The organism is Promicromonospora sp. NFX87 (assembly GCF_048564965.1).
Taxonomy (GTDB): domain Bacteria; phylum Actinomycetota; class Actinomycetes; order Actinomycetales; family Cellulomonadaceae; genus Promicromonospora.
Genome location: NZ_CP183413.1, coordinates 2,393,040 through 2,450,112, shown reverse-complemented (window position 1 = coordinate 2,450,112; position 57,073 = coordinate 2,393,040). Strand labels below are relative to the sequence as shown.

The following is a 57,073-nucleotide window of genomic DNA, read 5'->3' as shown; positions in this document are numbered from 1 at the left end:
GTCTGCCAGGCCGCTCTGATAGTCGAAGAGCGTCGCCCGCTCGGCTCCTGGCGCTGGCTCCGCCGGAGCCAGCGGAGGTGCTGCCGTCCGTGGCTCGAACCTCTGCGGGAAGCGCTCCGCCAGGCGTGGCAAGCGTGCGCGGGTCGCATCGGCGTCATGCAGGATCGAGGGCTCGCCCGATGGCGGTCTCACTGGCGAGACCGAACGCTGCTCGAACGCCTGGGCCGCGTCCCAGAACTCGTCCCGGTCCTCCGTACCCGCCACCCGCAGCCATGCGTCCGCGACGCAAGAGGTGATCGACTCGAACGCGATCGGGACGCGATCCCCCGAGCCATCAGCGCTTCCCCTCACCAGAGCGGTCCGCAAGTGCTCGACAAGTGAGTCCGGGTCAGCGATCACGGCCTCGAACGGCTCACGGCCGAGCAGGATCAGACCGTCGCGGAAGTCCATGAAGCTGTCGTCGCTGATGTACCCCTCGGTCAGGAACATCGCGGCCTCCATGGCAGGGACGTCCGCTAGGCCGGCCAGATCACCCGCCACGGCGCCGAATGCCAGAATCTCGTCGGCAGTCAGCCGGTCTGCGATGACGTCCACTACACAGCTGGACAGGGCTTCGTCGTCGGCTACGTCCGTCACCTCCGCACGGTCGCGCATCTCGCCGACCAACCGCCAGAACGTCTCCAGGTCCATGCACCGAACCGTAGCGCTGGGGTACGACACAGCAGGCCGTGGACCTCCCCCGCGTCGCCGAACTGTCCGGCCTACGTCTCGGAGCGCTGGATCGGGTCGTCCCGCTACGGTTCAGCTGTGGAACACTCGAGCGCCTCGGAGGCGCTACCGCGGCCGCTGACGCCGCATGAGCGCGCGATCCTCGACCAGCTGCTCGGCGGCGACTTTCCCGGCGCAGCAGAGTTCCGCGTCCAGGCCGAGCATGTCCGGGTGGTCGCGATGTGCGGTTGCGGCTGCGACTCGTACGATGTGGGACTCACCGACCCGGACGTCCCACGAGCCGATCTTCCGAACGGACCGATTGCCCAGGAGCTCGCGGTCACGGAACCGGACGGAACGTACTACGGCTCGATCATCTTGCTCGCCCACGACGGCGTTCTCTCCTGCCTCGACTTCCACACGTGGGACGACCGTCCCCTCTCGGGACTGCCGCCCATGGAGCACCTGTCCGTGGTTCCGCGATGAGCCAGGTACCGCTGCGCGTGAGCGTCTTGCTGTCCGTCCAGCGGGCGCTCTGGGAGAGAGTGACACCAGGACTGCGTGGTGTCACGGTAACGGTCTCGAGCACGGCCGTGAGCGGCCGGATGATCTTCGATCACGTACCGACGGACGACGACGTCGAGGACTGCTCGCTCGTCGAGACCCACATCATCGCCGACATGCTGCCCGAGATCACCGTCACTCTGGCCCCCGTCGGCATCGAACCACCCGCACCGCGCGACCTATTTTCCGGCGAAGAGTGGGTCTACCTGCGCAAGGAGCCGCACTAAGCGTGGACGTACCCGCTCGATGTGGTCGCTGGAGCGAGGCCGGAAACCAGAGACGATCCCTCGGGCGGGGGCGTACGTGCTGCCGAGCTGTCGACAGACCTCGATCACTGCGAGCCCGCTCAGCGGTACCGCTAGAACCTCCGGGACAGGGGCTGCCGTAAGCGCCTGGCAGGATGCGCGGCATGACACCGCGTCTTCAGAGAGCGCTGGACGAGGTCGACCGCGTGTTCGGCGACTTCACCTGCGCTGCGGACAATCCATGTACGCACTGCTACGGCGACGACGGCGTGCCGGAGCTAGAAGTTTCCGGTGCGCAGATCGACCGAGCCACGCTCAGCTCGCTGGCGTACGAGGCACCAAGCATCCTCGCGGACCACGACGCGATGGTCCGTCGAATCCTGCCCCAGGTCGCACGCGGCATGGCCGACGGGACGGTGCACAGCTTCTGGAATGAGGCGGATCATCACTGCCTGACACGCTGTGGCTGGCACGGTTGGCCTGCGCCGCAACCGGACGTGATCACAGAGTTCGTTGCCGCCTGGTGGGCGGACCTGATCACCACACCCGAGCCGCATCACAGCGTCACCGACGCCTTCATAACGTTCGCCGCCCTGACCGGTGACGTCGGCGCGGCCTTGGCCGCCTGGCCCGATCACGCGGTCGCGAACCGCCATCTCGCGACGGCGAGCAGCTTCTGGCTGAACGTTCTCGTACACGACGACGAGCCGTTCGACCTCCTGCTGGCGGGTGGGCCGGCACCGGTCGTGCAGGTCTTGTCCGGCTGGTACATCGACGTCGGGGCCGACCGGCTTCGACGCACCGACGAGGAGCTGGCGGACAAAGTCGCTCTGCTCACCCTGCCCGTCGCGGAGCGCATGAGCCGGCTCTACGGCGCGACCTTGCCCGAGACGCCAGCTTGACCAGCTGCTGAGCCTGGTCGACCAGATGCCCCACCTGCCCTGCCCCACCTGCCCTACGACGTCGAGATCGACCCCCAAGGACTTGGTCCACTGGCGTGAGATCGGCGAAGCACTCAAGGCACTTGAAGTGCCCGGGGACGGCGCCTCCCTCAGACCGTGGGGCTAGCTTCGTCCGGATCGAGCCCCGCGGCCTGGCGGGCCGCGCCGACGAAGGCGACGCGCACCGTGTCCCACCCGTCGAGGTAGCCGCCCACGAGGGCGGCGTCGCGCAGCAGCACGAGCTGCCCCGCCCGCGTGACCGGGTCGTCGGCCCCCACCGCCGTCACAACCTGCTCGAGCGAGCCGCGGAACCAGGCGCGGTGCTGGTCCACGGCGCGTCGGACCCGGCTGCCGGTGTTCGGGTACTCGACGGCGGCGTTGATGAACGGGCAGCCGCGGGTGTGGTGGCGCGCGACGTCGTCGGCGATGCCGTCGACGAGCATCTCGGCGAGCGTGATCGGGTCGTCGGTCGCCGCCCGCGCTGCGTCGAACATGCCGCGGATGTTCGCGTCCTCCACCCCGAGGTAGGCCTCCACGAGGTCCTCCTTGCTCGGGAAGTGCCGGTAGAAGGTGGCCCGCGTGACGCCGGCCTCGGCGATGATCCGGTCCACGCCGACCACGTGGATACCTTCGGCGTAGAACAGCTCGGACGCGGTGCGCAACAGCCGCTCGCGCGCCTCCGAGCCGCCGTCGGGGGTCTTGCGCGGAGCGCGGGAGGCCGTGGTCCTGGGTGCCATGTCAGTCAGCATAGAACGATCTTTCTCCTTAGCCATTGACGCCCGACCTGTGCGGGCGTACCTTCGGGAACAACAGAGATAGAACGATCGTTCTTCCTGGCGACGACGGGCCGCATCCGGTCCGCGAGAACTGAGGAGCAGCACCCATGAGCGCCACCGACGAGACCACCACCGGCAAGCGACCGATCGTCCTGATCCACGGCCTCTGGATGACCCCGGCAAGCTGGGACACCTGGGCCGAACGCTTCCGCGCCGCCGGCCACGAGGTGATCGTCCCGGGCTGGCCCGGCATCGACGACCGCAGCGTGCAGGACGTGCGCTCCGACCCCGAGCCGCTCAAGGGCATCGGCCTGAAGCAGATCACCGACCACTACGAGCGCATCATCCGTGCCCTGCCGGTCAAGCCGATCATCATGGGCCACTCCTTCGGCGGCGTCATCACGCAGATGCTCGCCGACCGCGGCCTCGGTGCCGCCTACGTGGGCGTCGCACCGGCGCAGACGGCGGGCATCACCGTGCTCCCGGCCTCCACACTGCGCACCGGCCTGCCCATCCTGTCCAACCCGTTCGGCCGCAACGGCGCCAAGCCGATCTCCAAGGCCCACTTCCACTTCACCTTCGGCAACGACCTCCCCCGCGCCGCGTCCGACGCCCTCTGGGAGCAGTTCGCGGTCCCGTCCTACAACCGGGTGCTCTTCGAGGGCGTGGCGTCGACCATGAACGAGAAGGGCGGCGTCACCCACGTCGACTACGCCCGCGCCGACCGCGCACCGCTCCTGGTGATCACCGGCGGCATCGACCACGTGGCCCCGCCGACCATCGGCAAGGCGATCGTCGCGAAGTACCGCGCGTCAGGCAGCCCGGCCGTGGTCGAGTACTTGGAGTACGACGGCCGCACGCACCGGCTCGTCTCCCAGCCGGGCTGGGAGGAGATCGCGGACCACGCACTCACCTGGGCCACTACCCACTCCGTGGTCACCGCATAGGGACCACCTGGCCACAGGGATCAACCTCTCGTCAATTGCGGCTCCACCGTGCGTCCAGAACGGATCCGTACCGTTCAGGAGCACCACAGGAGCACCCCCGTGCACTCGTGGTTGATGGCCGGAGGATGGAGTCACCATGTCGTTGCCCGTGGTCATCGATCAGTCGCCAGATCCCGAGCATCCCGACCAGGGGCGGGACATCGCGCCGTCCATCGCTGCGTGGGTCAGGGCGATGGGGCCCAGCCGGACCGGAGCGCTGCTGCTGGTGGCAGGCACGGTGCTGGCGATCGTCTGGGCGAATGTCTCGCACGAGACGTATGAGGCGTTCTGGGACACCCGCATGACGATCGGCGTGGCCGACCTGAACCTGGACTTCACGTTGCACGCCCTGGTCAATGACGCCCTGATGGCGGTGTTCTTCTTCACCGTCGGTCTGGAGGTGCGCCGGGAGTTCTCGATCGGCGAGCTGACCACGTGGCACCGTGCGGTCGTCCCGGTCGTGGCTGCGGTCTGCGGCCTGCTGGTGCCGAGCCTGCTGTATGTCCTGATCGCCCGGGGCTCCGGCTGGGAGAGCGCGTGGGGTGTGGTCATCTCCACCGATACCGCCTTCCTGGTCGGGGGCCTGGCCCTGGTCGGTCCGCGTGCTTCGGGCCGACTCCGCATCTTCCTGCTGGCGCTGGCCGTGGTCGACGACATCGGGGCGCTGAGCATCATCGCCCTGGTCTACACCGAGAACTTCAGCCCCCAGCCCCTGCTGATCGCCGCGGTGGGCCTCGTGGGGATCTGGTTCACGCGCTACGTGCCGACCGGGCGCGGACCGATCTACGCGACGCTGTCCATCATCGTGTGGTTCGCCTTCCTCGCCTCGGGGGTGCACCCCACACTCGCCGGCGTCGCGATCGCGCTGCTGGTTCCCGTGTACCGCCCGAGCAGGCGCGAGGTGGAGCACGCACTGGCCCTGGCGCGCACGTTCCGGCAGTCCCCGACCACGCAGTACGCGCGTGCCGCCGCCAACAGCCTGCGCGAGTCGATCTCGATCAACGAGCGGCTCCAGTCCGCGTACGCGCCGTACGTCTCGTTCGTCATCCTGCCGGTCTTCGCCCTCGCCAACGCCGGGGTCCAGATCTCGAGCGAGGTCCTCGCAGCGGCTGCCGGCTCTCCCGTCACCTGGGGGATCGTGATCGCGCTGGTGGGGGGCAAGTTCGTCGGCGTCTTCGGGTCGACCGTGCTCGTGCGGGACCTGGGCCTGGGCGAGCTGGGTCCCGGGCTCAGCTCCAGCCGCTTGGCTGGTGGCGCGGCCTTGTGCGGCGTCGGGTTCACGCTCTCGCTGTTCATCGTCGACCTGGCGATCTCCGACCCGGCGGTGCAGAACGAGGCACGCGTCGGTGTGCTGCTGGCCTCGGTGCTCGCTTTCGGCATCGCGGCGCTGATCTTTCGGGCGACCGAACGTTCCCCGCGCGAGATGGAGGTCGGTCAGGTCCTGCAGCGACCGGTCGACCCCGCGCGGGACCATGTCTACGGCCCGGTCGACGCGCCGTTGACGCTGGTCGAGTACGGCGACTTCCAGTGCGGTTTCTGCCTCAAGACGGCCGGCACGATCCAGGAGGTCGTCCAGGAGCTCGGCGGGCGCCTGCGGTACGTCTGGCGGCACGCGCCCCTGGTGCACTACCACCCCAACGCCGTCGCCGCGGCCGAGGCAGCCGAGGCGGCCGCGATGCAGGGCAAGTTCTTCGAGTTCGAGCGTGCGCTGTTCGTCGACCAGGAGCACCAGCAACCCGCCGACATCCTGCGCCGCGCCGAGGAGCTCGGCCTCGACCTCGTGCGGTTCGAGAAGGACCTGACGTCCTCGGCCGTCGCGGCCCGGGTGCGAGACGACATGCTCGACGCCGAGGCCATGGACATCACGGCCGTTCCGACCCTCTTCGTCAACGGCCGCCGCCACACCGCGCCCCACGACGCCCGGTCCCTGATCCTCGCGCTCGAGGCCGACACGGAGCCGGCCGGGGACCGGCCCAGTCCTTGATGACCCGCACTCAGGAAGGGATCAGCGTGTACTTCGTCGAGAGGTATTCGTGGATACCCTCGGTGCCTCCCTCGCGGCCAAGGCCGGAGTGCTTCACACCTCCGAAGGGAGCCGCGGCGTCGGAGACGATGCCCGCGTTCAGCCCCATCATGCCCGTGTCGAGCCGGTCGATCATCCGCTGGCCGCGCGCGAGGTCGGTCGTGTAGACGTAGGAGACCAGTCCGTACTCGGTGCCGTTCGCCAGACGCACGGCGTCGTCCTCCGTCTCGAACTCGACCACGGTGACGACCGGCCCGAAGATCTCCTCGCGCAGGATCTCGGCGTCGGCGGGCACGGCGGAGAGCACGGTGGGCTCGTAGAACGTGCCCGGCCCGTCGATGGTCCGGCCGCCGGCAAGGAGAGCTGCGCCCCGGCCCACCGCGTCCCGCACCAGCGCGTCCGCCTTGTCGACGGCCTTCTGATCGATCAGCGGCCCGATGCTCACGTCCTTCTCGGTCCCGCGGCCGACCTTCATCACGCGCACGCGCTCCGCCATCCGTTCGGCGAAGGCGGTGGCAACCGAGCGCTGGACGAGGAACCGGTTGGCCGCCGTACAGGCCTGTCCGGTATTGCGGAACTTCGCGAGAACGGCTCCCTCGACGGCGCGATCGAGATCGGCGTCCTCGAAGACCACGAACGGCGCGTTGCCACCGAGCTCCATCGAGGTGCGCAGGATGCCGTCGGCTGCCTGCCGCAGCAGCGTGCGGCCCACCTCGGTGGACCCGGTGAAGCTGACCTTGCGCAGGCGGGGGTCGGTGAAGATCGCCGCGGACAGGGCGCCGGAGCGGGACGTCGGAAGCACGCTCAGCACGCCGGCGGGCAGTCCCGCCTCCTGCAGCAGAGCCGCGAGATACATCGTCGTCAGCGGCGTCGCGCTCGCCGGTTTGACGATGGCGGTGCAGCCCGCGGCGAGCGCCGGCCCGATCTTGCGGGTCGCCATCGCGAGCGGGAAGTTCCACGGCGTGATGAGGAAACAGGGACCCACCGGCCGCTGGGAGACGACCATCGATCCGGTGCCGGCCGGGTTGCGCCCGTAGCGGCCGGTGATCCGTACCGCCTCCTCGCTGAACCAACGCAGGAACTCGCCACCGTAGGCGACCTCGGCGTAGGAGTCGGCGAGCGGTTTGCCCATCTCGAGCGTCATCAGCAGCGCGAGGTCGTCCTTGCGCTCCTGCAGCAGCTCAAATGCTCCGCGCAGGATCTCGCCCCGGACCCGAGGCGCGGTCGCGGACCACGCGTCCTGCGCCCCGGTGGCGGCGTCCAGGGCACGTCTGCCGTCGTCGGGCGTCGCATCGGCGATGTGCTTGATGGCCTTGCCGGTCGATGGGTCATCCACCACGAACGTCTCACCCGAGGAGGAAGCGCCCCACTCCCCCGCGATCAGCAGACCGTTCGGCACCTTGTGCAGCAGTTCGGACTCTGTGCTCATCGTCTCTTCCTCCGGATGGCCGGCCAGGTACCGCGCGGGTTCAGTAGGTCACGACGGCCTTGAACCGCAGTTCGCCGTTGATCAGGCGCTGGTATGCCTCGTCCACGCGCTCCTTGGGGAAGACCTCGATCATGGGCTTGACGTCGCCGCGGGCCACGATGTCCAACGCTTCGGCGAGGTACTCCGGGCCGTTGTGCGCGGAGCCGATGATCTCGAAGCTGTGGCCGGTCAGCGACAGTGCGGGGAACGAGAACATGTCGTCCGCGGAGATGCCCATCAGGACGATCTTGGCCCACGGTTTGAGCCCCTTGAGGGCGTCCATAGCGGGCGCGTGGGTCGGGGCGGTGTGCAGGAGAACGTCGGCGCCGCCTGCGGCACGCAGCTCGTCGCCGTTGGCCACGACGTCGTCGGCTCCCAGCTCTCGCGCGAGATCGTGCTTGCCGGGCGAGTGGGTGATCGCGATGACGTGGTAGCCGGCGGCCTTGGCGAACTGGACGCCCAGGTGGCCGACGCCGCCGACACCGAGGATGGCGACGCGCGCGCCGGGTTTTGCGTTGGCGCGGCGCAGGGCGGCCCAGACGGTGTAGCCGGCGCACACGGTGGGTGCGGCCAGCTCGTAGGAGAGCCCGTCGGGCAGCAGGATGGTGCCGTTGGCGTCGGCCGCGATGTACTCGGCCTGGCCCCCGTCCACGTTGACACCGGTCAGGATCGGTGCGACGCAGTTGTTCGCGGTGACGAAGCTGTAGGGGTGCCGGCCCCGACAGAACTCGCACCGACCGCAGGGCTTCTGCGTGATGGGCAGGCCGACCCGGTCGCCTACCCGCCGGGTCGAGACGCCCTCACCGACCGCCACCACGTCGCCGACGCCCTCGTGCCCCAGGACCAGCGGGAACGGCCGGAACGACAGCACGTTCCGCGCCAAGAGCGCGTCGGTGTAGCAGAGACCACAGGCGTGGATCTTCACGAGCACCTGGTGCGGCCCCGCCTCGGGCTTCGGGACGTCCTCCAGCCTCCAGTGGGCATCCGCCGCCGGTACGACCGCTGCCTTCATCGTTGTCATCGCTCGCTCCTTGCCTCCGGTTCGACCCAGCTCAGGGCCACGGTGGTGCCGCCCTGCGCCTGCCACTGCTCGACCGTAGGGCGGTGTAGTTGAGCGGGAGTTGACATCCGGTGGACGGACCTCCTCGACGACCCACCCGGGTCGATCGAACTGCGTGCCGGTATGGCCTTCGTCACCGCCAGCCCTGTGCCCCGGGCCAAATGCCCAGCAAGAAGGTGGCGTGCCGGCACCACTCGACAGAACGCTGCCGGAATACCCCTTGCGCAATGACTGTTAGCGAGCAAGTATCTTCCGTGCAAGACATTGGCGGACCGGACGGTCCGCCGTGACAGAGAGACAGATTGGAAGTCGATCGACTTGGCCACCATGCCTGTCGGCGGGATCACGCCCGCCGAGGTCGAACACCCGGCGGACGTCGTCGTACGCAACGCCAAGATCTACACCGGCGACCCTGACCGGCCCCAAGCGAGCGCAGTGGCGATCTCGGGCGGCAAGGTCACCGTCGTCGGGAACGACGCCGACATCCTCGGCGTCGTGGGCCCCGCGACCCAGGTCATCGACGGGCAGAACCGCCGCGTGATCCCGGGCCTGAACGACTCGCACCTGCACGTCATCCGCGGCGGGCTGAACTACGTGCTCGAGCTGCGCTGGGACGGCGTGCCCACCCTGCGGCAGGCCCTGGCGATGCTGCGGGAGCAGGTCGCCCGCACGCCGAAGGGGCAGTGGGTCCGCGTGGTCGGCGGATTCACCAAGGAGCAGTTCGCCGAGAAGCGGCTGCCGACCATCGCCGAGCTGAACGCAGCCGCCCCTGACACGCCCGTGTTCATCCTGAACCTCTACCAGTCCGCGCTGATGAACCGTGCGGCGCTCCAGGCGGCCGGGTTCACCAAGGACACCCCCGACCCCAAGGGCGGGCAGATCGTCCGTGGCCGCGGCGGTGAGCCGACCGGGATGCTGCTGGCGGCCCCGAGCGCGCTGATCCTGTACTCGACGCTGGCCAAGGCGCCGCTCCTCGGGCCCGAGGACAAGAAGAGCTCGACCCGGCAGTACCTGCGCGAGCTGAACCGCTTCGGGCTCACCTCCGCGATCGACGCGGCCGGCGGGTTCCAGAACTTCCCGGACAACTACGCCACCGTCATGGCGCTGGCCGAGGAGGGCAACCTCTCGGTCCGTATCGCCTACCACCTGTTTCCGCAGACGGTCGGCCAGGAGCTGGACGACCTCACGCGCTGGACCCAGATGGTCAAGCCCGGCGACGGCGACGAGTTCCTCCGCCTCAACGGTGCGGGCGAGAACCTGACCTGGGCGGCGGCCGACTTCGAGAACTTCAACGAGCCGCGGCCCGAGCTGGCCGCCGACTACGAGGTGGAGTTCGAGAAGGCCCTTCGGCTCCTGATGGAGAACGACTGGGGCTTCCGCCTGCACGCCACCTACGACGAGACCATCCGCCGTGACCTGGCCGTCTTCGAGCGGCTCGCGTCGGAGGGCCTGTTCCCCGGCAACAACCGCTGGTTGTTCGACCACGCCGAGACGATCAGCGGCGACAGCCTGGACCGGGTCGCCGCCCTCGGCGGTGCGATCTCCATCCAGAACCGCATGTCGTTCCAGGGCGAGGCGTTCCTGGCCCGCTACGGAGCCGGGGCGGCCGCGGAGGCACCGCCCATCCGCAAGATGCTCGACCGCGGCCTCGTGGTCGGGGCCGGCACGGACGCCACCCGCGTCTCGTCCTACAACCCGTGGGTCGCCCTGCACTGGCTGGTCACGGGCCGCACGCTGGGCAACACGCTGATCTACCCGCCGGAGAACCGGGTCAGCCGCGAGCAGGCCCTGCAGATGTACACCCAGGCCGGCGCCACACTGACGGCCGAGCAGGGCGTCAAGGGCATGCTGCGCGAGGGCTACTACGGCGACCTCGCGATCCTCTCCGACGACTACCTCACCGTCGACGAGGCCGACATCCCGCACATCGAGTCCGTCCTGACCCTCACCGGTGGCCGCGTCGTCTACGCCGCCGCCGAGTTCGAGGGGCTGGACGAGTCCCTGCCGGCCATCAGCCCGCTGTGGAGCCCGGTAGCCCACTTCGGCGGCTACCAGGCGACCCCGGCGCCCTCGCGCTCCGGCGCCCAGCAGGCCCGGCAGATCGTCGAGGCCGCAGCCGACTCCGAGCTGCAGCGCCAGTGGCACATCGCCCGTGGCGGCAGCGCACCTCGGGTCGGCGCCGGCGCCTTCGAGACCCACAACCACTGAGGCGCACCATGTTCCGCATCTTTCCCCGCAGGCGCCCCCGCCATCGCGAGGACGCCACCCCCACCACTTCGGCCGCACAGTCCGTCCGGCCGAACCCCGAAGGAGAAACAGAAGTGACCCAGCTCAACATCAACACCGTCACCGCGGGCCCCAGCGACGACCTGATCACGCCCGACAACAGCGTGTTCCTCTTCGTCGACCACCAGCCGCAGATGTTCTTCGGTGTCGGCAGCGCCGACCGCACGGCGATCATCAACTCGACCGTCGGCCTGGCCAAGGCCGCCAAGGTGTTCGGCGTGCCCACCGTGCTGACCACGGTCGCGGCCCAGTCGTTCTCCGGCAACCTGATGCCGCAGCTCGCCGAGGTCTTCCCCGGCCAGGAGATCATCGACCGCACCACGATGAACGCCTGGGAGGACCAGGCGGTCGTGGACGCGATCAAGGCCACCGGCCGCAAGAAGATCATCCTGTCGGGCCTGTGGACCGAGGTGTGCCTGGTGCTTCCGGCCCTGTCGGCCCTGGCCCAGGGCTACGAGGTCTACGTCGTGGCCGACGCCTCCGGTGGTGTCAGCACCGCGGCGCACGAGCACGCCCTGACCCGTATGGAGAAGGCCGGCGCCACCACGGTCACCTGGGTCCAGGTGCTCCTCGAGCTGCAGCGCGACTGGGCCCGTGGAGAGACCTACGCCGGTGTGTCGGAGGTCGTCAAGGCCCACGGCGGCTCGTACGGCCTGGGCATGTACTACGTCGGCGACATGACCGGCGCCAACGCTGCCGGCTGACGCCCACCACTGCCCGAGACGAGTGAAGAGACCGGACCATGAGCATCGACATCGGACTGCTGCTGCTTCGCGTGATCACCGGCGTGCTGCTGGCTGGACACGGGATGCAGAAGATCTCCTACCGCTTCGGCGGGCACGGCCTGCGGGGCGGGATCGAGGAGTTCCGGTCCGACGGGTTCCGCGGGGGCGCTGTCACGGCGCTGGCCGCGGGCCTGGGCCAGCTCGGGTCCGGTCTCTTCCTCGCCGCCGGGCTGGCCACCCCGGCGGCCGCCATGGCTGCCATCGGCGTCATGACGGTCGCCGCGACCGTCAAGGTCAAGAACGGCCTGTGGGTCCAGCACGACGGCTACGAGTTCCCCCTCGTGCTGATCACCATCGCCTCGGCGCTGGCCTTCACCGGCCCCGGCGCCTACTCGGTCGACGCCCTCCTCGGGTTCGACCACCTGGTGCCCTGGTTCGGCCTGGGCGCCATCGTCATCGGGGCCGGGGCGGGACTGACCGCGCGTCTGGTCCTGCACACCCCGAACCCTTCCCGAACGGAATCCTGACATGGCCCCTTCCGACCGCATCGGCCGCGGGACGTCCTTCGCCGTCATCGCGGCGACCTTCGCCCTGCTCACCACCGGCGGCACCATCCCCATCCCGCTGTACACCCTCTGGGGCGCCGACCTCGGTTTCGGGGCCGCGACCACGACGTGGATCTTCGCGATCTACGTCCTGGGCACCCTGCTCGCCCTGATCTTCTTCGGCGGCCTGTCCGACCAGGTCGGACGCCGCCCTCTCGCCCTCGCGGCCCTGGGCATCACCGTCGCGTCCACCCTGTTCTTCCTCTTCGCAGCCAACGTGCCGATGCTCCTGGCCGGGCGGTTCTTCAGCGGCGTCGGCGTCGGTCTGATCACCTCCGCGGCGACCGCCGCGCTGGCCGAGGTCTACCCCGGGCCGAACAAGGCCATCCCGGCCGTGGTCTCCACCGCGGCCAACATGGGCGGACTGGGCCTGGGTCCCCTGGTCGCCGGTTTCTTCGCCGAGTACCTGCCGGCGCCCAGCACCCTGATCTTCGCCGTCTTCATCACCCTGGTGGCAGCCATCACTCTGCTGACGCTGTTCGTCCCGGAGACCAACCCCCGGCGGGTGGCCAAGATCAGCTGGGCGCCCCGGGTCGGGGTGCCTCGCGCGGCCCGGTCCATCTACCTGCGCTCGGCTGTCGCGGTCTTCCCCACCTTCACCCTGCTCGGGCTGTTCTCCAGCCTGACCCCCCGCTTCATCCGCGAGACCCTGGACGTGGACAACCTCCTGGTCGCCGGTCTTGCCACGTTCATCCTGTTCGAGGTCGGCGTCACCGCCCAGCTCGTGTTCCGCGGCCGGGAGCCGCGCTGGTCGATCCTGCGCGGCCTGCCCCTGCTGATCCTCTCCCTGGGCCTGGTCCTGACCGGGTTCCTGCTGGCGAACCTCGCTCTCTTCGGGCTCGGCACCGTCATCGGCGGTGTGGGCGCAGGGCTCAGCTTCCTGGGTGGCCTCGGTCAGCTCAGCCGAGCAGTACCGCACGAGAGCCACGCCAAGTCGGTCGCCGCCTACTTCATCGCCGCGCAGAGCGGCCTCGCCGTGCCCGTCCTGACCATCGGCGCTCTGAGCGGCCCGTTGGGGCTGACCGGCGCCACCACCGCGGTCATCGGCGTCGTGCTCGTCCTGGCCGTGGCCGCGCTCGTGGTCAATGCCCGAACCCCGCGACCGGTCGGCAACGGCTGACCGTCCACCGCGAAGCTGAGCGCTCGCCCACAACCAGCGCGGGGCACGGCGTGAGGTGGGTCACGAGTGCCGGACCTGGCAATCATCTTCCGCGCAAACTAATGTGGTCACGTAGGAGAGCGGAGACAGATCTCATGACCAGCACCACCACAGACACACCGACCGAGATTCACGACGCCGAGGCGGTTCAGCTCTGGGGCCGCGTGATCAAGGGCTTCGCCGTGACGAACCGGAAGCTCCACGCGCTCATCAAGTCCGCCTTCGACCTCAGCGAGGCCGAGGCGGAGACGCTGCTCAACCTGCACCGCGACCCCGACCACCGCGCGCCGATGGCGACCCTCGCCCGCGCAGCCGCCTTCACCAGCGGCGGCTACACCAAGATCGCCGACAAGCTCGTCCACCGCGGCCTGGTCGCACGGGTGCCCTGTGTCGACGACCGCCGCATCACCTACCTCGAGCTGACCGCTGACGGCACCAAGGTCGCCACCGACCTGGCCCGCCTGGTGAGCGACGTCAACCGGGACCAGTTCGTGGGAGTCCTGGGGCCCGAGCGCGCGCGCATGGTCGCAGAGGCGATGACGGAGCTGTACCGGGCCAACAGGGACGCAAAGAAGTAGGCCCTTCCCAGGAGTCCACCCGAGGACGCCTGGCCAGATCGCTTGCGCGCTAACTGCTTGCGCGGAATATATCGAGCGCTCACCGAGTTGAACCCATCAGTCGATGCAGATACATCGAACCGATCATCCAAGCAAGGAGCACAGGCATCATGCAGTTCGGGATCTTCAGTGTCAGCGACGTGACGACGGACCCGACCACGGGACATACCCCGGACGACACCGAACGCGTCAAGGCGATGCTCACCATCGCGAAGCACGCCGACGAGGCGGGCCTGGACGTCTTCGCCACGGGTGAGCACCACAACCCGCCGTTCGTGGCCTCCAGCCCGACCACGATGCTCGGCTACCTCGCGGGCGTGACGAAGAACATCACCCTGTCCACGGCGACGACGCTGATCACGACGAACGACCCGGTCCGGATCGCCGAGGAGTACGCGATGCTCCAGGTCATCTCCGACGGTCGGATGGACCTGATGATGGGGCGTGGTAACACCGGCCCGGTCTACCCGTGGTTCGGGCAGGACATCCGCCAGGGCATCGCGCTCGCGATCGAGAACTACGCGCTCGTGCGCAAGCTGTGGACCGAGGACGTCGTGGACTGGGAGGGCAAGTTCCGCACCCCCTTGCAGGGCTTCACCGCCACCCCGCGCCCGCTGGACGGTGTGCCGCCGTTCGTGTGGCACGGCTCGATCCGCTCCCCGGAGATCGCCGAGCAGGCCGCGTACTACGGTGACGGGTTCCTGCACAACAACATCTTCTGGCCGATGAGCCACACCCAGCAGATGATCGCGTTCTACCGGCAAAGGTTCGAGCACTACGGCCACGGGCGCGCGGACCAGGCGATCGTGGGCCTGGGCGGGCAGGCGTTCATCCGCAAGAACAGCCAGGCGGCGTGGGACGAGTTCCGTCCGTACTTCGACAACGCGCCCGTCTACGGGCACGGTCCCTCCATGGAGGACTTCACGCGCGACACCCCGCTGACCGTCGGGTCCCCGCAGCAGGTCATCGACCGGTACGGGTCGTTCATCGACGACGTCGGCTACTACCAGCGCCAGCTCTTCCTCGTCGACCACGCGGGCCTGCCCCTGAAGACGGTCCTGGAGCAGATCGACCTGCTGGCCTCCGACGTCGTGCCGCAGCTGCGCAAGATCGCCGACGCCAAGCGCCCCGCCGACGTCCCGGCCAACCCCCCGACGCACGCCGAGCGGGTCGCCGCGGCCCGCGCGAAGGGTGCGACCGGCGCCACGCACGTCGGTGACGGCGGGGACGAGTACACCGGCACGCTGGCCGAGGAAACACTGGCCGAGGAAACAGAGGTCCTGTCATGACCGACTTCAAGACCGACGGATCGACCCGCCGCACGATCGCGGTCGTGCACGCCGGGCTGGGACAGCCCTCCTCCACGCGCCTGCTCGCGGACCGTCTCGCGGACGCCACGGTGCGCGAGCTGGAAGCCCTGGGCCAGGACGTGAGCGTGCAGGTGGTCGAGCTGCGTGACCACGGCCACGCGATCATCGACGCGATGCTGACCGGGTTCCCCACCGGCGACCTCGCCGACGCGATCGACACGATCACCCGGGCTGACGCCGTCATCGCCGTCACCCCGCTGTTCACCACCACGTATTCGGGGCTGTTCAAGTCGTTCGTCGACATCCTCGACAAGGAAGCCCTCACCGGCATGCCCGTCCTGCTCGGCGCGACGGGCGGCACACCCCGCCACTCCCTCGCCCTGGAGTACTCCCTGCGCCCCTTGTTCACCTACCTGCGGGCCGACGTCGTCACCACGTCCGTCTTCGCAGCCACCGACGACTGGGCACAGGCCGCGGGCACCGGGCACGACGACGGGGGCAGCTCCCTGCCGCAACGCATCGAGCGCGCCGGCCGGGCCCTCGCGACCCTCGTGCTCGCCCGCGGCGAGCACACCAAGCCCGCCGACCCGTTCTCCAGCACACCCAGCTTCGAGCGGATGCTGAGCGCCGTATGAGCAGACCGGCCGGCCATGATCTCCATGGCCGGCCGGTCTGTTCTGTTGCGCCAGTCCGCTGCGAGGCGCCCAGCTCTCACAGCGAGGCCGACAGGAACGAACGGATGAGGGGCACCACCTCGTCCAGAGCGCTCTCCAGGAGGAAGTGCCCGCCATCCAGGAGGTGCACCTGCGCGGCCGGCAGATCGTTGGTGAAGGCCCGGGCGCCGTCGGGACCGAAGATCGGGTCGCCACGGCCCCAGACCGCCAGCAGCGGCACCTGGCTCTCCCGGAACCAGCGCTGGACCTCCGGGTAGAGCCTGGGGTTGGTGCCGTAGTCCTGGAACAGGGCGAGCTGCACCAGGTCGTTGCCCGGCCGGGACAGCAGCGCGAAGTCGTAGGTCCACGTCGCGGGGTCGACGAGCGTCTCGTCGGCCACTCCGGTCAGGTACTGCCAGCGGGTCAGCTCCAGGGTGAGGGCTTGCCGCGCCCCCGCCTCGGTCTCCGGTGTCTGTTCGTACCAGTAGGCCTGGGCGGCCGAGATGAACTCAGTCTGCAGGCCCTCGACGTAGGCGTTGCCGTTCTGGCCGATCACCGCACTGATCGCCGAGGGATCGCGGAGCGCCAGCCGCCATCCGATCGGAGCACCGTAGTCCTGGACGTACACGGCGTACCGGTGGACGCCCAGTTGATCGAGCAGGCCGGCCGTCAGGTCGGCGAGGGTGTCGAACGTGTAGGTGAGCTCGCCGACCGGCGGGGCGTCGGACAGGCCGAAGCCCAGCAGGTCGGGCGCCACGAGATGCCACCGGTCGGCCAGGCGAGGGATCAGTCCACGGAACATGGACGAGCTGCTCGGGAAGCCGTGCAGCAGCACGAGCGTCGGGCCGTCGGGCGGTCCTGCCTCGCGGTAGAACAGCCGCCGACCGTCCACGACGGCATAGCGGTGATGTGTGCTCATGACCTGGACGCTACGGAGCCGCTCTGAACGGGCGGTGCAGAAACGGTTGACCGCCGCACGACCCCCGTCACGACCGGATGAACGCCAGCAGGTCCGCGTTGATCGTCTCCGCCTGGGTGGTCGGCATGCCGTGCGGGAACCCGGGGTAGGACTTCAGCGTGCCGTTGCGCACCAGCTTCACGGCACGGGGCGCCGTGTCCGCGTACGACACGATCTGGTCGTCCTCGCCGTGCATCACCAGGACGGGCACGCTGATCCGGGCCAGGTCCTCGGAGTAGTCCTCGCGCGCGAAGGCGAACACGCAGTCGTACTGGGCGTTGGCGGCACCCATCATGGCCTGGCGCCACCAGTTGTCCACGATCGCGTCGACGGTCTCCGTGCCCGGGCGGTTGAAGCCGTAGAACGGGCCGGCCGGCAGCTCTCGGAAGAAGCTCGCCCTGCTGGCGGCGAGCTGGGCCTGCAGCCCTTCGTACGCGGACTGCGGCAGACCGTCCGGGTTGGCGTCGGACAGCGCGGTCGAGGGGGTGACGGCGCTGATCAGCACCACCTTCGCAACCCGGTCCTCCCCGTGGCGGCCGATGTAGCGCGTCACCTCCCCACCACCCGCGGAGTGCCCGACGTGGACGGCGTCGCGGATGTCGAGGTGCTCGGCGAGCGCGGCCAGGTCGTCGGCGTAGTGGTCCATGTCGTGCCCGCCGGCAGGCTGGGCCGACCGCCCGTGACCGCGCCGGTCGTGGGCGATCACGCGGAACCCGTGGTCCTTGAAGAACAGCATCTGGTTGTCCCAGTCGTCCGCGGACAGCGGCCACCCATGGCTGAACATGATCGGCTGTCCGGAGCCCCAGTCCTTGTAGAAGATCTCGGTGCCGTCCGGGGTCGTGAAGGTGCTCATCGTCGTGCCTCTCTCGCTGGTGCGCCAGGACCGTGCGGTCCTCGGCTCTGCTCGTCGATCGTCGAGGGCCGCTGTTGACGGCCGGTGGAAGCACCCTGGGCGCGGGCCTACAGACCCCGCCGGGCGAGCCAGTCCAGAGCCGCGTCCGCGAGCGTGCGCCAGCCCTTGTCGAACGGGGCGCTGTGCCCGCGCTCGGGGTACTCGACCAGCTCCGTGTCCGCGGTCGAGGCGGAGTAGAGCTTGTAAGCGGCCTTGACGACGACGGCGGGCACGGTGTGGTCCCTGCCCGCGGCCATCAGCAGCAGCGGTCCGCGGCCGGCACGGCGCGTGTCCACGGCCGTGGGCGCGTTCGGGGTGAGGTTGGCCGAGGACGCCTCGAACAGCGGGCGTCCCGGCCCGGGGATGGCGACTCGCTCGTACAGCTGGTCGGACTCGGCCCGGGGCAGCGCGTTGCCGAAGGAGTAGGCGAACTGCTTCGCGGACAGGGCAACGGTCCGATGCCTGTTCCCCGGGTGGGACAGCACCGGAAAGCTGGAGCGCAGCAGGCTCAGCGGCACCACCCGGATGCCCTTGATCGGTGCCGGGGAGATCGCGACGGCGGCCGCCGCCTGCCCGCGCGCGAGGAGCTGCTGGGCGACGAGCCCCCCGAAGGAGTGCCCGACGACGATGGGCGGAGCCCCGAGGCCGGCGAGCGTCTCGGCGTAGGCGTCGGTGACCCGGTCGACACCGATGTCGACCATCCCGGTCGGGTCGGATCGTGTGGCCTCGGGCGTCTCACGGTCACCCGGCCAGCCCGGTGCGAGGGTCTCGTAACCCTCCTTGCCGAAGTGCTCCTGCCATGGCTCCCAGGATGTGGAGTGGATCCACAGACCATGGATGAACATGACGTGGCGTCTCATCGCTGACCTCATCTGCGCAGAAGGGACATTCCGACCCGCACCACGCTAGGTTCGCTCTCTTGACGACCAGTAGAACGCGAGTGGAACCGTTCAGTGCCGGAGGCGCCTGTCCAGCTGCGCGAGGAACGCATCGGTGCGCTGGACGAACAGGTACGCCTCCTGCTCGGTAGCGACCTTCCGGGCCTTCTGCGCGACGGCCCGGACGACGGCGTCCGGCTCTCCCTGTGCGCGCAGCAGGCGGGCGCGCGTCAGCAGGAGCAGCCCCTCGGCATAGCGCTGGCCGTACCCGCGCAGGTAGTGGTCCGCCCGGTCCAGGGCAGCCACCGCCCGCTGCACCTGCCCAGCGGCGAGCCACATGTCACCGAGGAGCGTGTACCAGGTGCTGACGCACGAGCGCACGGGATCGCACAGCCTCGCCTCGACGATCCGCTCGGCCTCCACCGCGGCGTCGGCTGCGTGCGCGGGATCGGTGACCGCTCGTGCCCACCACAGCGCCAGCCGCTGGTACGTGCCCAGGAAGCCGTAGGAGAGGTCGGGGTCGACGGCGATGCCCCGGTCTGCCGCGTCCAGAGCCATGGCCGGGTCCCCCACCAGCACCGCGGTCCGCGCGGACATCGTGGCCCACACGGTCACGGTGTACCGGTCGTCACCGGCGTTCTCCAGCCGGTCCAGGAGCGCCAGCCCGTCTGCCGTCCGGCCGTGCAGCACCGTGGTCTCCGCCTGCATGCCGGTCATGAGCAGCTGGAGACCGTACTGGACGGGGTTGGCCGCCCTGCTGACCCAGTCGGTCAGGAGGGTCTGCTCCGACCTGGTGAGGTACTGGTAGGCGGCGCCGATGTTGCCGATGTCCCACTGGTGGATCCCCCACGCCTGCAACCCGTAGGTGCGCACGATCGGTTGCGACGACGCCTCACCGAGGCTGAGCAGCCGCCGCGCCAGCGGCCCGCTCTCGTCGAGGCGGATGCCCTGCGCCAACGACGCCCAGCGGGAGTAGAGGATCCCGGCGGCCTCGACCTCCCGACCCAGCGTGCGGGCCAGGTGCTCGGCTCGCTCGAGCAGCCCCTGCTCCGCGCCCGCGTACATCGAGCGCATCCCGACGACGGCCGTGAGCTCCGAGAGCGCGGCCAGCTCGGCCTCGGCCAGACCCGCGGTGCGCGAGACCTGCGCGGCCAGCCGCAGCTGCTGCTCGGCGGTCTCCAGGGCGGACCTGGAGGCGGCGCGCCGGCCCGAGCGCACCAGCGCCGCCGCGGTGCGCGCCGGTTCGGCCAGCGGGCCGGCCGCCCACAGGTGGTGAGCCACCCGTTCGGGCACCCACTCCCCGTCGGGTTCCGTCCGCTCCAGCGCGTCCGCCAGCCGCAGGTGCAGACGGGCGGCGTGTCGCGGCGACGTCGCTCCGGAGATCGACTCCCGCACCAGGTCGTGCGCGAAGCGGACCGAGCAGGGATCCCCCGGCGTCGGCACCAGGAAACCCAGCGCCTGGACGGGCTCCAGTCTCACGAGACAGGTGCCGACGTCGATCTTCGCGACGCGGGCGAGCAGGTTCAGGTTCACGTCCCGGCCGATCAGGGCGGCGCACTCGAGGAGCGACGTCGTGGCGCCGTCCAGGCCGGCCATCCGGTCGCGGACGACGTCACGCACGGACGTCGGTACCCCCTCGCTCCACGCCGGGCCGCTGGTGAGCTGGTCCTCGCGGACGAGCAGCCGCGCCAGCTCCTGGACGAAGAACGGGTTGCCGGCGGTGCGCGCGTGGATGTGGCGGGCGGCCCCGGGAGCGGGAACCTGCCCGGTCTCGCGGTGGATCAGCTCCGCCACGTCGTCGGGCCCGAGCGGGCCGAGATGCAGTCGACGATGGACCGAGGAGCGGCTCATCGCCGCGAGCGTCCGCGCCAGGTGCGGCGGCGTGGGCGCGTGGTCCCGGAGCGCTCCGAGGACGGCGGTGCCGGACGGCAGCCGGGAGACCAGGTGAGCGACCAGGTGCAGCGAGGCGGCGTCCGCCCACTGCAGGTCGTCGAGGACGATCACCACGGGTCGCCGCGCCGAGACGTGCGCGATCAGCGCGACGACGTCCTCGAACAGCACGAACTGGCCGCTGCCGCCCGCAGGGTCCTGGCCGGCCAGGACGTCGTCGCACGGCTCCAGCAGCCGCGCGAGCCCGCCGGCGCGCCACGGCTCCTGCTCGGTGGCGGTCAGGCCGTCCAGGAGCGTGCGGATGATCTGCAGCCACGGCCACAGCGACGGGGCGCCGTCGCTGTCCGACGACCGGCCCCAGGTCACGAGACAGTCCTGGTCGCGCGCCTCGCCCGCCGCCGCGTCCAGCAGGCAGGTCTTGCCGACGCCGGCCTCGCCCTCGACGACGACCACGCCCGTGCCTCCCCCCGCGGCCCGCGCCACCGTGTCCCGGAGAGCCGTGAGCTCGACCGACCGACCGACCGGGGCGGTGCCGGGAGGCGGCACCCGGGGCGCTGTCGCGGCCGGCGCGGGGACCGGCCCGGACGTCAGCACCGGCCCGACGACCGTTGGTGCGAGATCCTGCGAGAGCACCCGCTGGTGCGCCAGCTCGAGCGCAGCACCCGGGTCGATGCCGAGCTCCTCGACCAGCCGGGTGCGGACATCGTGGTACAGCGACAGGGCCTCGGCCTGGCGGCCGACCGCACCCAGCGTGGTGACGAGGCTGGCCTGGACCGGCTCGTGCAGGGGGCCTATCGACGCCGCGAGCCGTAAGGGTGCGAGCACCCGGTCGGGGCGGCCGAGCGCCACGGCAAGATCGGCCGCGGCGGTGCACGCCCGGAAGAACTCGTCGTCGAGCCCCGCGAACACCGGCAGCGCGTCGGGCTGGTGGACGAGTCCGTCCCCGGCGCAGCCGTGCCAGAGCAGCAGGGCACGCTCGAAGCCGTCGAACGCCTCTTCGTGCCGTTCGCGGCCCAGGGCGCCCTGGGCGGCGTCCACCAGTTCCCTGAACATCGCCAGGTCCAGCGTCTCGGATCCGGCCGTGCACAAGTAGCTGCCACCTCGGCGCACCAGGTACGAGCTCGTCCCCCGGGTGGGCAGGGTCGGCTCCAGCAGACGTCGCAGCATGCCGACGTACTTGTGGATCACGTTGAGGGCACTCTCCGGTGCGCTGTCCCCCCAGATGAGGTCGACCAGCTCGGACTTGCTGATGGGCAAGCCGTGATGCGCCGCCAGCAGTGCCAGCAGGTAGGCCTGCTGGCGCGGACCGGTGTCCACCTCGACCCCACCGTGCCACAGCCGCAGCGGGCCGAGGATCTGGATCCGCAGCGCAGCGCCGCGCACCGGGAAGGCCTCCGCATCTGCTGCGGCCGACAGTGTCGTCACGCCCACTCTCATCAGCGTCCTCGGTAGAGCCAGCGAACGTGTCCTGCGGCAGAAGCCGGTACGCACCAGCATCTGCCCGAAGGCAGCGCCTCGGCTTCTGTCAGGTGACTACACCTGGGCGCGTCACCCGTCCCCGTCAGGCCCGGAAGATGGGTCGACGACGTCCCGCAGCTGTGCCCGGCTCGTGACGCCCAGCCGCGGAAAGACCCGGTACAGGTGCATCCCGACCGTCCGTGGCGACAGGTACAGCCGCTCGGCGATCTCCCGGTTGGTGAGCCCGCCCGCAGCCATCACGACGATCCGGCGCTGCTGCGGGGTGAGCTCGGCGAGGGGTCCCGGGCTGCCGGGAGCGGGACCTGGAGAATCCGCGGGGCCGTGTCCCCACGAGCCGGCGCGGACTCCTGCCGCCCGCAGCTCGGCGCCGGCCCACCGCGCGAACGGAACCGCGCCGAGACGCTCGAACGTGTCGTGGGCCTCCGTCAGGTGCGGACGCGCCTCGGTGACCCGGCGCTGCCGGCGCAGCCAGGCGCCGAGGTCCAGCTGGACGCGAGCGCGTTCGAACGGCCACGTCGCGGTCTCGGGGTCTGCGAGCGCGATATCGAAGTGGACGTCGGCCTGCCCCCGGTCGCCGTGCTCGTCCACCGCAGCGGCCGTGAGCGCCGCGGCGTGCTCCACCAGCATCCGCAGCCGGACGGACCCGTGCCCCGCCACACGCCGGAAGGCCGCCGCCGCTTCCTGTCCTTCGGCGTAGCGCCTGGTGCGCAGGCACGCGGTCACCAGGTCCACCACTCCGTACAACGACAGGTGCGGGTGCACCGGCTCCCCGGAGTCGTCCAGGATCAGGCGCAGCACGTCGTGGGCACGCTCGTGGTCGCCGTCGGCCAGGGCGGCCAGGCCCAGTGCCCGGCGGGCGATCACCGCGACCGCGCGGCTCGCGTCCGGGTCGAGGCCGACCAGCGACCTCGCCACCAGCGCGCGGGCCTCGTCGGGCTCACCCCGCAGCGCGGCGATGATCGCCAGGTCAGCCTCTGCGGCACGCCGGATCATGTCCATGCCGGTGTTCCGCGCGACCCGCAGCGCGTCACCGTACTCCACGGTCGCAGCGTCCCAGGCTCCGCTGTCGCGCAGCACGGTGCCCAGCGTGTTCGACACCAGCGCGTTGACGCCGCCGAGCGCCGTGTGGTCCTGGCGGTCGAGAAACGTCCGCAGTGCGGTCACGGCGTACTTGGTCTGGTCGACCGCCCATGCGGCGCCGCCGAGCTGGTTCAAGGTGACCTGGTCCAGTCCCGCGGGATGGCCCTTGGCCGTCAGCACGGCCTCGACCTCCTTCGCCGACCCGACCGGGTCGAGGGCGGCGGTCAGCCAGGTCGCCTGCGGGGAGTCGGACTGGCCGGCCTCCTCCTCCGCGCCACCGGCCGGGACGAACGCCGGCGGCGCTGTCGCTGCGGCCGCCAGGAGCGGCGAGTCCGCTCCCGGAGCACTCGCACCGCGGGAACGTGCCGCGGGCCGCCGGCTCAAGACGCCCAGCGCCATGGTCAGCTGCTCACGGTGCGCGGCCTGTCCCGAGTAGTAGGCCGCCACGGCGGCGGGCGGCAGGGCCGACCAGGCGAGCTCGCTGTTGCCCGTGTCGGCCGCGCGGACCGCCACGGCGGTGAGCATGGTGACGGCCTCGCCGTGCCGGTCGGTGCGGGCAAGCGCCCATCCCGACGCCAGCGCGGCCTCGAGGGCAGCGGCGGGATCGTCCGTGAGCTCACCCGCCCGGGCGCCGAGCCGGCCCACCCAGGGGCCGTCACCCGCGAAGATGGCCGCCCGCATGGCCAGCAGGTAGCGCCGAGCCGCGGCCCGCGGCTCCGTCGACAGCTCGGCGGACCGTTCCAGCATCCGGGCGGCGGCCGCCCAGCCCGCATGCAGCCGCGCAGCCTCGGCGCCGTCCTCCAGTGCGGTGGCCACCTCGTCGTCCGGCCCGAGCGTGGCGGCGGCGAGATGCCACGCTCGCCGGTCACCGCGCCCGCTGAGCGCATCCGCGAGGGTCAGGTGGGCACGTCGGCGCTCCGTGAACCTCGCCGTGTCGTAGAGCCGCCGCGGAACATCCGGGTCGGACCATCGCAGGGGCGCGGCGCCGGCGCCATCCAGCCGGACCAGCCCCTCGTCCTCCGCCAGCTCCAGCTCTTCCAGGGCGCCGTCCGGCAGCGAGCCGAGGAACAGAGGCAGGTCTTCGGGCGCCGCGGCCGCGACCGCGAGCAGCAGATGCTGCGTCGTACGGGGCAACTCGGCGATGCGTGCACAAGCATCGAACGACACCACGAGTTAATCTCAACGCGGTCCGGGGAGGACCGCCACCTCATAGGCAGCGGTTTCACCCTGTCTCGTCGCCGGCCGTCCAGGGTCCTCCAGGGTCCGGAGCGGTGCGATCCATCAGCCATCCACGCTCCGTCAACGGTCTGTCCAGTACGCCGCCCTAGCGTGCGGGGCATGAAGATCCTGATCGTGCTGACCTCGCACGACGAGCTGGGCGACACCGGGCGCAAGACCGGGTTCTGGCTCGAGGAGCTCGCGACGCCCTACTACCACTTCCGGGACGTCGGGTGGGACATCACTCTGGCTTCTCCCCGGGGCGGGCGCCCACCGCTGGACCCGAAGAGCAACGAGCCGTACTACCAGACCGACCAGACGCGGCGGTTCGAGGCCGACGACGACGCCGAGCAGCAGCTCAGCGCGACCGTTCGTCTGGACTCGGTCTCGGTCGGTGACTACGACGCCGTCTTCTACCCGGGCGGTCACGGCCCGCTCTGGGACCTGGCCGAGGACCTGACATCGATCGCATTGATCGAACACATGGTCACGGCCAGAAGGCCTCTGGCGCTGGTGTGCCATGCGCCAGGAACCATGCGGCACGCAACTGCCCTGGACGGTAGCCCACTGGCGGCCAACCTACAGATCACCGGGTTCACCGACAGTGAGGAAGAGGCGATGGGACTGACCCGGGTCGTGCCCTTCCTCGTGGAGGACGAGCTCGTCGCCCAGGGCGCCGTCTTCTCCAGGGTGCGCGACTTCAAGCCGCTCGTCGTCGTCGACGGGATGCTGATCACCGGCCAGAACCCGGCTTCCTCCGGGCTGGCGGCCATGGAGCTGATCTCGCTCGTGCGGAACACAGGGGGGTGACCCGGTGCCCGGAGCATCTTCGCCGGCCGGCAGCCGCGGTCCTGTCCCGCCGCCGCCTGTCGCCGAGTCGGGTCCGTACGCCGCCGAGGTGTCGGCGACGATGCTCGAGCAGGCGGCGGCGATAGGTCGCGGCGACCTGTCCAGCCTCGAGCTGACCCGGATGTACCTGGAACGGATCGACGCACTGGACCGGCACGAGACCCTGAACGCTTACATCCTCTCGCGCGGACAGGATGCGCTGGCCGACGCGACCCGGCTCGACCGCATGCGTGCGGCAGGGCGGCCCCTGGGCCCCCTGCACGGCGTCCCGGTGGCGGTCAAGGACAACCTCTTCACGGCGGGAACGGTCACCTCCAACGGCACCGCGGTGCTGGGAGAGTTCATCCCGGCGCACGACGCCACCGTTGTCCGGCTGCTCCGGTCGGCCGGTGCGCTCGTGCTCGGCAAGACGAACCTCCACGAGTGCTCGTTCGGCATCACGAGCAACAACCCGCACTACGGTGCGGTGCACAACCCCTACGACCCCCTGCGCATCCCCGGCGGATCCAGCGGTGGGTCGGGCGCCGCGGTCGCCGCGCGCCTGTGCTCGGCGGCCATCGGTACCGACACCGGCGGGTCCGTGCGCATCCCCGCGGCCTTGTGCGGCGTGGTGGGCCTCAAACCCACCCTCGGACGGGTGAGCCGCGGGGGGATGTTCGGCCTGTCCTGGACCTGCGACGTCGTGGGACCCATCGCCCGTACGGTCGCGGACACCGCCGCGCTCCTGCGCGTGATGACCTCAGGCCCGCACCCGCTCGACCCGGACGCGACGCACGAGCCTCCCGGAGCGGGAGTCCCCGGCGGGGCCGAGGCGGGCGCCCGGCGGCTCCGGGGCGCGCGGATCGGGATTCCCGACGGGTTTCTCTCCGCGGACAACTCACCGGAGGTCGACCGCGTGCTGGCACGGACCCAGCGAGCTCTGGAAGAGGCCGGGGCGACGCTCGTGCCGGTGACGGTTACAGAGGCCGAGGCGGCCACCGCGCAGGGTTTCGTGACCGTCATCCCGGAGGCGGTGGTCCTCACGGAGAGAGCCCTGCGCACCGCGGGGATCGACGGCGGAGTGCTCGCCGGTCTCGACCGCTTCGGCGCGGACGTCCGTACGGCCTTGGCCGCTCAGGTCGGTCCGGATCCGGATCCGGTCCCCGCCTTCCGGTACGCCGAGACGCTGGCCACCACCATCCCCAGGCTGCGCCGTGCTTTCGCCGACGTCTTCGCCGACGTGGACGTCCTGCTCACCGCGACCACACCCGCAACGGCTTCCCCGATCGCTCAGGACGAGACCATGCGGCACAACGGACGGGACGTCGGCACGTTCGAGACGTTCGTGCGGTACACCTACTGCGTCTCGCTGGCGGGCCTACCGGCCATCTCGTTGCCCGCAGGTACAGATTCAGCTGGGCTCCCCGTAGGCGTGCAGCTCGTCGCGCCTCGATGGGGTGAGGCCGGGCTGCTCGAGATCGCGAGCGCCCTCGAGTACACGATGCACATGTGACCAGAGCGCGTGGAAGCCCGGTCACGGACCTGACGAAGGAGACGACACCATGACAGAGCAGTTCGACCCGCTGATCGTCGTCGGTGTGCCGCCCAGTGGTCTGGGCTGCCAAGAGTGCTTGTCGACCGGAACTGGTTGGTGGCTGCACCTGAGAAGGTGTGCCACGTGTGGCACTGTCGGGTGCTGCGACAGCTCGCCGGCCGGCCACGCGTCGCGGCACGCGCGTGAGACCGGTCATGCGATCATCCAGAGCTTCGAGCCGGGTGAGGACTGGTTCTACGACTATCGCACCGACCGATCGGTCCCCGGGCCACGGCTTGCCCCTCCGGACAGCCGCCCTCTCGAACAGCCGAGCCCGGCGCCCCTGGACCGCCTACCGTCCGACTGGCTCGACCGGCTGCGCTGAACCGACGGCCGCGTCTCACGCCGTCGCGCCTCGTTGCTGCGCGAGCATCAGGTGGACGGAGGCGACGGCGCCGGCTCCCTCCCCCACGGCCGAGGCGACCCGCTTGACGGATCCGGCCCGCACGTCGCCGGCGGCGAAGACGCGCGGGAGGCTGGTCTGGAACGGGAGCACCGGGGCGGGTGGGGCAGGATCGCCTGGGTCCACGCGAGTGCCGGTGAGCAGGAACCCGTGGGCGTCTCGTTGTAGGCCGGGGAGCCAGTCGGTGTCCGGGTCCGCGCCGATGAAGCAGAACAGGGTATGGCTGCGCAGCTCGCGGTCGGCGGTGCCTGTCGTGCGCAGGACGACGCCGTGGAGCTCGTCGTCGCCGGTCAGTCCGACCACCTGCGTCCGGGTCCTGACCTGCACCATGGGGTGGGCCTCGAGCCGCCTGGCCAGGTACGTGGACATGCTCTGCCGGATGCTGTCGCCGCGGACCACCAGGTTGACCAGCGAACCGCGTGACGCCAGGAAGAGAGCTGCCTGTCCCGCTGAGTTCGCGCCTCCGACCACCGTCACGGGCAGGGTGACGCAGTCCCTGGCATCGAGCTCCGTGGCCGAGTAGCGAACGTGTCCGAGCTGCTCGAACTCCGCCAGACGTGGTACCGGGAGGCGGCGGTAGCGGGCGCCGCTGGCGATGATCACCGCCCGGGCCCGCAGATGCGTACCGTCAGCCGCGCTCAGGACGGGTCCGGCCGGGTCGGACGCGTCCAACGCCATGACGTCGCACGGTGCGTACAGCTGCGCGCCGAACTTCAGGGCCTGGACCAGGGCCAGGCGCGTCAGCTCCTCGCCGCTGACGCCGCTCGGAAACCCGAGATAGTTCTCGATCCGCGAGCTGGTCGCCGCCTGTCCGCCCGCGGCTCCGGAGTCGAGTATCACCGTCACGAGTCCCTCCGAGGCCCCGTAGACGGCTGCCGCCAGCCCCGCGGGGCCGGCGCCGACCACCACCAGGTCCACGTCGTGCCGCGAGTCGTCATAGGCGAGTCCTGTTGCCTCGGCGACGTCATGGGGAGTCGCCCTGCGCAGGACCCGGTCCGAGACGATCGCGACAGGAAGGTCCTCCGCGACCAGGCCATGAGCGGCGAGGAGCGCCTGGGCGGGGATCGAGTCCACCTCCAGCACCAGGTGCGGCAGCAGCAGCCGGGCGGCGAAGGCCCGCAGTGCCCGTGTCCGGTCCGAGTTGGGCGCTCCGATGATCTCCAGGACGCTCCCCGCCGTGTCCTGGATGAGGCGGCGGCGGACGCTGAACGCCTCGACGATCACGTCGGCGATGTCGACCTGCTCTCCGAGCACCGTGCGAAAGCTCTCCGCCCGGACCCGGACCACGGTGCCAGGGCGTCTGACCCGTGCGGTGAGGAACACCGACTGCCCGGTGAGCATGCTCAGTTCCCCGGTGAAGTCTCCGTGGCACCGCGAATACACGACGTGCTCGGGCTCGGTGCCCGTGGCATCACGCACGACGTCGACGATCGCGGACTCGATCAGGAACAGGTCGTACCGCCGGTCACCGGTGGCGTACAGGACGTCGCCCGCGGCGACCTGCTCGCGTTCGCCGTACGCGGCGAGGCGGCGGAACTGCTCGGGGCTCAGCGCCGGCGCCACTGCGCCGGCGCCGGTCTCGGGACCGGCACCGGACATGGCCCGTCCTCCTTTCGTGCGGGTGTGTTGATCGACAGGTCAGCGGGTGGTCTCTCGGGCCGCCCGCTCGATGAAGGACGTGGTCGTGTCCGGGCGGGAGGCGAACACCATGTGCGAGGCCCCTCTGACCGTCTGTACCGTTGCTCCCGCCCGCTGGGACATGTACCTCTGGGCGGCCGGAGGGATGATCTTGTCGGCGCCGCTGATCAGGGCGTAGCTCGGGATCGTGTGCCACGCCTGCTCGCCCGCGGCCGGCTCCCCGAGTGCCACGTTGGTGGCCGGGCGCTGTGTGATCGCGTAGAGCGCGGCGTCCTTGGCGGGCAGGTCGGGCGCGAACCGCTCATGGAACACCTCGGGATCGATGTAGAGGTCGACCACCCCGTCCGACAGCGGCACGGCCTTGAGGGACTCACCGACGGTGCTCCCGGGGAACATGCCCGTCAGCTGCTCCGCGTTCTCACCGGTCTCCGGGATGTATGCCGCCACGTACACCAGTGCCTTCACGTTCTCGTTCCCGGTGGCGGCCGTGGAGATGACCAGCCCGCCGTACGAGTGCCCGACCAGCACGATCGGGCCCTCGATGCTGTCGAGCAGGGCGGAGAGCTGCTCGGCGTCGGAGCTGACCGATCGGAGCGGGTTGGCCGCTGCGACAACCGGGTAACCGTCGTCGGTGAGCCGACGGCTGACCGCGTTGAAGCCGCTGCCGTCGGCGAACGCGCCATGCACGAGGACGATCGTCGGCTTGCCGGCCGGAGCGTGGTGGTGTCCGCTCGGGTGGGCCTCCGCCGTCGTCACGGCGAACAAGCTGATGCTCGCGACGACGAAAGCCGCCGCGGCGGCGACAAAGCCTTTGAGTCTCTTCCTGATCATGATCCCGCTCCCTGTTGTCCAGTGCGTTCGGCGGGTCCCGAGTGGGTCCACCGCTCACGACGCTAGGAGCCACCGGTGTACGGGCCGTAGACGGGCATGGCGCCGTCGGCACTCCCGGTGGAGCCGCACTGGATCGACGCCGACGCACCGATCAACTAGCCGTCCACACGAGCCGATCAACATGCCATCAGGCAGATCGAAGGGATACGCAGATGCGGATCGACCTGACCGGGCGGGTAGCACTCGTGACCGGTTCCAGTGCCGGCATCGGCCGTGCGATCGCGACCTCGCTCGCCCGAGCGGGAGCGAACATAGTGGTCAACGGCCGCGACGAGGGGCGGGTCACGGCCGTCGCGCAGGAGCTCGGCGGACTCGGGATCGCCGCCGATGTCGCCACCGCGGAGGGCGCGGAACGCCTTGTCGCGGAGCTGCCCAGGGTCGACATCCTCGTCAACAACACTGGCGCCTTCCCGGCACGCCCGGTATTCGAGATCGACGACGCCGAGTGGCGGGAGCTCTTCGAGATCAACGTTCTCTCCGGGATCCGGCTCACCAGGCACTACGCCCAGGAGATGGCGGCGCGGGGGTGGGGAAGAGTCGTGTTCATCTCCAGCGAGGCGGGTGTCCAGCCACCCACCAACATGGTGCACTACGGCACCACGAAGACCGCACAGCTCGCGGTGGCGCGCGGCTACGCGCAGGCCCTCGCCGGCACAGGAGTGACCGTGAACAGCGTGCTCGCGGGCCCGACCCTGAGCGACGGCGTCCTGGCCATGTGGGACGACATCTACCCGGGACTGTCCCGCGAGGAGCAGGAGGGCCGGTTCATCGAGGACGGCCGGGTAGCCGGATCACTCATCGGGCGGCTGATCCGGCCCGAGGAGGTCGCACACCTGGTGACCTACCTCGCGTCTGACTACTCCTCGGCCACGACAGGCCGGGCGCTCGGTGTGGATGGAGGGCTCGTACCGACGATCCTGCCGTAGCACGGCGCCACCGTGCCGACTCTCAGCGCGGACAAGGTCAGGAGGCCGGCCGCGCACAGCCGACCTCCTGACCGCCCTTCGACCGGGTCAGGGTCTCAGGCTCACCGGCGAACCTCCACGCTCGTACTCGCCTCCGAGGCAGCGAGGTCCTCGGTGCCGCCGTACTCCGCGGTGATCGTGTACCCACCGGACCGCAGCAGCGGCGGGACCAGCACGTCGGCCCGGCCGTGGCGCAGCTTCACGGTGCGCTCGTACGGGTGCCGGTCACCCTCGCGGCCGACCGTGACGGTCACCCGGCCCGACGGCGTCACATCATCGGCGGACACGGTGACCTTCACCAGGAACGGCTCCAGCGGGCGGACCGAGGACGGCGCCTTGATCTGCGTGCTGGTCGCTGCGGGCAGCAGGTCGGCGGGCACCAGCGCACTGACCGTGGTGCGGTGCACGCCGCCCTCGTCGGTGCCGGCGTAGACCCAGGCGCCGTCCGGGCTCACGGTCAGGGACCGCACCGACATCGCCGTGAGGTCCTTGGACGCCGACGCCCAGGTGGCGCCGCCGTCGGCCGAGACGAACACCCCGGCGCCGTTGGCCGCCAGGCCGTACGGGCGCCAGCGAGCGGCGCCGGCGACCAGGAGCTCGGTGCCCGCGGCCGGGCCGTCCGGCACCTCGACGGCCACGAACGTGCCCACCGCGGCGGACGTGTTCGGCACCTCGGCCTCCGCGAAGGTCTCGCCGCCGTCGGTGCTGACCCGGATGCCCGGCGTCTCACCGACCACCACGTGGTCGGTGTCGGCCGGGTCGACCCAGACCGACCGCGTGTCGTCCTCCGTCAACCGGATGATCGTCCTGCCGAGGTCGTCCGACCGGTACAGGCCGGTCGTCGTGGCGAGCCAGAGTCGTTCCGGGGTCTCGGGATCGAAGGCGACCTGGTTGATCCGCAGCTGGTGGGGATAGGTCGTCCAGTGGGCGAACCCGTCCTGGGAGACCATGACTCCCGCCTCGTGCTGGGTCACGAAGGACACGGCGACGGTGTCCCCACCTTCGCCCGTCGCCTCGTGCGGCGAGACGGCGAGGCTCAACGCCTTGAACCCGCCGTACGGCCCGACGTCGGTCAGGTCGCCGTCGCCGGCGCCGGAGGTGCCGATGCGGATCTTGCCCAGCCCGAGCGCGTCCGCGCCGATGGCCCAGACGGCCTGGTCGCCCACCGGTGACTGAACCACCTCGTCGAGCTGGAACCCGATCCAACCCTCGTGACCGGAAGGTCCCCAGTCCGGCGTGTCCGCCGAGATGTCGGCGAGCGGCCGTGTGTGCAGACCGTAGTCGTCCACGGCACGCAGCACGGGCTCACCCTCGGCGTCCGTGCCGACCTCGACGTCGTAGACGTCGGTGCCCGGGACACCGGTGCGGTCCCAGTGCTCTCCGTCGTCGGTCGCGTAGTACCCGGCGGCCTCCATCGCGAGGACGATGCTTCCGGTGGGCTTGCCGGGCCAGTGGTCGACGTCGGTCGCGAGCGAGCCGTCGACGGGTAGCGGGTGCGTGACCCAGGTGGCGCCCCCGTCGTCGCTGGTGCTGTAGCTCGACAGACCTGCGGCGTACACGGTGCCCTCGACCAGCGAGGCCTGCGTGACGTAGGACTGGCCGGTGTCCGGACCCTTGGTCCAGGTCGCACCGCCGTCGGAGGAGATCAGCGCGAGGCCGTCCCCCTGGATGGCGACCGCGGCGGTCCCGTCACCGACGACGCCCTGGGGGAAGGGGTCCGCGGCAGTGGTCGTGTAGGTCTGCGTGACCTCGCTGCCGCCCGCCAGGACGTCCGCGACGCGATAGATACCGTGATAGGTGGTGATCAGCAGGTCGTCACCGGCGAAGGCGGCATTGGTCACCGCACCGTCCCAGGCCGGGGCGACCCGGCGCCAGTCCTGCCCGCCGTCCTTGCTGAGGTAGACGCCGTCGTCGGTGACCGCGGCCAGCGCGTCACCCTGGGTGACGAGCTCTGCGATCGCGACGTCGGGGAACGGCAGCACCGTCCAGGTGGCACCCGCGTCCGGGGTGTGCACGATGCGGCCGGCGTAGCTCGGGTCCATGACCGCCCTGCCGGAGGAGCCGTTCAGAGCGACGTAGAACCCGCCGGGCGTGGTCGTGTCGGCCACGGGGATGCCCCAGCCGTCGGCGACGGGCATGCTGCGCACCCGCCGCCAGGTCGCGCCGTAGTCGGTGGTGACGAACGGGTGCACACCCGTGGACGCCATGGCCAGGCCGGTTCCCGGAGCCGTCGGCGACGTGGCCAGGGCCCTGGCCACACCGGTGCGTCCGACCTGCTCCCACGCGCCGGACTGGTCGGCGCCCTCGGACTGCACGCCGCCGGTGCCGGTCAGGGTGCGGCCGGTCACCGTCGCGCGGGCAGTGATCCTGTAGGTACCCGGCTCGTCGAGCGGCACGGTGCCGCGGTACCAGCCAGGGCTGGTGCCGACGGCGGTGAGCGTCGCGGCGTACTCCTCGCCGGACGGGGCGGTCGCCCGCACGGTGGGCGCCGCCTCGGGCGCCATCGGCGTGTGGACGAACACGTCGGAGCTGCCGGTGGCCAGCGACGGCGAGGACTGCACGTACAGCGGGCGCACGTAGGACGCGTACGGGACGCGCACGGTCGTGCCGTCCGAGACGGAGCCGACCACGACGCCGGAGGTCTCGCCGTCGATCTCGCCGGCCTTCGGGGTGACCGTGAGGTCGACCGAGGCCTGACGGCCCGCCGCGATCCGTAGCTTCCGGGTGGACAGGTCGACCTCGCCGGTGCTGCTCTCCGACGCCTCGGCGGAGAGCCGGACGGTCACCGCACGGTCGCCGGAGTTGCGCAGCACGACGGTGCTGGTGCGGGTCGGATCCGAACCCATGTCGGCCAGCCCCAGGGAGAGGGCGTCAGGGACGGCAGTGACCTGCTGGTCGACTGCGGCGGCGACGTCCAGCTTGCCGGCGCCCTGGGCGGACGGCGACGCGTCGGCGTCGTCGGACTTCAGGGTTTGCGCGCTGCCGATGAGGGTCGCGCGCAGCTGCTCGGCGCTCTGCTCGGGACGCGCCTGGGCCAGCAGCGCGACCGCCCCGGCGACGTGCGGCGCGGCCATCGACGTGCCGGACATCCGGTACTGGTCGCCGTCCACCCCGTACATGGCCGGGATGTCGGACATGATCTCGAAGCCGGGGGCGACGATCTCGGGCTTGAGCGTCATGGCGTCGCTCGGGCCGCGGGAGCTGAAGCCGGCGATCGTGTCGGTCCGGTCGACCGAGCCGATGGTGCCTGAGACGGTGCCGGCCGCGATCTCGGACTTGAAGGTCTGGAGGTGGGCCGAGCTGATGTTCATCATGACCAGGGACTCGCGGCGCAGGTCGAAGCCGCTGCCGGCCAGGACGTTCGCGGACCCCTGGGGGCCGGAGCCGTGGTCGCCGGTCGGGTCGGTCGCGCTGGGCGCGTAGAGCAGGGCGCCCACGGCCCCGTGCTCCTCGGCGAGCTGGGCCTGTGTCAGGTGCGGCAACTGCAGCTCGCCCAAGGAGGTCGTGGTGACGCTCTGCATGACCACGATTGCGCTGCGCACGTCACCGGCCTGCGTGTAGTCCTCCTCGTCGAGTCCGTCGCCGACGTCGACCAGCTCTCCCGTGATGCCTTCGGCCGGCGGGTTGGCCGACATCGGGAAGCGGGTGACGTCCAGCGGGCGGGGCTCGTCGCCCGACCGTGCGCCGTCGAGGGTCAGGGTCGGGTCGGCGACGCCGGTCACGGTCGCGCCGACGGCGATGACGCCCTCGGCGGCGGCCGGCGAACTGACGCTCTGGTCGCTCGGTCCGGAGTTGCCCGCGGCGGCCACCACCACGACGCCCTGCCGCACAGCAGCGGTCGACGCACGTCCCAGCGGGTCGGTGCCGTCGCCGGGCGTGCCGAGGCTCATGTTCACGACGTCGGCCGGGTAGTCGCCCAGCGGATCGATCGCAGCCTCCAGCGCGAGCAACAAGCCCTCGATGGTGCCGCCGCCGCCCGCGTCCATGGCCTTCCACGCCGTGAGCGTGACGTCGGGCGCCATGCCGGTCAGGTTGTCCCCGCCGGCGCCGACGATGCCCGCCACGTGGGTGCCGTGCATGTGGTCGTCCATCGGGTCGGCGTCGTCGTTGATGAAGTCATAGCCGTCCACGACGCGGTGCCCGGGCCCGAACCCACCACCCAGGTCGGCCAGCGTGTAGTCGATTCCGGTGTCGATGATCGCCACGGTGCGGCCCTCGCCCGTGACGGGGGTGCCGTCGGCGTCGGTGCGGTCCCAGACCTGCGGCGCGCCGGTGGCGGGGATGTTCGCCTCGTCGCCGAGGATCCGCACCGGGGCGTCCTTGGTCACGCGCGCGACGCCGGGGGCAGAGCGCAGCTCGGCCAGATCGGCCGGGTCCACGGTGGCGACCATCGCGTCGAGCACGCCGGTGACCGACTTCGGGTCGTCGAGCTCGACATCGTTGCGCTCGAGCCACGACGTGACGCCCTGCTGCGCGTCAGTGACGGTGTCGACAGCAGCACGATAGTCGGCAGCGAACGCGCTCCGCGCGGTGGCCTGCCGTGCGCGGGCCGCGGCGACCTCCTCGGTACCGACCACCTCGGCGGCAGTGGGAGCGTCGAACTCGATGATGACCCGCACAGGAGCGGCGTCAGGTGTGGCATCCGGCGCCGCGACGGCGGCACCCGGACACAGGATCACAGAGGCCGAGACGAGGGTGCTCGTGACGAGAACACCCCAGCGGCGGCCGGAGGACGAAGGTTGCATGGGGGTTGTCTAGTGACTGCCGACCCCTGGGGGCAATGGCCGCGGTGACCGCATCCGGCCACTGGCCGGTGGCGGCCACAAGTGTTTACACAGCCGACACGCAGCATGACAGGCTCCGGGCGGGTTCGGCGATCGCGGCAGCGTCCGCCCAGCACCCCGGAAGGCCGCATGCCGACCTGGATGTGATGAACGTTCAGCGAGTGTTCAGCGTTTCGCCGTGGGCGCGCCTCCCGGGCGGCCCGCGGCGAAGCGAGAGTCACGTGCATGAGTGCACGCAAGCATGTCCGCGTCGGTGCCGTCGTCGTCGCGACCGCACTGGCGCTGTCCAGCGCCGTCGCCGGCGCCGTCGAGTCAGGCACCCGGCAGGCGACCGCCGTCGGCCACGCAGTCGCCGACGTGGCGGCCCAGCGGGGCTCCGACCTCGGTGGTCCCGGGCACGGCGGCTCGACTCCTGCCGAGCGCGCCTACCGCGACCTGCTCGACCACGGCCCTCAGGCCAAGATCCTCACCGCCGCGCATCGCGCGCAGTGGCGTGTCGCCCCGGAGAACAGCATCCCCGCGATCGTGGCGGCGTTCGAGGACGGCGCCGAGATCGTCGAGCTGGACGTCCAGCTCACCGCCGACGGCGTCCCCGTCCTGATGCACGACACCACCGTGGACCGCACCACCGACGGGACCGGCCGGGTCGACAGCCTCACCCTGGCGCAGATCGAGCGGCTGCGCCTCAAGCAAGGGCTGGGCGGGAGCCAGGCGGCGCTCACCGACGAGCGCGTCCCCACGCTCGAGGACGCCATGCGGCTCGCGAAGCACCGAGGCCTGGTCAACCTGGACAAGGGCTGGCCGTTCCGCGAGGAGATCTGGGACGTGCTCGTCGACACCGGCACCGTCCACAACGGCATCTACAAGTCAGACGCTCCGGTGGCAGAGGTCCAGGCCTTCCGTTCGACGCACCAGGGCGCCGTCTACATGCACATCGTGACGGACACCAACATGGCGGCCGTCGACCAGTTCGGCGACGACCAGCCGGTCGCCTACGAGGTCAACTTCGACAGCACCGCGGACGCCGTCGCGCGTAGGCCGTTCCTGGACCGAATCGCGGCGAAGAGCCGCGTGTGGAGCAACACGATGTGGAACGGGCTGTCGGAACGGATGACCGACGAGGCGTCGCTGATCGACCCGCTGCGCGGCTGGGAGGCGCTGGTGCGCGGTTACCGCACCACGGTCTTCCAGACCGACGACGTCGTACACCTCGAACGCTGGCTCGCCACCGGCGTCGGCGACCCGCTGCCGCGTGGCGGCGTGCGCGTCCAGGCGGAGGACTTCGTGCCCGGCGAAGGGGCCGGATACCACGACCTGGACGCCGCGAACCGCAGCAACCTGCAGATGCGGCCCGGCGAGGGCGTGGACATCCAGGACACCGACGGGGCGGTGAGCCTCGGCTGGATGCGCGGCGGTGAGTGGCTCACGTACGAGGTCGTGGTCCCGCGGGACGGCACCTACGAGGTCTCGGTCCGGGCCTCGTCGCCGTACTCGCCGGCCGGCACCTACACGGTGGCGTTCGACGACGGTGCTCCCAGCGCCCCGGTCGCCGTCCGGAACACCACCAGCCACGCGAAGCAGGAGCTCCAGCCGAGCGGCGTGACCCAGCGGCTCACCCGGGGCACGCACACGCTCCGGATCAGCCTGCCCGAGAACGCCTACCAGAACTGGAACCTGGACTACGTCCAGTTGGACCCAGAACGAGGCTGAGGCCGCCATCCCTGTTACCTGCACCGATGGCACCACCGACCTCGTGCCCATCCGCTACAGCTCCTTACAGGGGACCGTCTCACGAACCGGCCCGGCCGCGACCTGACCAACCCACGCCTGTGCCCACGAGCCCTGGAACCGCGGCCAGGCAACGCACCTGCTGGTTGTCATAGGCAGCACTGGGCGTCACTCCGGCGGCTCGCGGAGCGCGCGGCGGGCCTTGATTGCAACCGCCAGGGCAAACTCGGCGCTGTAGACAAGGAGGTGAGCCGCCAACCCAGCCCCGGCCCCGAACCGAAGAGACAGTGCGACCGCTGCCAGTACAGCCAGGACGACTGCGGCCGCCATGAGGAACACGCTGCGTAGCACTCTGGGAATTCGCGTAAGCGCGACCGCTGTGGGCTTCACTCGGTCAACGATCCACAGGAATCCTAGCGTGGCAGAGATGATCGATACTGGTGCCATTATGGCGACAAGGTTAGCCATATCCATCACTGCGGCCACAACTGTTACTACAACACATAACGCAAATATTCCGACGGTCTGAATAAAGTACGTCGCAGCGTTTGCGCGGCTGATGAACAAAGCCTCACGCTCAGCGTCTTTGCGACGTTCCTTCGTCATCGGTTATCACCATCCGAGTTCACCGCAGAATCTCCGACCCACCCGCCGACGCCGAGCAACAGGTCGCTGACGTGAGGCGCCCTGTTTCGAAGAAGAAGGTCCCAGAAATGCCACGATCACCGCTGCCCATTTCTCGGGCCACTTCATGGCCTGCGCGCGCGGCCGAGCGGCCCACGTGGGACTGCATGTCGATCCGCACGACGGCCGTCGTGCGAACGTTCAGGATGACGGCAAAGGCGGGGGCGGCGGCGAGGGCGACCTCTAGGCCCATGCTTCGGCTCACGTCAGCAGCGTGGTGATTGCGTCGAGAATTCTCCGACGCAGGTTGTCGTCGTCCCAGACGAGGCTGTCCCAGCTGCCGGAGGTGACGACGCGAGCGTCCTGCTCCGCAAGCGCGCGCAGTCCGGGAACAGCGTCGGCGTCGCCCATCTCAGCGAGCAGGTCCACGCCGTCGAAGCTGCCCCACGGCCCCGCGATCTCCTCGAGGAGCAGCGGAACGAGACCTGCTGTAGCACCGCCGGCACGCCAGAGCGCGCGGGCCGCCGGAACCCGTGCAGCGCCCTGGAAGGGCTCAGTGCGTTCCGCGAGGTCCCGCAATACTGGGACAAACGGTTCGAGGAGTTCGGGCGGAAACTCCGCCAACAACTCGGCCGCTCGGGCCGCGGGCCTCTCCCCCGCTTGCAGCACCGCGTCCAGGGTCGGGGCCACGGCATCGGTGTCCCCCACTGCGCGCCAGACCACGCGAGCAGCGGCGACCTGGAGCTCGCGGTCCGGGTAGGTCTCGGCAGCGCGTCCCGTCAGGAATGTGCCCAGCCGCGGGACCAGCGACGCCGCGTCAGGCCCGGCCTCGGCGACCACGTTCAGATCCCAGTCGGTGAACCCATGGCCGCTGTCCAGGAGCCCCGCGGCCACCGCAACGAGCGGCGCAGGATCATCAGACAGCTGGTGCAGGGCACGGGCAGCCCGCAGCGCGGGAAGCCCGGCCCCGTCGGCCGCCGCGCGGAGCGCGGCCTCTGCGTCACGAGCCGCCGGGCCGATCGCAGCCAACGCCATGGGAACACCGTACGGAGCCACGGGGAGCGCGTCGACGAGGACGTCGAGGGCGGGTACCGCAGCCGACCCCCAGCCCCTGAGGACTGCGATGAGCGGCGCCGGACCGTCCGGCCACCCTGCGGGGGTCGCCCACTCGGCGCGTTCGCTCGCCGAGGCATCGAGCACGGTCGCCAGTCGGGCGCGGATGGCGGTCAGGGCGTCAGGGTCGAAGGACGGGATGTGGTCGCCGAGCAGCCGCAGCGCGTCCGGCGACTGGCCACGTTCCCATGCAGCGGTCAGCGCTGGAATGACGCGGTCGTCCCGGAGCCGGGTCAGGACGGCAATCGCCATGTTCGCAGGACCGCGGTGGTCAGCGACGTCGCCGAGTGCCAGGTGCGCCAGTTCCGGCGCCAGGCTCGACGCCGCGTGACCAGCATCGGCGGCTGCAGCGACAGCAGCCGCCACGACGCCCGCGTCGTCGTCGGCCAGAAGCTCGCGGAGGTGCCCAATCGACTCCCGCGCGGCCGACCGGCTGGCACGTGAGCGGAGGGCGAGGTTCTCCGCCTGACGGACACGACTTTGCGCAGAGCCAGTCCCCATCATCGTGACAACGGTCCGCGCGGCGACGGCGTCGAGGCGTTCGATCACACCGTCGAACCGTGTGAGGGACTCCGGCCAGGCGCCATTCCACTCCGCTTCCCGCTTGATCGCGGCCGCAAGGTGTTCCAGCGCCTCGCCGGGCACCGCGCGCCCTGCGTCGAGGAGCACATGGGCCACAGCGAGCGGGACCGGGAACGAATCTCGCGATGCGGCCTCGGCCACCGGGAGGCCGACAGCAGGAGCGACAACGCACAGGCCCAGCAAGATGCCCGCCCGGACCTGCGGGTCACCCTCAGCCTCCCACCGTGCGGCCAGAGCCGACGCAGCTTTGTCACCGCCACCCGAGTGGGCGACTGCGTAGGTGGCAGCCTCACGGACCGCCACTTCGGGGTCCTCCAGCAGCGGCAGGAGCCGGTCTGAGTGGGCGCGCAAAGCCGCCCGGACCGCGGGCAGAGCGCTGCCGTCGCTCATGTTCGAATCTCCGAACCCGCCCAGCGCGAAGCACAGAGCATCCCGGTGGTGAACAGCACGACCAGCAGCCAGGTCCACGATGAACGGCACCGCGACCGCAGTCACGGGATAGACAGTCCCCTGGTGCCAGATGGAGGAAAAGAACTCATCGAGCGCCTCACCCGCAACCCCCTCGTCCGGCGAAGCGAGCCCTCGCAGAATCTCGGCCGCATCGCCCGCGGGCCCATAGGCCCCGCCGGAGCTGTCCCAGTTGATCGTGTCCAGGTCCTCAAGCACCGCGCGAGCCTATCCGCTGACCACCGGTCGAGGCCGACAACGGGACGATGGCGAGATGTCGACCAGCCAGCCAAGACCCTGGGGTGAAGTGGCTCCGGCAGCCCGATTAAGGCCCACCGGCGCAAGAACCCGTCCTACGCGCGCGCCGCCCCGATCAGAGGCGACGCCCGCGCTCCCACCGCTCCCCTACTTCGGCCGAACGTTGTGGTTGTGCGCGAAGAGGTTGTTCGGGTCGTACCGCCGCTTGACCTCCGCCAGCCGCTCATACGTCTCAGCCGGGTAGACAGCAGCCACGTCGTCGTCGGTGGCCGTCGTCAGGAAGTTGGCATAGGCGCCGCTCACGTGCGGGCCGAGCTTCTCCCAGATCGCGTCCAGGCCGGCGCGCGCAGCCTCGACGACGTGCACCGGGCCGCCCACCAGGGTGGCGACCATCAGCTCCGCCTGCCGGTGCGCGTAGGCGGTGGCGTCACCAGGAACCCGGGCGACCGCGCCACCCACGCTGCGGATCGCGATCGACGGCGACCCGGGCGACGTCCCGACCTCGGCCAGGATCTGCAGGACCTCGGCCACCGACTCCCGCTCGACGAAACCGTCGTGGGCGAGCACCTCGATACCCGGCGGCGGGGACCCGCCCTCCACGAGGATGTCCGCGTAGGCGTGCGGCGCGACGTCGTCGTCCAGGACGGTGCCGAGCGCGCGGATCGGGGCGAACGCCCGGGCGGCTGCCTCCGGGTCGTCGCCGTCGAAGGCGACGTGGATCTCCACCGGCGCCTCCGGGCCGCCGGCCAGCGGGTTGGCGAGGTTCGCGATCGACGTGACCTCCTCCGGCGCGGTGCGCAGGTAGTCCGCCCAGCCCTGGAGCACGTCGACCGCCTCGGCCTGCGGGAACGTGACCTTGCCGAAGACGACCTCCGTGGTCGGGTGCGCCTCGAACCCGAACGATGTCACGACGCCGAAGTTGCCGCCGCCGCCACGGATCGCCCAGAACAGGTCGGGGTTCTCGTCGGCGCTCGCGGTCAGGACCGCGCCGTCGGCGGTGACGATCTCGGCGGCGACCACGGTGTCGAGCGCCAGGCCGTACCGCCGGACCTTCCAGCCGATGCCACCGCTGAGCGTCAGCCCACCCACACCGACGCTCTTGGTGTCGCCTGCAGAGATCGCCAGGCCGTGCGGGGCCAGCGCCTCCGCGACCTGGCCCCAGTGGGCGCCGCCGCCGATCCGTACCAGGTGGCGCTCGCGATCGACGACCTCCACGGCCGCGAGCAGGCTCAGGTCGATGACGATGCCGCCGTCGTTGGTGCCGAACCCGGCGAAGCTGTGGCCGCCGCCCCTGACGGACAAGGTGAGGCCGGAGCCGGCCGCGAACCGGACGGCGGCCCGCACGTCGTCGGTGCTTCCGGGGCGCAGCACGTAGGCGGGGCTCCCCGCGGCCAGCTTCGAGCGGCCGACCGCCTCGTACTCGGCGTCGCCCGGCTCGATGATGTCGCCGCCGAAGCCGCGGCGGAGGGTCTCGATCGGTGAGGTCATGATGTTCCTTCCCCAGGGGCGCGGTGCGCGGTGCACCGCCGCAGTAGTGACCCGCCAGGCCCGCGAGATGTGACCGCGGACGATGTGAGGGCCGCCACAGGGCAGTGCTCCGGAGCGCCGCCGATCAGACCGCGCCCACCACCGCGAGCAGGCGCAGCCGCTCGGCGCTCTCCGTGCCGGGCACCGCCGTGAACACCGTCAGTGCCTGGTACTGGTCCGGGTCGAGCAGCGTCTGCCCGTGCAGCTCGATCAGCCCCACCTCCGGGTGGTTCAGCCGTTTGGGCTCGCAGTAGGGGCCGAGCACGGGGTGCTCGTCCCACAGCCGCGCGAACTCGGGGCTGCGGCCGCGCAGGCCGGCCGCGAGCTCGCCCGCCGGCGACGTCGGCCCCGTCTGCGCGTGGACCGCGGCGAGCCGGGCCGTGAGGGTGCGGCCGTGCCGGTCGTGGTCCTCCTCCGGGATCCGGTCCCGGCTGCGCGGATCGGTGAACCACCGGTAGACCCGGGCCTGCTCCGGACCGGTGTACGTGGTCTCGTCGCCGAGGAGCGCCGCGGCGAGCCGCGTCTGGCGCAGGGTCACGCCCAGGACGTTCTCGACCTGCGCGGGCGCGTCCGCCAGCCCGTCCAGGATCCGCATCAGGCCGGCGTTGATGTGGTCGCTGCGCCGGACGCGGCGCGGCAGGGCGTGCCCCGCGAGCTCGACCAGCCGGTCCCGCTCCTCGAGCGTGAGGTGCAGGCCCTGGGCGATGGCCGCGAGCACCTGCTCTGAGGGCACCGCCCCGCGGCTCTGCTCGATCCTGCTGTAGTAGTCCGCCGAGACGCCGCTCAGCGCGGCGACCTCCTCGCGCCGCAGGCCGCTCGTGCGCCGGCGCGGCCCGCGCGGCAGCCCCACGTCCTCCGGCTGGAGCGCCTCCCGGCGGGCGCGCAGGAACTCACCGAGCTGCTCGCGATCCATCGACCTCACCTCGTTCTCCGAGCGCAGCGTCAGGAAACCGCACGCCCGTCATCTTCTCGGACGCCGCCCACAGGCGCGCAGCTGCCACCTCGTCGGTGGCGGACCGGTAGACCCGCTGCCTGGCGGATCCGCCGGTGAAGTGGCCGATGCCGTCGGGGCCGTAGAACGTCCCGCCGTCCGCGGCCGGGTCGGTGGCGGCCTGCAGCGCGGGCAGCAGCCCCTGCTCGACCGGCTGCACGAAGATCCCCAATGCGAGCAGCCGCCGCATCACGGCGTCGATCCGCGGCGGCTCCGCGCTGCCGAGGCCCGGCCCCGCGGTGTACAGGCCCGTGTAGGTGGTCCCGGGATGGGCCGCGTTGCTCACGATCCCCCAGCCGTGCGCCCTGCTGCGCCGGTCCAGCTCGAGGGCGAACATCAGCTGGGCCAGCTTCGAGAGGTTGTAGGCGCGCACCGGCGAGTAGTCGCGCTCGCTGTTGAGGTCGTCCCAGTCCAGGCGCCCGAACCGCGCTGCCGCGCTCGACATCGTGGTGACGCGCGCCCGGGAGCTGCTCAGGAGCGGCAGCAGGTGCCCGACGAGCGCCATGTGCCCCAGGTGGTTGGTGCCGAGCTGGAGCTCGAAGCCGTCCGCCGTGGTGGTGCGGGTCGGCGGCGTCATCACTCCCGCGTTCGCGACGAGCAGGTCGACCGGCCGGCCCTCGGTCAGGAGGTCGCCCGCGAGCGCCGCCACCGACTCGAGCGACGCGAGGTCGGCGGGGCGCGTGGTGACGACGACGCCGGGCACGGCGGCGCGCAGCCGGTCGGTGGCCGCGCGGCCCTTCGCCGGGTTGCGTACGGGCAGCACGAGCTCGGCGCCGGCGCGGGCGAGGCGTTCGGCGAGGCCCAGCCCGATCCCGTCGCTGGCTCCGGTCACGACGGCGCGTCTGCCGGTCAGGTCCGGCACGACGACGTCGGGCCGCTGGGCGGGGTTCTTCTTGCTCACTTGAGGTTCCTCTCACGCCGGTCTGTGTCCACACCAGCGTGTGCGCGCCCGGGTTCCGGATCCAGGTCCAGGTTGTCCGTGGCTGGCACCCGGGCGGCTGGCACCGTCGGCGGACTATGGCCGGCCGATCCGCTCGCCGTCGACGTGGACCTCGAGGTCCGCGCTCTGCTCGGGCCAGAAGCAGACCAGTCCGGCGACCGCCAGCCCCTCGCGCAGCGGTGTGTCGTAGCCCCAGACAACGTCGGGCAGCTCGAGCTCGCCGACCCTGAGCGTCCAGTACGCGGCGGTGCCCTTGTACGCGCAGTAGCTCACCGTGTCGGTCGGCGTGAGCAGGTCCATCCGCACGTCGACCCGCGGGAGGTAGTACCGCGGTGGCTGGCCGGACTGGACCAGGACGACGGGGCGGCGCGACTCGGCGACCACCACCCCGCCCGCCACGACGCGGACGTGCCGGCTGGAGGGCATCGCGTCGACCCGGACGTACGGGTCGCGGGCATGGGTGTGGATCACCTCTTCCTCGGCGAGCCATGTGTCGAAGGCCGACCAGGCCAGGGTCGTCATGGTGCGCAGGTGTTCGACGGGCGCCTCCGGGTACCGCTGGGCCGCGCCTGCCAGCACCTGGTCACCCACCACGACGTCGTACCTCTCGCTCGGACCGAGGGTCCGGGACCGGCGTCCCGGACCTGCCGCGCGCAGCTCGGCCTGCACCTCACCCGGGGCGAAGAAGTACTGCGGGTAGTACGGGTGCTCCCAGACCAGCAGCGGCGGATCGGCGTCGGCCACCAGCACGCCCGAGCTGTAGGCGCGCACCCGGACCGATCCGGGCTCCACCGTCCCCGGCTGGACCACGACTGCCCGCTGCACGATGCCCGCCATCTTGTTCCTCACCTCTCGCCGCCCGTCCCTCGCCGCGGTCGAGCGGCGAGGTGTCCGTGTCCTTCCGGCTGTTCGACCGGCGAGCGCCGTGATGTGTGACCACCACGGCGCGACCCTTCAGAGCGCGAAGCCCCCGGAGACCTGGATGTCCTGGCCGGTGATCCACCCGGCGTCGGTCGAGACCAGGAACGCGATCACCCTGCCGACGTCCTGCGGCTCGCCGATCCGGCCGAGCGCGGTCCTCGCCGCGATGCCGTCGATGATCTCCGGGAAGCGGTCGAAGGCGTCGTCTCCGATCCGCGTGCGGGTGGGGCCGGGTGCGACCGAGTTGACGATGATGCCGCGGCCGGCGAGCTCGTTGGCCAGGTACCGGGTGGCCGTGACGAGGCCGCCCTTCATCCCCGCGTAGCCGGAGTACCCGGGCTCGGTGTCCCCCGGACGCACGGAGCTGCTCGAGACGTTCACGACGGCTCCGCCGTCCGCCAGCAGGGGCAGCAGAGCCTGGGTCAGGAAGTAGGGGCCCTTCAGGAGCACGCGGTAGTACTGGTCGAACGCGTCCTCGGTCATCTCGGTGAAGGGCAGCCCGCCACCGAAGCCGGCGTTGTTGACCAGGGCGCGGACCGTCGTCGCGCCCCACGCCGTCGAGATCGCCTCCGTCAGCTCCTGCCGGAAGGCGGGGAACTGGTCGCTGTGCGCGATGTCGAGCCGCAGGGCGACGGCGTCGCCACCTGCCTCCCGGACGAGGCGCACGGTCTCCTCCGCCTCCTGCGGACGGGAGTTGTACGTCGCGACGACGTGCATCCCGCGGCGGGCGATCTCGATCGCGGCGCCCCGCCCGATGCCCGCGCTGGCCCCGGTGACCACCACCACGGGAACGTCGTTGCTGTTCTGGTCCTGGCTCATCTCTTCCATCTCCCTGTTGTTCGTCTCTGTGTTGTTCACTTCTGTGTTGTTCACGAGCCGGCCCGCGCTTCCAGCACTCGGCGGAGCCAGTCGGCGCGTGTCCGGCGCGCCGCGATCGAGACCTGCGCCCCGGGCACGAGCGCGTCGAAACCGTGGAACCCGCCGGCCCACACGTGCAGCTCCGCGTGGCCACCGGCCGCCCAGATGCGGCTCGCGTAGCTGACGTCCTCGTCCCGGAATACCTCGGCCGAGCCGACGTCGACGTACGCGGGCGGTAGGCCCGACAGGTCGCCGGCCCGGGCCGGCGACACGTACAGCGAGACCTCGGCGTCCGGACCGGCGCCGAGCACGGAACGCCAGCCGAACGCGTTCGTGGCCTGGGTCCACGTCGCGGGGCCCTCGGCGAACTGGTGGCTCGATCCCGTGTCGTTGCGGTGGTCGAGCATGGGGCACACGAGCACCTGCGCCGCGATGGCCGGTGCCCCGCGATCCCGCGCCAGCAGGGCGACGCCGGCCGCCAGGCCACCTCCGGCACTGGTGCCCGCGACGACGAGCCGCGCCGGGTCGACGCCCAGGTCGGCGGCGTGCTCGGCCACCCAGGCCAGGCCCGCGTAGCAGTCCTCGACCAGGGTGGTGCCGCTCGCCTCCGGAGCCAGCCGGTAGTCCACGGTCACGACGACGGCGCCGAGCTCGTCGAGCCACTGCAGCGGGATGTCGAGGTTCGAGAACCGGTCCCCCAGCACCATCCCGCCGCCGTGCACCCAGTAGACGCAGGGCGCGGGCGTCGAGCGGTCGAGGCCCGGCGGGCTCAGGACGGTGAGCGGGACGGGCGAGCCGTCCGGGGCGGTGGCGGTGAGGTCGCGCCGGTCGACGGTGCGCCCCGTCGTGAGCAGGCTCTCGACACCCTCCGCCGTGGTGGCCGCCAGGCCACGAACCTGCGCGAGCGTGTCGGGGCCGAGGTTCGCGGCGGGGACGAGGTCGAGCAGCGGACGCAGCTCGGGATCGATCTCGGGACGGGTGATCGTCATGACATGTTCCTCTCAGGAAGGTTCGGGTTCGTCAGCGCGCGGGACGGCGCTACCAGGGGCCGGCGGCTCAGAGCTCGGCCTTGCCGCCGACCAGCACCTGGTCCGTGTACTCGGACTCCCCCGCCAGCAGCAGCTGCAGCTCGGCGACCAGGGCCTGCGCCTCGCTGGTCGCGAAGAAGGCGGCGTGGGCCTCCTCGCTCGTCCAGCCCTCGATGACGTGCACGACGTCGCCGTTGGCGGCCGAACGGCTGATCAGGAACACGGGGCAGTCCGTGCGGGACAGCGACGGGGCGTTCAGCAGCATCTCGACCAGGGCGTCGCCCTTGCCGGGCAGCGCGGTCAGGGTGGCCTGGAATCCGTGGCGAACGGTCATGTGAGTCTCCTCGGTGCGAGGGCTCCTGGGAGCCCGGTTGCTTGTGCCTCCATCACACCGCGCGGGCCCACTGCTGCGACACAACGATCGTCTTGACGACTTGCACGATCCTCCCGTGCCCGCGAGCATCGTGAACGAGCCGTGCCATGCTGGTGGCATGAACGGTGTAGACCTCGAAGAGTTGCGCACCCTGATCGCCCGCCATGCGCGGCGCGACACCCACGCGACGGCGCTCGACGACGTCCTGGTCTCGGCGGTCGACCGGTCCGCGCCGCCCGCGCCCTCCATGTCGGGCGTGGTCATGGCGCTGATCGCCCAGGGCTCGAAGCGGATCGCGCTCGGCAGCAGCGTGCACGAGTACGGCCCCGGGCAGTACCTGGTGGCGTCCGTCGACCTGCCGGTGACCGGCCTGTTCACCAAGGCCCGGCCCGACGAGCCGGCACTCGGCTTCGGGCTCGTCCTGCGACCCGCCCTGATCGCCGAGCTCCTCCTGGCTGCCGCACCCGGCGACCTCCCTCCGGCCAGCGCCGCCGCCCCGCCCGGCATGGTGGTCAGCGACGCCCCCGCGGCCATCGTCGACGCGGTCGTGCGACTGCTGCGGCTGCTGGACAGCCCGCGCGACGCCGCGGTCCTGGCGCCACTCGTCAAGCGCGAGATCCTCTGGCGTCTGATCACCGGGGAGCAGGGCGCCACCGTGCGCCAGCTCGGCCTGGCCGACAGCGGGCTCGCCCACATCGCCCGCGCCGTCCAGTGGATCCGGGAGCACTACGCGCAGCCCTTCCGCGTCCAGGACGTGGCGGCCCTGTCGGGCATGAGCGCCTCGGCGTTCTACCGGAACTTCCAGGCGGTCACCGCGATGAGCCCCATCCAGTTCCAGAAGCAGATCCGGCTCCAGGAGGCGCGCCTCCTGCTCGCCACCCGGCCCGGCGACGTAACGGGCGTGGGGCTACGGGTCGGCTACGACAGCCCGTCGCAGTTCAGCCGCGAGTACCGCCGGCAGTTCGGCCTCCCGCCCAGCCAGGACGCCGTCCTGCTGCGCGACGCGTCCGCCGGCCGCACGCCGGCGCTCGTGTAGGCAGTCGCCGCCGACGTATGCAGAGGCGAAAACTCCGCTCTTGACACGGTATCGCCCGCCCCACAGACTCCTTTTGCACCTGTGGCGGCAAAAGTCGCATGCCCGTCGCCATAAATGACAGAGTCGTCGATCGGAGCACCCATGCAGATCTCCCACTCGCCTGGCGCGCGCCTCCTGGGCGCGGCACTGACGGGCGGCGCGCTCCTCGCGAGCACGCTCGCCGCGACCCCGGCCGCCGCGGTCCCGTCCGGCGTCACCGCTCCCGCCATGACCACCACAGCGGCCGAAGCATGTGGAGCGGACGACGGGCTCCCCGACTCCAAGATCTCCATCCAGCTGTTCACCCACGTCGGTGAGCTCGGGTTCGGCACACCCTCCCCGGAGACGATCGACCGCGTGCTGGGCGAGGTGGCCAACGCCGGGTTCACCAACATCGAGCCGTTCAGCCAGCCCTACTCGATGCCGGTCGGCGACTACCAGGCGATCCTCGACAGGCACGACCTCGAGGTGTCCTCCAGCCACGGCAGCACGGACTGGGACACGTGGCCCGAGACGGTCGCCTACGCCGTCGCACTGGGACAGGACTACATCGGGACCGGCGGGATGGCGGGCAGCTACGGCACCTACGAGGAAGCGCTCGCGACGGCGGAGCACGTCAACCGGCTCGGGCAGTACGCGCACGAGAACGGCGCGAACAAGATCGCGCTGCACAACCACCAGAGCGAGTTCACCACGCGGTACCCCCACCCGGAGACGGGTGAGATGGTCAGCGCCTGGCAGGTCATCGAGGAGAACACCGACCCGCGCTACGTCACCTTCCAGCTCGACGTCGGCTGGGCCGCGGACGCCGGCATCGACGTCCCCGCGTGGATCGAGGAGTACGGCGACCGCATCGAGCTCCTGCACATCAAGGACGCGGTCAACGTCAACGCCGAGGGCGACCCGAGGCAGGTCGCCCTGGGCAACGGCGACATCGACCTCCCGGCGATCATCGCCGCATCCGAGCCGTACGTGCAGTACTACACCTACGAGTGGGACTACGCGCCGTCGTTCGAGTCCTCCGCGGAGTCCTACCGGTACCTGCGCTGCTACCTGGCCGAGGGCGGGGGCGACCAGTGCACCGGCGAGGACGAGGAGTCGCTGGCGCTGGGCCGGCCGGTGACGACGTCCAGCATCGACGACCCCGCTCGCACCGGCGAGATGGCGGTGGACGGCAACGCCGGCACCCGGTGGGGCAGCCAGTGGAGCGAGCCGGAGTGGATCGCGGTCGACCTCGGCGCGAGCTACGACCTCAGCCGCGTCGTGATCGACTGGGAGACGGCGTTCGCGTCGGGGTACGAGATCCAGACCTCGCCGGACGGCGACACCTGGACCACGGTGCACACCGTTACCGACGGCGACGGCTTCTTCGACGACATCGAGCTGTCGGGCACGGGCCGGCACGTGCGGCTCTACGCCACCGAGCGCGCGACGCAGTGGGGCTTCTCCCTCTACGAGCTGGAGATCTACGGCACGCCGACCGGCGAGGAGCCGCCGCCGGAGCCCGTGGCTCGCGGCGCCGGGTACTGGTCGTCGGAGTACCGGCAGGTCAACAACCCGGACTACACGGCCGACGAGCTGGTGTGCTTCCTGTCGGCGACGCGCGCGCAGAGCGACGTGTTCGACGAGGCGGTCGACCTGACCACGCTGGACGACGCCGTGCAGGTGCTGTGGGCGCCCAAGCACGACGAGTGGGTCGACGTCATCGACCGGCAGCTGCTCGCTGTGTGGCTCAACGTCGCGGCGGGTTCCGTCTCCCTCGAGGACCCGGTCGTCGGGGGCACCACGGTGGGCGACCTGCTGTCCGCCATCGAGGCCGCACGTCTCGACGCGGACACGACGAGGGCCGATCTCAGGGAGTACAAGGACGCGCTGGAGGGGGTGAGCGTCCGGCGCTGACCGGGAGGGTCCTCAGCTGGGGGTCGGGGTGCGTTCGTCGAGACGCCCCTCGACCCCCACCCGCAGTTGTCGGCGCGGGTTGACCTACGGTCCTAGGTGAATGGCGGCGGCTGAATCCGCCCGTCGAGCGTGGCTAACCCGAGATCCTCGAACACGCGGCGGATGGGATGGCCTACTCCGCTCGTCCCGGTGCCGCCCCAGTGCAGACCGACCACCCGAGCGGAAGCGCGCCCCCGCCCGGCCCGAGAGGCCTCCACGTACAGCGCACCGGAGTCGCCGCTCGACGAGAAGTCCCCGTCCTCGGAATCGACCCACAGGTCGGCGTGCGATCCGTAGTAGTCGTAGTCGAAGTCGATCAGGTCGACGATCCCCACGGTCCGCCCGGTGGCACGACCCGTCTTCTCGACTCGCATGTCGATGGCGGCATCGCCGATCTCGAACACCGCGAGAGCGCCGCCGGAGATCGTCGCGCTGACCAGGCTCGCGTCGTCCGGCACCGCGATGGCAGCATCGAGGGTGCCCGCTCGCAGCACCCTGGCTACGTGATCGTGAGGTGGATCGCCGCCGTCACCGGCGGCCGGCTGGATCACGCCGACCCCGGGTACGGAGCCGAACACGTGCTCGTTGGAGAGCGCGACGACTCGACGAGCGACCGTGTCCCACACCCAGCCGCCGAGTGTTCCCGAAGCGAGGTGCGCACCGGTCAGACCTACGCTCGCGCCGCCCGGCACGGGACGAAGCCGCTCGGAATCGGGGAGAGGTTCGGGGTGCTGCTGGACGTCCAGAACCACGGAGAGCTCCTCTCCGTCGTCGGCCGTGAAGCGCAGGCCGCGAGGCAGCCGGCGATCCGGCGGCACCTCATCCAGCAGGAGCTTCCGCTTCAGGTGCACGACCACTGCGTACTCGTCGGTCTTCTCACCTCTGCGCCTGCGGCGCCCCACGCCGACGCCGTGCACGTCCGGATGCGACAGCAACTGGCCGCCGTAGCGACGCTTCGCTTCGAGCGCGACCTCGAGCGAGTCTGCGGACCATCCACCGGCAGTCATGGCGTTGGCGCCGAACCCTGTTGGCCGAGCCTCTGCGGGCTAGTGCGGGTGCCCGGAATCTGAGGTGCCGGCGTCGCCTGCGCCACCGTCGCCGAGCGTGTGCTCGGGCGTGTGGGGATGGATGTCGGGATGGGTGACCACCACGTTGCAGCCGCACTCGGGAACGACTACCGGAAGTGGCGCTTCCTCACGGTCCGCCTGGGCGGAGCCCCACTGACTGACCAGACCGCTGATGATCTCGATGGGACGTCTGTCGATCGTGACCGACTCCATGCCCTCGGCCCTGAGGGCCTTCGTCACGTCGTCCCAGAGGTCGTGCCGGGCGATGAGCTTGACGAACTCCCGGAAGGTGTTGACGGGGACGTCGACCGTCGTAGCCGGTCGTGGATAGGCCTCTTCCGCGCTCACGTTGCCACCTCTCATCGGGTCTCATCAAGGTAGCGCCGCCACTGTCCTGCCGCCGTCCGGAGGTCCGGACATCACCCTCACCTCACCCGGTGGACGCCATCGAGCTGGACGGGCCGGCGACCGCGATCAACGAGCCAGCCGCTCCACCACCGCGCCGTAGAGCCACGGCGCCCGTACCGCCGCGGGCACCACGGCTCCCCGAGCAGGGCTCGACGCCCAGGCGAGCAGGCCGGTGGTGAGCGCGCGGTAGTCGCGGGTCGCCGTCCGCCAGGCGCGCTCGTACGCCCCGGCGTCGTCAAGATGCCGGACGGCGGCCTCCGCCTGCGCGAGCCCCACCCGGACGCCCTCGCCGGTCAGGGCGTCGACGTAGCCCGAGGCGTCGCCCACGAGCCGCACGCGGCCCGCCGCACGCCGTCGTGACCGCTGGCGCAACGGACCCGCGCCGAGCAGCGAGCCGGCGGCCGTCGCGGTCGCGAGGCGGGCGCTGAGCTCCGGGAACTGCGTGCGCAGCAGCTCGTCGAACCCCACGCCGCTCACCGAACGCGGCCCGAGCAGCGCGACGCCGACGGTGTCCGGGCCGACCGGCGTCACGTAGGCCTCGGCGTGCGGAGACCAGTGCACCTCGACGAGGTCGCTCCACGCCGGGACCTGGAAGTGTCGCCGCAGACCGTAGCGGCCGTCCGCCGGGCGGCCCGCACGTCGCCCGGGACCGACGTCGAGCCCCGCCAGCCTGCGGACGGTGGAGTGCAGGCCGTCGCACCCGAGCACCCAGCCGGCGCGCAGCGTCACCGGATCTCTCCCCTGACCGGCGACGCCACCCGGCACCATCTGGACCTCCACGCCGACGGCGTCCTGCCGCAGCGCGGTGACCCGACCGTGCAGGAGCTGCGCGCCGACGTCGGCGGCGCGCTTCGACAGCGCCTCGTGCAGCGCGGTGCGCCGGACGCCGCGGCCCGGACCGGCCGCGAACCGGTGGTCGGCGTGCCGGCCGGGGGCCCGGTAGCTGATCCCGGCGAGCGGCTGACCCGGCGGGTCCGCGCCGAGCGCCTGCACGGCGCGCAGGGCGCCGGGCAGCAGCCCCTCGCCGCAGGCCTTGTCGAGGGTGCCCGTCCGCCGGTCCACGACCAGCACGTCGAGCCCGGCCGCTCGCGCGTGCACCGCCGCCGCCAGCCCTACCGGACCCGCCCCCACCACGAGGACGTCCGCGTCCGTGCCCACCACGTCACCGCATCCCGCCCACGGCCGACCGCAGCGCCCGCTCCTCGGCCGGGATGCGGAAGCGCGCCAGCAGCACCGCGTTCAGGACGGTGAACACGAGCGCCGTGACCCAGGAGGTGTGCACCAGCGGCAGTGCTATGCCCTCGACCACGACCGCCACGTAGTTGGGGTGGCGCATCCACCGGTACGGGCCGCCGGACACGAGCGACAGCCCCGGGACCACGATGATGCGCGTGTTCCACCGGTGCCCCAGCGTGGTCACGCACCACCACCGCAGCGCCTGGCTCGCCAGCACGAGGACGAGCATCGGCCAGCCGAGCCACGGCAGGAACGGCCGGTCGGCGAGCACCGCCTCGGCGACGCACGCGACCAGCAGGCCGCTGTGCAGCAGCACCATCGCCGGGAAATGGCCCCGGCCCGACTCGACGCCGCCGCGCTCGAACGACCAGCGCGCGTTGCGGGCCGACACGACCAGCTCCGCCAGACGCTCGACCGCCGTCGCACCCACCAGGAACACGTAGAGACCCAGCATCAACGCTCCTCCAGCTTCAGCAGTACGAGCTCGCACGACACACCCGGACCGAAGGCCATGAGCACGACCGGTGAACCCGGTGGGGCGTCGGTATGCGCGAGGGTCCTGGCCAGGACGTCGAGCACCGACGCGGACGAGAGGTTACCCGCGCAGGCGAGGCTCTCCCGGCTCTCCCGGACGGCGTCCTCTGCGAGCCCCAGAGAGTCGCGCACCGCGTCGATGACGCGCGGACCGCCCGCGTGCACCACCCAGGTGGGGATCTCCCCCGGGGTCAGGCCGTGCTCGGCGAGCAGCCCCTTGACGTCGGCCAGCAGGTGCGCGCGCAGCAGGTCCGGCAGCCCGGCGGAGAGCACTATCGCGAACCCGGTGTCACGCACCTCCCAGCCGAGCGCCTCGGTGGTGCCGGGGTACAGCCGCGAGCGCGTGTCGACGACGGTCGCTCTGCGGCCTGCCCGAGCGGCCCGGCCGGCCGAGCCCGCCGTCCGCCCCGCGAGCGGGTGCATCTCTCCGACGACGACGGCAGCCGCCGCGCCGTCGCCGAACAGCCCGGAGGCCACCATGTTGGCCGTCGAGTCGTCGCCGTGCTGGAGGGTCAGGGAGCACAGCTCCACCGAGACCAGCAGGGACACGTCGCCCGGCCTGCCCAGCAGATGATCGTGCACGCGCGCGAGCCCGCCCGCCCCACCCGCGCACCCGAGCCCGAACGAGGGAGTGCGCCGCACGTCGCTGCGGAGGCCGAGCCGCTCCGAGAGCAGCACGTCCAGCGACGGCGCGGCCACCCCGGTCACCGAGGTGGCGAAGACGTGGTCGACGTCCTCCGGCCGGAGCCCGGCGGCGGCCAGCGCCTGGCGGCACGCACGCTCGGCCAGCAGCGCACCCTCCCGGATGAAGACGGCGTTGGTGGCGCCCATCGAGTGCAGGCCCGCGTACTCCTCCAGCGGCAGCACCAGGTGCCGGTGGTCCACGCCGGCGCTCGCGTGCAGGCGGCGCAGCAGGGTGGTCCGTGCCGGGTCGGGCGCCACCAGCGGCCCGACGACGTCGGTGATCTCCTCCTGGGTGTACACGTGCTCGGGCAGTACCGGCTCGACCGCGACGACACAGGACATCTCAGCATCGTCACGCAGGACCCGGTCACCCGCGCGGCGAGCAGGCGGCCCGGCGGATAGCGTGCCGCACATGACGTCCGGCACGCCGTCCGGCAATCTGCCCAGCAATCTGTCCGGCAATCTGTCCAGCAATCTGTCCACCGATCCGACCGGGACGAGCGCCCGCCGCCTGGCGCGCGGCCTCGTGCTCGCGAGCCACGCCGCACCGGCCGCCGTCGTGACCGGCCTGGCCGCCGCCCTCGCCGGGGCCCTCGGCTCCGGCTGGCTCGTCGTCACCCTGGTCACCGTCGCGGTGGGCACGGGCCAGCTCTCCGTCGGGTGGTCCAACGACTGGATCGACGCGCGGCGCGACACCGCCGTCGGACGCACGGACAAGCCCGTGGTGGCCGGGCTCGTCACCGCCCGCACCCTGCGCGGCGCCGCGTTCGCGGCGCTCGCCGTCTGCGTCGTCGCGTCGCTCGCGCTGGGTGTCGTTCCCGGGGTAGCGCACCTGGTGGCGGTGGGCGGCGCGTGGGCGTACAACGCCCGGCTCAAGGCGACCGTGTGGTCCTGGCTGCCGTACGCGCTGTCCTTCGGGCTGCTCGCGGTCTTCGTGGTGCTCGCCGCGCCCGGCCCGCGCGTCCCGGCGGGCTGGGCGGTCGCGGCGGCCGCGCTGCTCGGGACCGGGGCGCACGTCGCGAACACCCTGCCCGACCTGGAGGACGACGCCGCGACGGGCGTGCGGGGCCTGCCGCACCGGCTCGGCCGCCGCGCGTCCGAGGTGCTGGCCCCGTGCCTGCTGGTCGCCGCCGTCGCCGTGGTGGTCACCGGCCCGGCGGGGGCGCCCGGTCCGGCCGCCTGGGTCGGCGGCGCGGTCGCCGTGGGTCTGGCGCTGGCCGCGGGCGTCATGGCGCTCGCCCGGCCGCGCAGCCGCGCGCCGTTCGGCCTCAGCATGTGCGTCGCGGTGGTGTGCGTGGTGCTGCTGGCCCTCGCCGCGTCCGAGGCCGCGGTACTCCCGTGACCGCACGGGCGCGCTGGCGACCGGGCCTGATCCTGGGCACGCTGGAGCGGGACCGATCGAGGAACCGATCGAGCAGCTGACGGAGGAGCCGATGCAGGACGCCGTAGTGGCCGGGCCGATGACGGAGCAGGTGCCCGAGCAGTGGTGAGGACCGTCGATGCGGTGGTCGTCGGCGCGGGCCCCAACGGCCTGGTCGCCGCGAACGCCCTGGTCGACGCCGGCTGGGACGTCCTGGTGCTCGAGGCCCAGGACGCCGTCGGCGGCGCGGTGCGCACCGCCGAGGTGGCCGCGCCAGGTTTCCGCACCGACCTGTTCAGCGCGTTCTACCCGCTCGCGGCCGGCTCGCCGGTGATCCGCGGCCTGCACCTGGAGGAGCACGGGCTCGCGTGGTCGCGAGCGCCGTCGGTCCTCGCCCACGTGCTCGACGACGGCCAGGCCGCGGTGCTGCGCGCCGAGCCCGAGGACACCGCGGCGGGTCTCGACGCGCTCGCCCCGGGCGACGGCGACGCGTGGCTCCGGATGTTCGCGGGCTGGCAGCGCATACGCGACCCCTTGCTCGACGCGCTCTTCAGCCCGCTGCCCGCCGCCGGGTCCGCGCTGCGGCTGCTGAGCCGGCTCGGCATCGGCGGGGCGCTGGACCTCGGCCGCCTCGCCGTCCTGCCCGTGCGCCGGCTCGCGGACGAGACGTTCCGCGGTGAGGGCGGCGGGCTGCTGCTGACGGGCAACGCCATGCACTCCGACGTCCCGCCGGACGCAGCGGGCAGCGGCCTGTTCGGCTGGCTGCTGGCGATGCTCGGGCAGGACGTCGGCTTCCCCGTGCCCGCGGGCGGCGCCGGTTCGCTCGCCGACGCGCTCGCCGCGCGGGTGCGCGCGGGCGGCGGGGAGATCGTCACCGGTGCGCGCGTCGACCGGGTGCTGGTCGGGCGGGGCCGTGCGGTCGGCGTCCGGACGGCGGACGGCGAGCTCGTCCGCGCCCGGCGGGCGGTGCTCGCCGACGTCACCGCCCCTGCCCTGTACCGGGACCTCGTCGGCGCCGAGCACCTGCCGCCGCGCCTGCTGCGCGACCTCGACCGGTTCCAGTGGGACCACCCGACGTTCAAGGTCAACTGGGCGCTCGACCGCCCGTTCGCCTGGACCGCCGAGGGGGCGCACGGCGCCGGGACGGTGCACCTCGGCGTGGACCGGCGGGGATTCGTCGACGTCGCCGCCTCGCTGTCGAAGGGCGAGCCTCCCGAGCGGCCGTTCCTCGTCCTCGGCCAGATGACGACGTCGGACCCGACGCGCTCCCCGCACGGCACCGAGTCCGCGTGGGCCTACTCGCACGTGCCCCACGGCGTCGACTGGACCCCGGAGGCCGTCGCCGTCCAGGTGGACCGCATGGAGGACGCCCTCGACCGCGTCGCCCCCGGCTTCCGGGACACCGTGGCCGGCAGGTCCGTCCAGGGTCCGGCGGACCTCGAGGCGGCGGACGCGAACCTCGTCGGCGGCGCGGTCAACGGCGGGACGTCGGCCGTGCACCAGGAGCTGGTCTTCCGGCCGACGTCGGGGCTCGGCAGACCCGAGACGCCCATCGAGGGGCTGTACCTCGCGAGCGCGTCGGCCCATCCGGGCGGCGGCGTGCACGGCGCGTGCGGGTGGAACGCGGCACGCGTCGCACTGGCCGCGGCGAGCCCGTGGGGCGCGCTCCCCCGGGCGCTCGTGCGCAGCGCGTGGGGGCGGCTGCTGCGGAACGTGTGAGCGGACGCGGGTTCGCCGCGGCGCGCGCCGCGAGCCCG

At 71.4% G+C, this 57,073-nt stretch carries 48 protein-coding genes (1 of these 48 running past the window's edge); 21 read left to right on the top strand and 27 right to left on the bottom strand.

Annotated elements, in window-relative coordinates:
- Positions 1–690, bottom strand: the 5' portion of a protein-coding gene (locus tag ACNYC2_RS10925) for a DUF4240 domain-containing protein (RefSeq protein WP_419707033.1). It extends 99 nt beyond the left edge of the window; 690 of the gene's 789 nt are visible here — the first part of the coding sequence; the start codon lies at positions 688–690; the stop codon falls past the left edge of the window.
- Positions 691–807: 117 nt separating this feature from the next.
- Between ACNYC2_RS10925 and ACNYC2_RS10920 the strand changes: the two genes are divergently transcribed.
- The 3 genes from ACNYC2_RS10920 (at position 808) to ACNYC2_RS10910 (ending at position 2,419) form a co-directional block, all read left to right on the top strand.
- Positions 808–1,194 carry a hypothetical protein gene (locus ACNYC2_RS10920; RefSeq protein WP_419707032.1) on the top strand — a complete coding sequence of 129 codons (387 nt, stop codon included), beginning with the start codon at positions 808–810 and terminating at the stop codon, positions 1,192–1,194.
- Positions 1,191–1,499 (top strand): hypothetical protein, encoded by a 309-nt coding sequence (locus ACNYC2_RS10915; RefSeq protein WP_419707031.1) that lies wholly within the window; start codon positions 1,191–1,193, stop codon positions 1,497–1,499. The genes ACNYC2_RS10920 and ACNYC2_RS10915 overlap by 4 nt, the downstream gene beginning before the upstream one ends.
- Positions 1,500–1,681: 182 nt before the next feature.
- Positions 1,682–2,419 carry a hypothetical protein gene (locus ACNYC2_RS10910; RefSeq protein WP_419707030.1) on the top strand — a complete coding sequence of 246 codons (738 nt, stop codon included), beginning with the start codon at positions 1,682–1,684 and terminating at the stop codon, positions 2,417–2,419.
- 149 nt (positions 2,420–2,568) lie between these two features.
- Here ACNYC2_RS10910 and ACNYC2_RS10905 read toward each other — a convergent pair whose 3' ends face one another.
- Positions 2,569–3,195 (bottom strand): TetR/AcrR family transcriptional regulator, encoded by a 627-nt coding sequence (locus ACNYC2_RS10905; RefSeq protein ID WP_419707029.1) that lies wholly within the window; start codon positions 3,193–3,195, stop codon positions 2,569–2,571.
- A 146-nt stretch (positions 3,196–3,341) separates the two neighbouring features.
- Between ACNYC2_RS10905 and ACNYC2_RS10900 the strand changes: the two genes are divergently transcribed.
- Both ACNYC2_RS10900 and nhaA read left to right on the top strand, forming a co-directional pair.
- Positions 3,342–4,181, top strand: coding sequence for an alpha/beta hydrolase (locus tag ACNYC2_RS10900; RefSeq protein ID WP_419707028.1), 840 nt, complete (start codon positions 3,342–3,344; stop codon positions 4,179–4,181).
- A gap of 136 nt (positions 4,182–4,317) precedes the next feature.
- On the top strand, positions 4,318–6,204 hold the full coding sequence (nhaA, locus tag ACNYC2_RS10895; protein WP_419707027.1) for a Na+/H+ antiporter NhaA: 1,887 nt from the start codon (positions 4,318–4,320) through the stop codon (positions 6,202–6,204).
- A gap of 10 nt (positions 6,205–6,214) precedes the next feature.
- Here nhaA and ACNYC2_RS10890 read toward each other — a convergent pair whose 3' ends face one another.
- Together ACNYC2_RS10890 and ACNYC2_RS10885 are read right to left on the bottom strand one after the other, a co-directional pair.
- Positions 6,215–7,672: an NAD-dependent succinate-semialdehyde dehydrogenase gene (locus tag ACNYC2_RS10890; RefSeq protein ID WP_419707026.1), complete on the bottom strand. Its 1,458-nt coding sequence runs from the start codon at positions 7,670–7,672 to the stop codon at positions 6,215–6,217.
- 40 nt (positions 7,673–7,712) lie between these two features.
- Positions 7,713–8,732, bottom strand: coding sequence for an alcohol dehydrogenase catalytic domain-containing protein (locus tag ACNYC2_RS10885; RefSeq protein ID WP_419707025.1), 1,020 nt, complete (start codon positions 8,730–8,732; stop codon positions 7,713–7,715).
- 366 nt (positions 8,733–9,098) lie between these two features.
- On the opposite strand from ACNYC2_RS10885, the gene ACNYC2_RS10880 reads away from it, so the two are divergent.
- The 7 genes from ACNYC2_RS10880 (at position 9,099) to ACNYC2_RS10850 (ending at position 16,108) form a co-directional block, all read left to right on the top strand.
- A complete protein-coding gene (locus ACNYC2_RS10880; RefSeq protein WP_419707818.1) occupies positions 9,099–10,979 on the top strand; it encodes an amidohydrolase in 1,881 nt (626 codons plus the stop codon).
- A gap of 113 nt (positions 10,980–11,092) precedes the next feature.
- Positions 11,093–11,761 (top strand): hydrolase, encoded by a 669-nt coding sequence (locus ACNYC2_RS10875; RefSeq protein ID WP_419707024.1) that lies wholly within the window; start codon positions 11,093–11,095, stop codon positions 11,759–11,761.
- Between the two features lie 38 nt (positions 11,762–11,799).
- Positions 11,800–12,309, top strand: coding sequence for a DoxX family protein (locus tag ACNYC2_RS10870; RefSeq protein ID WP_419707023.1), 510 nt, complete (start codon positions 11,800–11,802; stop codon positions 12,307–12,309).
- Between the two features lies 1 nt (position 12,310).
- Entirely contained in the window at positions 12,311–13,507 is a 1,197-nt protein-coding gene (locus ACNYC2_RS10865; RefSeq protein ID WP_419707022.1) for an MFS transporter, read from the top strand.
- Between the two features lie 134 nt (positions 13,508–13,641).
- Complete coding sequence (locus ACNYC2_RS10860) at positions 13,642–14,124, top strand: MarR family winged helix-turn-helix transcriptional regulator (RefSeq protein WP_419707021.1); 483 nt, start codon at positions 13,642–13,644, stop codon at positions 14,122–14,124.
- 149 nt (positions 14,125–14,273) lie between these two features.
- A complete protein-coding gene (locus tag ACNYC2_RS10855) occupies positions 14,274–15,452 on the top strand; it encodes an LLM class flavin-dependent oxidoreductase (RefSeq protein ID WP_419707020.1) in 1,179 nt (392 codons plus the stop codon).
- The gene (locus ACNYC2_RS10850) at positions 15,449–16,108 is read left to right on the top strand and encodes an FMN reductase (RefSeq protein WP_419707019.1); all 660 of its coding nucleotides are present in this window, start codon (positions 15,449–15,451) and stop codon (positions 16,106–16,108) included. Before ACNYC2_RS10855 ends, ACNYC2_RS10850 begins: the two co-directional genes overlap by 4 nt.
- 76 nt (positions 16,109–16,184) lie before the next feature.
- Here ACNYC2_RS10850 and ACNYC2_RS10845 read toward each other — a convergent pair whose 3' ends face one another.
- The 5 genes from ACNYC2_RS10845 to ACNYC2_RS10825 all read right to left on the bottom strand — a co-directional run bounded on the left by ACNYC2_RS10845 (position 16,185) and on the right by ACNYC2_RS10825 (position 24,437).
- Positions 16,185–17,045: an alpha/beta fold hydrolase gene (locus ACNYC2_RS10845; protein ID WP_419707018.1), complete on the bottom strand. Its 861-nt coding sequence runs from the start codon at positions 17,043–17,045 to the stop codon at positions 16,185–16,187.
- A 67-nt stretch (positions 17,046–17,112) separates the two neighbouring features.
- Positions 17,113–17,937 carry an alpha/beta fold hydrolase gene (locus ACNYC2_RS10840; protein WP_419707017.1) on the bottom strand — a complete coding sequence of 275 codons (825 nt, stop codon included), beginning with the start codon at positions 17,935–17,937 and terminating at the stop codon, positions 17,113–17,115.
- A gap of 107 nt (positions 17,938–18,044) precedes the next feature.
- Positions 18,045–18,836, bottom strand: a complete 792-nt coding sequence (locus ACNYC2_RS10835) for an alpha/beta hydrolase (protein WP_419707016.1) — start codon at positions 18,834–18,836, stop codon at positions 18,045–18,047.
- A gap of 90 nt (positions 18,837–18,926) precedes the next feature.
- On the bottom strand, positions 18,927–22,169 hold the full coding sequence (locus tag ACNYC2_RS10830) for an ATP-binding protein (RefSeq protein ID WP_419707015.1): 3,243 nt from the start codon (positions 22,167–22,169) through the stop codon (positions 18,927–18,929).
- A gap of 123 nt (positions 22,170–22,292) precedes the next feature.
- Positions 22,293–24,437: a helix-turn-helix transcriptional regulator gene (locus tag ACNYC2_RS10825; protein WP_419707014.1), complete on the bottom strand. Its 2,145-nt coding sequence runs from the start codon at positions 24,435–24,437 to the stop codon at positions 22,293–22,295.
- A gap of 204 nt (positions 24,438–24,641) precedes the next feature.
- On the opposite strand from ACNYC2_RS10825, the gene ACNYC2_RS10820 reads away from it, so the two are divergent.
- From ACNYC2_RS10820 to ACNYC2_RS10810, 3 genes are read left to right on the top strand one after another with little or no spacing between them, the layout of a single operon-like run.
- On the top strand, positions 24,642–25,331 hold the full coding sequence (locus ACNYC2_RS10820) for a type 1 glutamine amidotransferase domain-containing protein (protein WP_419707013.1): 690 nt from the start codon (positions 24,642–24,644) through the stop codon (positions 25,329–25,331).
- 4 nt (positions 25,332–25,335) lie between these two features.
- Positions 25,336–26,862, top strand: coding sequence for an amidase (locus tag ACNYC2_RS10815; protein WP_419707012.1), 1,527 nt, complete (start codon positions 25,336–25,338; stop codon positions 26,860–26,862).
- Positions 26,863–26,911: 49 nt separating this feature from the next.
- Positions 26,912–27,268: a UBP-type zinc finger domain-containing protein gene (locus ACNYC2_RS10810; RefSeq protein WP_419707011.1), complete on the top strand. Its 357-nt coding sequence runs from the start codon at positions 26,912–26,914 to the stop codon at positions 27,266–27,268.
- Between the two features lie 15 nt (positions 27,269–27,283).
- Here ACNYC2_RS10810 and ACNYC2_RS10805 read toward each other — a convergent pair whose 3' ends face one another.
- A complete protein-coding gene (locus ACNYC2_RS10805; RefSeq protein WP_419707010.1) occupies positions 27,284–28,945 on the bottom strand; it encodes an FAD-dependent oxidoreductase in 1,662 nt (553 codons plus the stop codon).
- A gap of 39 nt (positions 28,946–28,984) precedes the next feature.
- The gene (locus tag ACNYC2_RS10800) at positions 28,985–29,815 is read right to left on the bottom strand and encodes an alpha/beta fold hydrolase (protein ID WP_419707009.1); all 831 of its coding nucleotides are present in this window, start codon (positions 29,813–29,815) and stop codon (positions 28,985–28,987) included.
- A 212-nt stretch (positions 29,816–30,027) separates the two neighbouring features.
- Here ACNYC2_RS10800 and ACNYC2_RS10795 point away from each other — a divergent pair, with 212 nt between their 5' ends.
- The gene (locus ACNYC2_RS10795; RefSeq protein WP_419707008.1) at positions 30,028–30,801 is read left to right on the top strand and encodes an SDR family NAD(P)-dependent oxidoreductase; all 774 of its coding nucleotides are present in this window, start codon (positions 30,028–30,030) and stop codon (positions 30,799–30,801) included.
- Positions 30,802–30,902: 101 nt separating this feature from the next.
- On the opposite strand, the gene ACNYC2_RS10790 is transcribed toward ACNYC2_RS10795, so the two are convergent.
- Positions 30,903–35,585: a S8 family serine peptidase gene (locus tag ACNYC2_RS10790; RefSeq protein WP_419707007.1), complete on the bottom strand. Its 4,683-nt coding sequence runs from the start codon at positions 35,583–35,585 to the stop codon at positions 30,903–30,905.
- Between the two features lie 264 nt (positions 35,586–35,849).
- On the opposite strand from ACNYC2_RS10790, the gene ACNYC2_RS10785 reads away from it, so the two are divergent.
- A complete protein-coding gene (locus ACNYC2_RS10785; protein ID WP_419707006.1) occupies positions 35,850–37,334 on the top strand; it encodes a glycerophosphodiester phosphodiesterase family protein in 1,485 nt (494 codons plus the stop codon).
- A gap of 186 nt (positions 37,335–37,520) precedes the next feature.
- On the opposite strand, the gene ACNYC2_RS10780 is transcribed toward ACNYC2_RS10785, so the two are convergent.
- The 10 genes from ACNYC2_RS10780 to ACNYC2_RS10735 all read right to left on the bottom strand — a co-directional run bounded on the left by ACNYC2_RS10780 (position 37,521) and on the right by ACNYC2_RS10735 (position 46,975).
- Positions 37,521–37,958, bottom strand: a complete 438-nt coding sequence (locus ACNYC2_RS10780; protein WP_419707005.1) for a hypothetical protein — start codon at positions 37,956–37,958, stop codon at positions 37,521–37,523.
- A gap of 19 nt (positions 37,959–37,977) precedes the next feature.
- The gene (locus ACNYC2_RS10775; RefSeq protein WP_419707004.1) at positions 37,978–38,241 is read right to left on the bottom strand and encodes a hypothetical protein; all 264 of its coding nucleotides are present in this window, start codon (positions 38,239–38,241) and stop codon (positions 37,978–37,980) included.
- On the bottom strand, positions 38,238–40,337 hold the full coding sequence (locus ACNYC2_RS10770) for a hypothetical protein (RefSeq protein WP_419707003.1): 2,100 nt from the start codon (positions 40,335–40,337) through the stop codon (positions 38,238–38,240). Before ACNYC2_RS10770 ends, ACNYC2_RS10775 begins: the two co-directional genes overlap by 4 nt.
- A 186-nt stretch (positions 40,338–40,523) precedes the next feature.
- Positions 40,524–41,864, bottom strand: coding sequence for an FAD-binding oxidoreductase (locus tag ACNYC2_RS10765; protein ID WP_419707002.1), 1,341 nt, complete (start codon positions 41,862–41,864; stop codon positions 40,524–40,526).
- Between the two features lie 124 nt (positions 41,865–41,988).
- Positions 41,989–42,816, bottom strand: coding sequence for a helix-turn-helix transcriptional regulator (locus tag ACNYC2_RS10760; RefSeq protein WP_419707001.1), 828 nt, complete (start codon positions 42,814–42,816; stop codon positions 41,989–41,991).
- Entirely contained in the window at positions 42,794–43,795 is a 1,002-nt protein-coding gene (locus tag ACNYC2_RS10755) for an SDR family oxidoreductase (protein ID WP_419707000.1), read from the bottom strand. The genes ACNYC2_RS10760 and ACNYC2_RS10755 overlap by 23 nt, the downstream gene beginning before the upstream one ends.
- Positions 43,796–43,909: 114 nt before the next feature.
- Positions 43,910–44,671, bottom strand: coding sequence for a DUF427 domain-containing protein (locus tag ACNYC2_RS10750; protein WP_419706999.1), 762 nt, complete (start codon positions 44,669–44,671; stop codon positions 43,910–43,912).
- Between the two features lie 117 nt (positions 44,672–44,788).
- Positions 44,789–45,574 carry an SDR family NAD(P)-dependent oxidoreductase gene (locus ACNYC2_RS10745; protein WP_419706998.1) on the bottom strand — a complete coding sequence of 262 codons (786 nt, stop codon included), beginning with the start codon at positions 45,572–45,574 and terminating at the stop codon, positions 44,789–44,791.
- A gap of 50 nt (positions 45,575–45,624) precedes the next feature.
- The gene (locus ACNYC2_RS10740; RefSeq protein ID WP_419706997.1) at positions 45,625–46,602 is read right to left on the bottom strand and encodes an alpha/beta hydrolase; all 978 of its coding nucleotides are present in this window, start codon (positions 46,600–46,602) and stop codon (positions 45,625–45,627) included.
- A gap of 67 nt (positions 46,603–46,669) precedes the next feature.
- Positions 46,670–46,975, bottom strand: coding sequence for a putative quinol monooxygenase (locus ACNYC2_RS10735; RefSeq protein ID WP_419706996.1), 306 nt, complete (start codon positions 46,973–46,975; stop codon positions 46,670–46,672).
- Between the two features lie 157 nt (positions 46,976–47,132).
- Between ACNYC2_RS10735 and ACNYC2_RS10730 the strand changes: the two genes are divergently transcribed.
- The gene (locus ACNYC2_RS10730) at positions 47,133–48,050 is read left to right on the top strand and encodes an AraC family transcriptional regulator (RefSeq protein ID WP_419706995.1); all 918 of its coding nucleotides are present in this window, start codon (positions 47,133–47,135) and stop codon (positions 48,048–48,050) included.
- A gap of 141 nt (positions 48,051–48,191) precedes the next feature.
- The gene (locus ACNYC2_RS10725) at positions 48,192–49,988 is read left to right on the top strand and encodes a discoidin domain-containing protein (RefSeq protein WP_419706994.1); all 1,797 of its coding nucleotides are present in this window, start codon (positions 48,192–48,194) and stop codon (positions 49,986–49,988) included.
- 92 nt (positions 49,989–50,080) lie between these two features.
- Here the strand turns inward: ACNYC2_RS10725 and ACNYC2_RS10720 are convergent, their stop codons facing one another.
- From ACNYC2_RS10720 to ACNYC2_RS10700, 5 genes are all read right to left on the bottom strand, one after another.
- Positions 50,081–51,034, bottom strand: coding sequence for a hypothetical protein (locus ACNYC2_RS10720; RefSeq protein ID WP_419706993.1), 954 nt, complete (start codon positions 51,032–51,034; stop codon positions 50,081–50,083).
- 39 nt (positions 51,035–51,073) lie between these two features.
- Positions 51,074–51,442 (bottom strand): hypothetical protein, encoded by a 369-nt coding sequence (locus tag ACNYC2_RS10715; RefSeq protein ID WP_419706992.1) that lies wholly within the window; start codon positions 51,440–51,442, stop codon positions 51,074–51,076.
- Positions 51,443–51,568: 126 nt separating this feature from the next.
- On the bottom strand, positions 51,569–52,663 hold the full coding sequence (locus ACNYC2_RS10710; protein WP_419706991.1) for an NAD(P)/FAD-dependent oxidoreductase: 1,095 nt from the start codon (positions 52,661–52,663) through the stop codon (positions 51,569–51,571).
- 1 nt (position 52,664) lies between these two features.
- Positions 52,665–53,192, bottom strand: a complete 528-nt coding sequence (locus ACNYC2_RS10705) for an isoprenylcysteine carboxyl methyltransferase family protein (RefSeq protein WP_419706990.1) — start codon at positions 53,190–53,192, stop codon at positions 52,665–52,667.
- Positions 53,192–54,298, bottom strand: a complete 1,107-nt coding sequence (locus tag ACNYC2_RS10700; protein WP_419706989.1) for a type III polyketide synthase — start codon at positions 54,296–54,298, stop codon at positions 53,192–53,194. The genes ACNYC2_RS10705 and ACNYC2_RS10700 overlap by 1 nt, the downstream gene beginning before the upstream one ends.
- Before the next feature lie 70 nt (positions 54,299–54,368).
- On the opposite strand from ACNYC2_RS10700, the gene ACNYC2_RS10695 reads away from it, so the two are divergent.
- Both ACNYC2_RS10695 and ACNYC2_RS10690 read left to right on the top strand, forming a co-directional pair.
- A complete protein-coding gene (locus tag ACNYC2_RS10695; RefSeq protein WP_419706988.1) occupies positions 54,369–55,298 on the top strand; it encodes a UbiA family prenyltransferase in 930 nt (309 codons plus the stop codon).
- A 144-nt stretch (positions 55,299–55,442) separates the two neighbouring features.
- Entirely contained in the window at positions 55,443–57,035 is a 1,593-nt protein-coding gene (locus ACNYC2_RS10690; RefSeq protein ID WP_419706987.1) for a phytoene desaturase family protein, read from the top strand.
- Positions 57,036–57,073 lie beyond the last annotated feature (38 nt).

Bases quoted from the DNA above. Each gene is read 5' to 3' on its own strand.
- ACNYC2_RS10915 (WP_419707031.1), top strand. From the start codon at position 1,191: ATGAGCCAGGTACCGCTGCGCGTGAGCGTCTTGCTGTCCGTCCAGCGG.
- ACNYC2_RS10910 (WP_419707030.1), top strand. From the start codon at position 1,682: ATGACACCGCGTCTTCAGAGAGCGCTGGACGAGGTCGACCGCGTGTTC.
- ACNYC2_RS10905 (WP_419707029.1), bottom strand. From the start codon at position 3,195: ATGGCACCCAGGACCACGGCCTCCCGCGCTCCGCGCAAGACCCCCGAC.
- ACNYC2_RS10900 (WP_419707028.1), top strand. From the start codon at position 3,342: ATGAGCGCCACCGACGAGACCACCACCGGCAAGCGACCGATCGTCCTG.
- nhaA (WP_419707027.1), top strand. From the start codon at position 4,318: ATGTCGTTGCCCGTGGTCATCGATCAGTCGCCAGATCCCGAGCATCCC.
- ACNYC2_RS10890 (WP_419707026.1), bottom strand. From the start codon at position 7,672: ATGAGCACAGAGTCCGAACTGCTGCACAAGGTGCCGAACGGTCTGCTG.
- ACNYC2_RS10885 (WP_419707025.1), bottom strand. From the start codon at position 8,732: ATGACAACGATGAAGGCAGCGGTCGTACCGGCGGCGGATGCCCACTGG.
- ACNYC2_RS10880 (WP_419707818.1), top strand. From the start codon at position 9,099: ATGCCTGTCGGCGGGATCACGCCCGCCGAGGTCGAACACCCGGCGGAC.
- ACNYC2_RS10870 (WP_419707023.1), top strand. From the start codon at position 11,800: ATGAGCATCGACATCGGACTGCTGCTGCTTCGCGTGATCACCGGCGTG.
- ACNYC2_RS10865 (WP_419707022.1), top strand. From the start codon at position 12,311: ATGGCCCCTTCCGACCGCATCGGCCGCGGGACGTCCTTCGCCGTCATC.
- ACNYC2_RS10860 (WP_419707021.1), top strand. From the start codon at position 13,642: ATGACCAGCACCACCACAGACACACCGACCGAGATTCACGACGCCGAG.
- ACNYC2_RS10855 (WP_419707020.1), top strand. From the start codon at position 14,274: ATGCAGTTCGGGATCTTCAGTGTCAGCGACGTGACGACGGACCCGACC.
- ACNYC2_RS10850 (WP_419707019.1), top strand. From the start codon at position 15,449: ATGACCGACTTCAAGACCGACGGATCGACCCGCCGCACGATCGCGGTC.
- ACNYC2_RS10845 (WP_419707018.1), bottom strand. From the start codon at position 17,045: ATGAGCACACATCACCGCTATGCCGTCGTGGACGGTCGGCGGCTGTTC.
- ACNYC2_RS10840 (WP_419707017.1), bottom strand. From the start codon at position 17,937: ATGAGCACCTTCACGACCCCGGACGGCACCGAGATCTTCTACAAGGAC.
- ACNYC2_RS10835 (WP_419707016.1), bottom strand. From the start codon at position 18,836: ATGAGACGCCACGTCATGTTCATCCATGGTCTGTGGATCCACTCCACA.
- ACNYC2_RS10820 (WP_419707013.1), top strand. From the start codon at position 24,642: ATGAAGATCCTGATCGTGCTGACCTCGCACGACGAGCTGGGCGACACC.
- ACNYC2_RS10810 (WP_419707011.1), top strand. From the start codon at position 26,912: ATGACAGAGCAGTTCGACCCGCTGATCGTCGTCGGTGTGCCGCCCAGT.
- ACNYC2_RS10805 (WP_419707010.1), bottom strand. From the start codon at position 28,945: ATGTCCGGTGCCGGTCCCGAGACCGGCGCCGGCGCAGTGGCGCCGGCG.
- ACNYC2_RS10800 (WP_419707009.1), bottom strand. From the start codon at position 29,815: ATGATCAGGAAGAGACTCAAAGGCTTTGTCGCCGCCGCGGCGGCTTTC.
- ACNYC2_RS10795 (WP_419707008.1), top strand. From the start codon at position 30,028: ATGCGGATCGACCTGACCGGGCGGGTAGCACTCGTGACCGGTTCCAGT.
- ACNYC2_RS10790 (WP_419707007.1), bottom strand. From the start codon at position 35,585: ATGCAACCTTCGTCCTCCGGCCGCCGCTGGGGTGTTCTCGTCACGAGC.
- ACNYC2_RS10785 (WP_419707006.1), top strand. From the start codon at position 35,850: ATGAGTGCACGCAAGCATGTCCGCGTCGGTGCCGTCGTCGTCGCGACC.
- ACNYC2_RS10780 (WP_419707005.1), bottom strand. From the start codon at position 37,958: ATGACGAAGGAACGTCGCAAAGACGCTGAGCGTGAGGCTTTGTTCATC.
- ACNYC2_RS10765 (WP_419707002.1), bottom strand. From the start codon at position 41,864: ATGACCTCACCGATCGAGACCCTCCGCCGCGGCTTCGGCGGCGACATC.
- ACNYC2_RS10760 (WP_419707001.1), bottom strand. From the start codon at position 42,816: ATGGATCGCGAGCAGCTCGGTGAGTTCCTGCGCGCCCGCCGGGAGGCG.
- ACNYC2_RS10750 (WP_419706999.1), bottom strand. From the start codon at position 44,671: ATGGCGGGCATCGTGCAGCGGGCAGTCGTGGTCCAGCCGGGGACGGTG.
- ACNYC2_RS10745 (WP_419706998.1), bottom strand. From the start codon at position 45,574: ATGAGCCAGGACCAGAACAGCAACGACGTTCCCGTGGTGGTGGTCACC.
- ACNYC2_RS10740 (WP_419706997.1), bottom strand. From the start codon at position 46,602: ATGACGATCACCCGTCCCGAGATCGATCCCGAGCTGCGTCCGCTGCTC.
- ACNYC2_RS10735 (WP_419706996.1), bottom strand. From the start codon at position 46,975: ATGACCGTTCGCCACGGATTCCAGGCCACCCTGACCGCGCTGCCCGGC.
- ACNYC2_RS10730 (WP_419706995.1), top strand. From the start codon at position 47,133: ATGAACGGTGTAGACCTCGAAGAGTTGCGCACCCTGATCGCCCGCCAT.
- ACNYC2_RS10725 (WP_419706994.1), top strand. From the start codon at position 48,192: ATGCAGATCTCCCACTCGCCTGGCGCGCGCCTCCTGGGCGCGGCACTG.
- ACNYC2_RS10720 (WP_419706993.1), bottom strand. From the start codon at position 51,034: ATGACTGCCGGTGGATGGTCCGCAGACTCGCTCGAGGTCGCGCTCGAA.
- ACNYC2_RS10705 (WP_419706990.1), bottom strand. From the start codon at position 53,192: ATGCTGGGTCTCTACGTGTTCCTGGTGGGTGCGACGGCGGTCGAGCGT.
- ACNYC2_RS10700 (WP_419706989.1), bottom strand. From the start codon at position 54,298: ATGTCCTGTGTCGTCGCGGTCGAGCCGGTACTGCCCGAGCACGTGTAC.
- ACNYC2_RS10695 (WP_419706988.1), top strand. From the start codon at position 54,369: ATGACGTCCGGCACGCCGTCCGGCAATCTGCCCAGCAATCTGTCCGGC.